The sequence below is a fragment of the Aliidongia dinghuensis genome (genome assembly GCF_014643535.1).
Taxonomy (GTDB): Bacteria; Pseudomonadota; Alphaproteobacteria; order ATCC43930; family CGMCC-115725; genus Aliidongia; species Aliidongia dinghuensis.
This window is the reverse complement of the sequence record NZ_BMJQ01000019.1, coordinates 56,190-113,860: the sequence shown is the minus strand read 5'-3', so window position 1 is coordinate 113,860 and position 57,671 is coordinate 56,190. Positions and strand designations below refer to the sequence as shown.

43 protein-coding genes (2 of these 43 cut by a window edge) are annotated in these 57,671 nt (G+C 64.5%); 27 read left to right on the top strand and 16 right to left on the bottom strand.

Translation table 11 applies throughout. The annotated features are described in order from the left end of the window. The 4 genes in view from IEY58_RS28640 to IEY58_RS28625 are tightly spaced (at most 4 nt apart) and all read left to right on the top strand, a layout consistent with a single transcriptional unit that may run on beyond the window. On the top strand, positions 1–245 hold the 3' portion of the coding sequence (locus IEY58_RS28640) for a hypothetical protein (protein ID WP_189051582.1). It extends 10 nt beyond the left edge of the window; 245 of the gene's 255 nt are visible here — the last part of the coding sequence; its start codon lies beyond the left edge, outside the window; its stop codon occupies positions 243–245. Continuing rightward, on the top strand, positions 238–1,998 hold the full coding sequence (locus IEY58_RS28635; RefSeq protein ID WP_189051581.1) for a Na(+)/H(+) antiporter subunit D: 1,761 nt from the start codon (positions 238–240) through the stop codon (positions 1,996–1,998). Before IEY58_RS28640 ends, IEY58_RS28635 begins: the two co-directional genes overlap by 8 nt. Before the next feature lie 4 nt (positions 1,999–2,002). Beyond that, entirely contained in the window at positions 2,003–3,478 is a 1,476-nt protein-coding gene (locus IEY58_RS28630) for an NADH-quinone oxidoreductase subunit M (protein WP_189051580.1), read from the top strand. Then, complete coding sequence (locus IEY58_RS28625) at positions 3,475–4,920, top strand: NADH-quinone oxidoreductase subunit N (protein WP_189051579.1); 1,446 nt, start codon at positions 3,475–3,477, stop codon at positions 4,918–4,920. The genes IEY58_RS28630 and IEY58_RS28625 overlap by 4 nt, the downstream gene beginning before the upstream one ends. Positions 4,921–4,924: 4 nt before the next feature. Here the strand turns inward: IEY58_RS28625 and IEY58_RS28620 are convergent, their stop codons facing one another. Then, on the bottom strand, positions 4,925–5,137 hold the full coding sequence (locus IEY58_RS28620; protein ID WP_189051578.1) for a hypothetical protein: 213 nt from the start codon (positions 5,135–5,137) through the stop codon (positions 4,925–4,927). Continuing rightward, complete coding sequence (locus IEY58_RS28615; protein ID WP_189051610.1) at positions 5,134–6,015, bottom strand: helix-turn-helix domain-containing protein; 882 nt, start codon at positions 6,013–6,015, stop codon at positions 5,134–5,136. The genes IEY58_RS28620 and IEY58_RS28615 overlap by 4 nt, the downstream gene beginning before the upstream one ends. 137 nt (positions 6,016–6,152) lie before the next feature. Here IEY58_RS28615 and IEY58_RS28610 point away from each other — a divergent pair, with 137 nt between their 5' ends. Further along, positions 6,153–7,388 carry an nSTAND1 domain-containing NTPase gene (locus IEY58_RS28610; RefSeq protein ID WP_189051577.1) on the top strand — a complete coding sequence of 412 codons (1,236 nt, stop codon included), beginning with the start codon at positions 6,153–6,155 and terminating at the stop codon, positions 7,386–7,388. On the opposite strand, the gene IEY58_RS28605 is transcribed toward IEY58_RS28610, so the two are convergent. Then, positions 7,348–7,605: an RNA-binding protein gene (locus tag IEY58_RS28605; RefSeq protein WP_189051576.1), complete on the bottom strand. Its 258-nt coding sequence runs from the start codon at positions 7,603–7,605 to the stop codon at positions 7,348–7,350. The genes IEY58_RS28610 and IEY58_RS28605 overlap by 41 nt on opposite strands. A 3-nt stretch (positions 7,606–7,608) precedes the next feature. Next, a complete protein-coding gene (locus tag IEY58_RS28600) occupies positions 7,609–7,797 on the bottom strand; it encodes a hypothetical protein (protein ID WP_189051575.1) in 189 nt (62 codons plus the stop codon). Positions 7,798–8,064: 267 nt separating this feature from the next. Here IEY58_RS28600 and IEY58_RS28595 point away from each other — a divergent pair, with 267 nt between their 5' ends. Genes IEY58_RS28595 through nuoG form a run of 7 tightly spaced genes read left to right on the top strand, consistent with a single transcriptional unit; the run spans position 8,065 to position 15,109 of the window. Next, positions 8,065–8,421 (top strand): NADH-quinone oxidoreductase subunit A, encoded by a 357-nt coding sequence (locus tag IEY58_RS28595; protein WP_229744021.1) that lies wholly within the window; start codon positions 8,065–8,067, stop codon positions 8,419–8,421. After that, entirely contained in the window at positions 8,418–8,912 is a 495-nt protein-coding gene (locus IEY58_RS28590) for a NuoB/complex I 20 kDa subunit family protein (protein WP_229744020.1), read from the top strand. Before IEY58_RS28595 ends, IEY58_RS28590 begins: the two co-directional genes overlap by 4 nt. Continuing rightward, positions 8,909–9,472, top strand: a complete 564-nt coding sequence (locus IEY58_RS28585) for an NADH-quinone oxidoreductase subunit C (RefSeq protein WP_189051572.1) — start codon at positions 8,909–8,911, stop codon at positions 9,470–9,472. The genes IEY58_RS28590 and IEY58_RS28585 overlap by 4 nt, the downstream gene beginning before the upstream one ends. 1 nt (position 9,473) lies before the next feature. Further along, positions 9,474–10,688, top strand: coding sequence for an NADH dehydrogenase (quinone) subunit D (gene nuoD, locus IEY58_RS28580; RefSeq protein WP_189051571.1), 1,215 nt, complete (start codon positions 9,474–9,476; stop codon positions 10,686–10,688). Between the two features lie 23 nt (positions 10,689–10,711). Further along, entirely contained in the window at positions 10,712–11,218 is a 507-nt protein-coding gene (gene nuoE, locus IEY58_RS28575; RefSeq protein ID WP_229744019.1) for an NADH-quinone oxidoreductase subunit NuoE, read from the top strand. 4 nt (positions 11,219–11,222) lie between these two features. Next, positions 11,223–12,488, top strand: coding sequence for an NADH-quinone oxidoreductase subunit NuoF (gene nuoF, locus IEY58_RS28570; RefSeq protein WP_189051569.1), 1,266 nt, complete (start codon positions 11,223–11,225; stop codon positions 12,486–12,488). Positions 12,489–12,520: 32 nt separating this feature from the next. Then, the gene (nuoG, locus tag IEY58_RS28565) at positions 12,521–15,109 is read left to right on the top strand and encodes an NADH-quinone oxidoreductase subunit NuoG (protein WP_189051568.1); all 2,589 of its coding nucleotides are present in this window, start codon (positions 12,521–12,523) and stop codon (positions 15,107–15,109) included. Between the two features lie 41 nt (positions 15,110–15,150). On the opposite strand, the gene IEY58_RS28560 is transcribed toward nuoG, so the two are convergent. The 11 genes from IEY58_RS28560 to IEY58_RS28510 form a co-directional block, all read right to left on the bottom strand. Then, entirely contained in the window at positions 15,151–15,591 is a 441-nt protein-coding gene (locus IEY58_RS28560; RefSeq protein WP_189051567.1) for a CBS domain-containing protein, read from the bottom strand. Positions 15,592–15,634: 43 nt separating this feature from the next. Continuing rightward, positions 15,635–16,201: an NADH-quinone oxidoreductase subunit I gene (locus IEY58_RS28555; protein WP_189051566.1), complete on the bottom strand. Its 567-nt coding sequence runs from the start codon at positions 16,199–16,201 to the stop codon at positions 15,635–15,637. A 19-nt stretch (positions 16,202–16,220) separates the two neighbouring features. Then, complete coding sequence (nuoH, locus tag IEY58_RS28550; RefSeq protein ID WP_189051565.1) at positions 16,221–17,207, bottom strand: NADH-quinone oxidoreductase subunit NuoH; 987 nt, start codon at positions 17,205–17,207, stop codon at positions 16,221–16,223. A 352-nt stretch (positions 17,208–17,559) separates the two neighbouring features. Next, on the bottom strand, positions 17,560–18,852 hold the full coding sequence (locus IEY58_RS28545) for an NAD(P)/FAD-dependent oxidoreductase (protein ID WP_189051564.1): 1,293 nt from the start codon (positions 18,850–18,852) through the stop codon (positions 17,560–17,562). Then, positions 18,845–20,002, bottom strand: coding sequence for an alpha-hydroxy acid oxidase (locus tag IEY58_RS28540; RefSeq protein WP_189051563.1), 1,158 nt, complete (start codon positions 20,000–20,002; stop codon positions 18,845–18,847). Before IEY58_RS28540 ends, IEY58_RS28545 begins: the two co-directional genes overlap by 8 nt. A 13-nt stretch (positions 20,003–20,015) precedes the next feature. Next, on the bottom strand, positions 20,016–21,464 hold the full coding sequence (locus tag IEY58_RS28535) for an FAD-binding oxidoreductase (protein WP_189051562.1): 1,449 nt from the start codon (positions 21,462–21,464) through the stop codon (positions 20,016–20,018). Positions 21,465–21,508: 44 nt separating this feature from the next. Further along, positions 21,509–22,576, bottom strand: a complete 1,068-nt coding sequence (locus tag IEY58_RS28530; RefSeq protein ID WP_189051561.1) for a polyamine ABC transporter substrate-binding protein — start codon at positions 22,574–22,576, stop codon at positions 21,509–21,511. A 45-nt stretch (positions 22,577–22,621) separates the two neighbouring features. Then, positions 22,622–23,743, bottom strand: coding sequence for an ABC transporter ATP-binding protein (locus IEY58_RS28525; protein ID WP_189051560.1), 1,122 nt, complete (start codon positions 23,741–23,743; stop codon positions 22,622–22,624). 29 nt (positions 23,744–23,772) lie between these two features. Continuing rightward, positions 23,773–24,579, bottom strand: a complete 807-nt coding sequence (locus IEY58_RS28520; protein ID WP_189051559.1) for an ABC transporter permease — start codon at positions 24,577–24,579, stop codon at positions 23,773–23,775. After that, a complete protein-coding gene (locus IEY58_RS28515) occupies positions 24,576–25,433 on the bottom strand; it encodes an ABC transporter permease (RefSeq protein WP_229744018.1) in 858 nt (285 codons plus the stop codon). Before IEY58_RS28515 ends, IEY58_RS28520 begins: the two co-directional genes overlap by 4 nt. 125 nt (positions 25,434–25,558) lie before the next feature. After that, the gene (locus tag IEY58_RS28510; protein ID WP_189051558.1) at positions 25,559–26,194 is read right to left on the bottom strand and encodes a helix-turn-helix domain-containing protein; all 636 of its coding nucleotides are present in this window, start codon (positions 26,192–26,194) and stop codon (positions 25,559–25,561) included. A 194-nt stretch (positions 26,195–26,388) separates the two neighbouring features. Here IEY58_RS28510 and IEY58_RS28505 point away from each other — a divergent pair, with 194 nt between their 5' ends. Next, positions 26,389–27,876 (top strand): aldehyde dehydrogenase, encoded by a 1,488-nt coding sequence (locus tag IEY58_RS28505; protein WP_189051557.1) that lies wholly within the window; start codon positions 26,389–26,391, stop codon positions 27,874–27,876. A 39-nt stretch (positions 27,877–27,915) separates the two neighbouring features. Next, positions 27,916–28,830, top strand: a complete 915-nt coding sequence (locus IEY58_RS28500) for a dihydrodipicolinate synthase family protein (protein WP_189051556.1) — start codon at positions 27,916–27,918, stop codon at positions 28,828–28,830. 13 nt (positions 28,831–28,843) lie between these two features. Here IEY58_RS28500 and IEY58_RS28495 read toward each other — a convergent pair whose 3' ends face one another. Further along, the gene (locus tag IEY58_RS28495) at positions 28,844–29,821 is read right to left on the bottom strand and encodes a LysR family transcriptional regulator (protein WP_189051555.1); all 978 of its coding nucleotides are present in this window, start codon (positions 29,819–29,821) and stop codon (positions 28,844–28,846) included. Positions 29,822–29,995: 174 nt separating this feature from the next. On the opposite strand from IEY58_RS28495, the gene IEY58_RS28490 reads away from it, so the two are divergent. From IEY58_RS28490 to IEY58_RS28430, 13 genes are all read left to right on the top strand, one after another. Beyond that, on the top strand, positions 29,996–31,486 hold the full coding sequence (locus IEY58_RS28490) for an aldehyde dehydrogenase (protein ID WP_189051554.1): 1,491 nt from the start codon (positions 29,996–29,998) through the stop codon (positions 31,484–31,486). After that, positions 31,476–33,161, top strand: a complete 1,686-nt coding sequence (locus tag IEY58_RS28485) for a class I adenylate-forming enzyme family protein (protein ID WP_189051553.1) — start codon at positions 31,476–31,478, stop codon at positions 33,159–33,161. The genes IEY58_RS28490 and IEY58_RS28485 overlap by 11 nt, the downstream gene beginning before the upstream one ends. Continuing rightward, the gene (locus IEY58_RS28480) at positions 33,154–34,731 is read left to right on the top strand and encodes a phytoene desaturase family protein (RefSeq protein ID WP_189051552.1); all 1,578 of its coding nucleotides are present in this window, start codon (positions 33,154–33,156) and stop codon (positions 34,729–34,731) included. The genes IEY58_RS28485 and IEY58_RS28480 overlap by 8 nt, the downstream gene beginning before the upstream one ends. Then, on the top strand, positions 34,728–35,636 hold the full coding sequence (locus IEY58_RS28475; protein ID WP_229744017.1) for an amidohydrolase family protein: 909 nt from the start codon (positions 34,728–34,730) through the stop codon (positions 35,634–35,636). The genes IEY58_RS28480 and IEY58_RS28475 overlap by 4 nt, the downstream gene beginning before the upstream one ends. A gap of 102 nt (positions 35,637–35,738) precedes the next feature. After that, a complete protein-coding gene (locus IEY58_RS28470; RefSeq protein WP_229744016.1) occupies positions 35,739–37,241 on the top strand; it encodes an ABC transporter substrate-binding protein in 1,503 nt (500 codons plus the stop codon). Between the two features lie 58 nt (positions 37,242–37,299). Next, positions 37,300–38,286, top strand: coding sequence for an ABC transporter permease (locus IEY58_RS28465; protein WP_229744015.1), 987 nt, complete (start codon positions 37,300–37,302; stop codon positions 38,284–38,286). After that, the gene (locus IEY58_RS28460) at positions 38,283–39,173 is read left to right on the top strand and encodes an ABC transporter permease (RefSeq protein ID WP_189051550.1); all 891 of its coding nucleotides are present in this window, start codon (positions 38,283–38,285) and stop codon (positions 39,171–39,173) included. Before IEY58_RS28465 ends, IEY58_RS28460 begins: the two co-directional genes overlap by 4 nt. Beyond that, complete coding sequence (locus tag IEY58_RS28455; RefSeq protein ID WP_229744014.1) at positions 39,163–40,824, top strand: ABC transporter ATP-binding protein; 1,662 nt, start codon at positions 39,163–39,165, stop codon at positions 40,822–40,824. Before IEY58_RS28460 ends, IEY58_RS28455 begins: the two co-directional genes overlap by 11 nt. A gap of 130 nt (positions 40,825–40,954) precedes the next feature. Next, positions 40,955–41,992, top strand: coding sequence for a zinc-dependent alcohol dehydrogenase family protein (locus IEY58_RS28450; RefSeq protein ID WP_189051549.1), 1,038 nt, complete (start codon positions 40,955–40,957; stop codon positions 41,990–41,992). 290 nt (positions 41,993–42,282) lie between these two features. Beyond that, complete coding sequence (locus tag IEY58_RS28445; protein ID WP_189051548.1) at positions 42,283–43,017, top strand: STN domain-containing protein; 735 nt, start codon at positions 42,283–42,285, stop codon at positions 43,015–43,017. Beyond that, positions 43,010–43,603 (top strand): RNA polymerase sigma factor, encoded by a 594-nt coding sequence (locus tag IEY58_RS28440; RefSeq protein WP_189051547.1) that lies wholly within the window; start codon positions 43,010–43,012, stop codon positions 43,601–43,603. Before IEY58_RS28445 ends, IEY58_RS28440 begins: the two co-directional genes overlap by 8 nt. Next, positions 43,569–44,642 carry a FecR family protein gene (locus tag IEY58_RS28435; RefSeq protein ID WP_229744024.1) on the top strand — a complete coding sequence of 358 codons (1,074 nt, stop codon included), beginning with the start codon at positions 43,569–43,571 and terminating at the stop codon, positions 44,640–44,642. Before IEY58_RS28440 ends, IEY58_RS28435 begins: the two co-directional genes overlap by 35 nt. 159 nt (positions 44,643–44,801) lie before the next feature. Next, a protein-coding gene (locus IEY58_RS28430) for a filamentous haemagglutinin family protein (protein ID WP_189051545.1) crosses the window boundary here: on the top strand, positions 44,802–57,671 show its 5' portion. The gene runs 6 nt beyond the window's last position; only the first 12,870 of its 12,876 coding nucleotides appear in the window; the start codon lies at positions 44,802–44,804; the stop codon falls past the right edge of the window.

Sequence of the window (57,671 nt, the reverse complement as noted above, 5' to 3'; positions counted from 1 at the left end):
GCGTCGTCTATTTCTTTGGTGAAGGGAAACATGCTAGGCGACGGCGCCAGCTGTTCTATCTGGCGCTCGTTCTGATCGTCATTGCAGACTTTCTGGTGTTTCGCGAGCCCGCCGAATATTTGTGGGACCGCCTGCCGGGCTGGTCGGCCGTCTATGGTTTCGGCTCCTGCGTGCTGCTGATCTTCGTGTCCAAGTTCCTCGGCCATCAGGCTGGCCTGATGCGGCGCGAGGACTATTATGACTGACTTCATCCATCCCGCCCTGCTGTTCATTCTTGGCGCCCTGCCGATCCCCTTCCTGAAGGGATCGGCCCGCACGGCTTATCTGCTGCTGATCCCGGCACTGACGATCCTGGCCGTGCTCACCATGCAGCCGGGCAGCTACGGTGCTGCGCGGTTCATCGGGCAGGACATCCTGATTGCGAAGGTCGACAAGCTGGCCATCGTTTTCGCCATCGTCTTCACCATCATGGCGCTGATCGGCACGGTCTACGCGCTGCACCTGACGGACGCCGGCCAGCATGTGGCAGCGTTCGTCTATGTCGGCTGCGCGCTCGGCGTGGTGTTCGCCGGCGACTACCTGACCCTGTACCTGTTCTGGGAAGGCATGGCGTTCGCTTCTGCCTATCTGGTCTTCGCCCAGCGCGGCAGGCAGGCGATCCGCGCCGGGTTCCGCTATCTCATGGTCCATGTCACCGGCGGCGTCGTCCTGCTCGGCGGGGTCATCCTCCACGGGCTCGCGACCGGTTCGCTGCTCTTCGGCCCGATCGAGGGGAGCGCCGGCGTCGGCGGCTACCTGATCCTTGCCGGGTTCATGCTCAACGCCGCCGTGCCGCCACTCAACGCCTGGCTGACCGACGCCTATCCGGAGGCGACCGTCACCGGGGCGGTGTTCATGAGCGCCTTCACCACCAAGACCGCCGTCTATGTGCTGGCGCGGGCCTTTCCGGGGACCGAGCTGCTGGTCTGGTTCGGGACCGTGATGGCGCTTTACGGCGTCGTCTACGCCGTGCTGGAGAACGATTGCCGGCGGCTTTTGGCCTATCACATCGTGAGCCAGGTCGGCTACATGGTGGCGGGCGTCGGCATCGGCACCGAGATGGCGGTGAACGGCGCGGCCAGCCATGCCTTCGCACACATCCTTTACAAGGCGCTCCTCTTCATGGGGGCGGGGGCGGTGATCCATGTCACCGGGCGGCGCAAGCTCACCGAGCTCGGCGGGCTCTACCGGACCATGCCATGGACTGTGGCGCTCTACATGGTCGGCGCCTTCGCGATCTCGGCATTTCCGTTCTTCTCGGGCTTCGTCACGAAATCGATGGTGATAGCGGCCGCCGCACAGGATCACCGCGCGCTCGTGGTTCTGGCGCTGACGATGGCATCGTCGGGAACGTTCCTGCACACCGGGCTCAAGCTCCCGTACTACATGTTCTTCGGCACGGACAGGGGACTCGTGGCGCGGGAGCCGCCCCGCAACATGCTGGTCGCGATGGGCATGGCGGCGGCGCTCTGCATCGCGATCGGGCTGTTCCCCCAGCGGCTTTACGCGCTTCTGCCTTATCCGGTCGACTTCGAACCCTACACCGGCGTCCATGTCGTCGAGAGCCTCGGCGTGCTCATGTTCACCGCCTTGGGGTTCGTGCTGTTCCTTAGGTCGCTCGATCCGGAGAACACGATCAGCATCGACACCGACTGGTTTTACCGCAAGGGAGCGCGGCAGTTCATGTGGCTCGCCGAAAAGCCGCTTGCGAGCTACGAGAAGGCGGTGAGCGACGTGTCCGAGACGGCGGCGCTGCCCTTCCTGCACCGGACGGCGCGGGCCGGACTGTGGGTCGATCTCAACGGTGTGGATGCCGTCGTGAACGGCGTCGCCCGTGCGACCCTGCGCGGCGGCCGGGCGCTCCGGCAGCTCCAGACCGGCGTCGTGACCCACTACGCGCTGGCGATGATGGCGGGTGTGATCGCGGCTACCGCCGTGTTCGCCGTGGTGTGGCGTTAAGGGGGTGGCGTCGCTTCCTCTGCTCAGCCTCATCGTGTTCCTGCCCGCTGCCGGGGCAGCGGTCCTGATGCTTCTCCGCAGCGACGACGCGGTGCGGTGGACGGCCCTTGGCGTCACCGTCCTCGACTTTGCTCTCTGCCTCGCGATGCTGGCCGGCTTTGACACCACGACCCACGAGTTGCAGTTCACCGAGGCGCGTCCGTGGGTGCCCGCGCTCGGCATCACTTACGCGCTTGGCGTCGATGGAATTAGCGCGCTTTTCGTGTTCCTGACCGGGCTCTTGGGCTGGATCTGCGTGCTCGCCTCGTGGGTCGCGATCGATCGCAAGGTGAAGGAATTCATGATCAGTCTGCTGGCCATGCAGGCGCTGATGCTGGGCGTGTTCTGCGCGCTCAACCTGTTCCTGTTCTACGTCTGCTGGGAGGCGATGCTGATCCCGATGTACGTGATCATCGGCGTCTGGGGTGGCGACGGCCGGGTCTATGCGGCGTTCAAGTTCTTCCTCTACACGCTGGTGGGCAGCCTCCTGTTCCTCATCGGCATCATCGTGCTCTACTTGCACGGCGGGACCTTCGATATCCTCGTCCTGACCCAGCAGCATCTGCCGTTCCGGGTTCAGTCCTGGCTGTTCTTCGCCTTCCTGATCGCCTTCGCCGTCAAGGTGCCGATGGTCCCGGTCCACACCTGGCTGCCGGACGCTCATGTGCAGGCACCGACCGCGGGCAGCATCATCCTCGCCGCCGTGCTCCTGAAGATGGGCGCCTACGGGTTCCTGCGGTTCTCGCTGCCGATGCTCCCGGCGGCATCGGCGCACTATTCGACGCTGATGCTGACCCTTTCGGCGCTTGCGATCGTCTATGGCGGGCTGCTGGCCCTGGCGCAGGACGATCTGAAGAAGCTGGTGGCCTATTCCAGCATCAGCCACATGGGCTTGGTGACGCTGGGGATTTTCGCGCTGAACCGCCGCGGGCTCGAGGGCGGCATCCTGCAGATGTTCAATCATGGCGTCACCACGGGCGCCTTGTTCCTGTTCGTGGGCCTGATCTACGAGCGGACCCATACCCGGAGCATTGCGGATTATGGCGGGCTGATGAAGGCGGCGCCGGTCTATACGACGTTTCTGGCGCTGTTCACCCTGTCGTCGATGGCGCTGCCGGGAACGAATTCGTTCGTGGGCGAATTGCTGGTGCTCACGGGCGGGTTTGCGGCCAACCTGGCCGTCGGCGCGGCCGCCGTTCTGGGGGCATTGCTGGGTGCCGCCTATTTGCTTGGCATGTATAGGAAAGTGGCACTCGGTCCAGCGAGCGTCAGTGCGCGGTTCAAGATCCGCGACGTGAATGCCCGCGAACTGGCGGCGATCCTGCCGCTCGCCGTCTTGGTGCTCTGGGTCGGGCTCTATCCGAAACCCTTTCTCGGCATCATCGATGCCTCGGTGAAGCATCTGCTGGCGCAGGTCTATGCTGAGGGGCGCGGCCAATGACCCCCGCTGCGCTGTCCCAGTCGATCCTCGCCAGCCTGCCGGAGATCGTGGTGGTCGGCGGAGCCTGTATCCTGCTGATCCTGGGACAGTTTGTCCGCAAGGGGCAGGGAGCTCTCCTTGTCTGCGGTTCCGTCGCGATCGTGCTGATTGCCGCCTTGGCGACACTCATGCTGGCGGGCGAGGGGCGGCCAGCCTACGCGGGCATGTTCATCGCCGACCGCTTCGCCGTCTTCTTCAAGGTGCTGTTCTACTTGACCACCGTTCTGACATTCCTTCTTTCGCGGAAATATGCCGAGATCGAAGAGATCGAGAGCAGCGAATACTATGTCCTGCTGCTGTTCGCCCTTTCGGGAATGATGATCATGGCCTCGGCCACCGATCTCATCTCGATCTATGTCGGCCTCGAGCTGATGGTGCTCTGCACCTATGTGTTGACCGGCTTCCTGCGGCGGGAACGGCGGTCGAACGAGGCGGCGCTGAAATATGTGATCCTTGGCGCGGTCTCGACCGGGATCTTCCTTTACGGCGCCTCGTTGGTCTACGGGCTCACCGGCACGACGCAGCTGGACGGGATGGCGGCGGCGGCGACCGGCGATCGGCTCGATCCCGGATTGCTGCTGGCGGTGGTCTTCATCGTCGCAGGGCTGGTCTTCAAGGTCGGCGCGGTGCCGTTCCATATGTGGGTGCCGGACGTCTACGAAGGCGCGCCGACGACGATCACCGCGTTCATGTCGGTGGGCCCCAAGGCGGCGGGCTTCGCGGTGATCTTGCGGGTGTTTCTCAACCCGCTGGTGGCTGCTTCGCACGCCTGGGTGATCGTCGCGGTCATTGCTGTGGTGACCATGGCGCTCGGCAGTTTCGTGGCGCTGGTGCAGGACAATTTCAAGCGCCTCTTGGCTTATTCCAGCATCGCCCATGCCGGGTTCGCCTTGTTCGGCGTGGTGGCCGGCAGTGCGGACGGCATCTCCGGCGTGATGCTCTACCTGCTGATCTACACGTTCATGAACCTCGGCATCTTTGGCATCGTCATCATGATGCGGAACGGCGATTTCTCGGGCGAGGTCATCGAGGACTACGCAGGTTTCGCCAAGTCGCACCGCGCGCTGGCGCTCCTGATGCTGCTCTATCTGTTCTCGCTGGCCGGCATCCCGCCGACGGCCGGCTTCTTCGCCAAGTTCTATGTGCTGGTGGCACTCGTCGAACGGGGGTTCGTCACGCTGGCGGTGATCGCGGTGCTACTGAGCGCCGTCGCCGCCTACTTCTACATCCGCATCGTCATGGTGATCTACATGCGCGAACCCGACGGCGCGTTCGACCCGGTGCTGACGCCCGCGGTCCGCGCCACGCTCGCGCTCACTGCCGCCGCCACCATCGGCATCGGCCTGTTTCCGGCGTGGTTTCTGAAGCTTGCACACCTCTCCGCGATGGCGGCTGGCCGGTAGTGTCTCAGTTTGAAATTTTTCGAGAGCTGGCCAGGAGGTAGGTGCCAGATCCGAGGCAAGCGAGATCCGCAACGGCCATCAGGATCAATTCGGTTCGTGTGTCTGGAGAAATGCCAACAGTGTACATGTGCCGCGCCCAGAGGAAATACAGCAAGAGCAGGGCGCTAATCGGGACAATGCCGATGAAAAGCAACGAGGCTCCGATCAGGCGTCTCATTTCATTGCCTCCTTCCGGTAAGTCCTCGGCCTCTTCACGGGCTCGGCCCGCGCATCGATCAGCGCAACGATATCTTCCATCGACCATAGCCGATCGCTGACACCGGCCGCCATCGCGGGCGACACCCGCAGCGACTTGTGGATGCGGCAGAAGTTGTAGAAGGCGAAGTAGAGCGCTAGCGCGTGAATATGGTTGTCGAGCTTCTTCGAGAACGCATTGGTCAGCCGCGTGAACCGGCGCATCGACATCCGCATGGTGAGGTTCTGGCGCTCGACATAGCTGGTAGAGACGTGCGCCAGATCCGGCTCGCCTTCCACCCGATGCTTCTTCGCACCCAAGCATTCGGCGGGGCTATAGCGGCCCTTGAACGACTGCGGGACCTCGCCGTACAGCTTCACAAGCTGGGCGTAGTCCACGTCGCCACCGAACGCGCCCTCGACCGCTTCCAAATAGGCCCGGTGGCCGTCCGTGGTGAGTTGGACGCGATTGCGTAGACGGCCGCAAAGATCGTCCATGAGCGCGATGGCCGACTGCCCCGAGCGATCCCCGACGAAGTACGAGACGATCAACTTGGTATCGGCATCAAGCGCGGTCCAAGTCCACACGTCTCCCGCGCCATCGGTCGCGGCCTTGGCGGTCGGCAGGGTCCGCTCCTTGGCGTAGCAGAACGACCAGATCTCATCGCACTGCATGCGGCTCGCCTTCACGTCGCGCACCGTCTCGTCATGCAGCGGCAAGCATGCCTCGCCAGCTTCCACGAGGATCTTGCTCGCCGTGTTGATGGACACGTCCACCACGCGGGAGATCGACCGCATGGACGAGCCTTCGCACAGCATGGCAAGGATTTGGGTGCGCTTGGCGAGAGAGAGCTTGTTCATGCCCATTATAATATGAACTTTTATGCTTAGCATCAATCATCTACTCAACGCATGAGCCGCTCCAGTCAACGCCTTGGTTGATTTGGTCAACGCCTGTGGTACAAATCAGCAGCCCACTTCCCTCGCAGGAAAGCACGATGAAGCGTCCAACCACGGCCGATGAATGGTTTTCCTTGAGATTCGAAATCTTGAGCCTTTTCGATGGTGCGCCGATTGATGAAGAGGATTTGTTCGCAGGACGATCGAAAGAGGTTGATAAAATACTTACGACCGTCCTTGAGAAATCAAAGCATGTTGTATTATTTGGCGAGCGCGGTGTTGGAAAGACATCTCTTTCAAATATCTTCTGGAAGAGATTTAGCAAGACTCTCAAAAGTTTTATTGTGGCGCGTGTGCAGGCCGGGCCTCATGACACATTTTCATCTTTATGGATTCGGGCGCTTGAGGAATTGAAAGCAACGGGGGAGGCTTCTGGAAAGGCTCAATATGTGGCTTTTGAAACAAATTTCGAATCTGTAACGCCATCACAGATTCGAAGGGAGTTGCAGAAGATAGGTGCGAATGCTTTGCCGATTATTATTATCGATGAATACAACGAAATTCGAGACGAAGACGCAAAAACGCTCACGGCAAATTTGATTAAGGAGTTTTATGACTTCGCCGTAACAACTACGGTGATACTGGTAGGCGTTGCCGAGAATATAGGAGAACTTATAGAAGATCACAAATCTGTTTATAGAGCGATAAATCAAATACCTTTGAGTAGAATGTCGGATTCCGAATTAAAAGAGATAATACAAAAAAGGACAAATAGAACGATAATGCAATTTTCTGCGGACGCCATTTGGACAATCATAACTCTGTCTCGCGGCCTGCCGTTCTTCACTCAGACATTATCAAAGCATGCTGCGCTAAATGCTATAGATAACAGGCGGACGACGGTCACAAACAATGATGTTGAATCATCGATGGATAAATTTATCGAAGATACGGAAATTTCTTTTCGAGATGCTTACAGAACAGCAACCAGAAGCAACCAGGACAATTTCTTCCAGCAGTCTCTATTGGCGTGCGCACTGGCAAGAACTGATGACGAAGGATTTTTCACGGCCAATGACGTAGTCGAGCCATATAGTGCAATAATGAAAGAGAGAAAAAGAATAGCTCATTTCGAAAAGCATCTTCGCAGATTTTCATCTGATGAGGGCGGAAATGTACTTATAAAAAGAGGCGGAGACCGCCAGCAGACTTTTAGATTTGCCGACCCTATGATGCAGCCATATGTTATTATTCGAGGCATACAAAGCAAAATGATAGATGACGCGGCTCGCGCTACTCTTCTTCAGAAAGAACAGGGGACGCTTTCCATCTAGTTTTTGCTGCCTTTTGGGCGATCTCCGTGCGTTTTTCTGGCGTAAGCTTCGCGACCCTGGCGGCGCCACCTTTCTTGCCGAGCGCCTTCGCTGCCGGGTCTTTCCCGTCATCGATCTCGGTCGGTTCTTCGATCTCGCCCGTGGCAATCTTGGCGACCATGATGGCGGCGCCAATCACGTCGCCGGGGCGCTTCTGGCCGTTCGGTCCTTTAGGCATTCGTCAGGCTCTCGATTTCGCGGGCACATAGCGACCCTGTTCATCAATCGAGGATGCCTCGACCTCCTCCTCGCTTTCAGGGATGATCGTGGCGCGCAGAAGACGAGCCCCTTCGGCCGTTCGCTTATGCGCCGCCTTCACCTCATGCTGCGTTTTGGAATCCTTGACCAGAACGTCGTAGACCTCCGCCATCGGCCGACCTCCATGCTTTCCGCTAAGCATATAGGGATTGCGAGCGCCTGGCGACAGGTCGGTCAAGGCCGGCAAATTTCAAACTGAGACACTACCGGCTGGCCGATTGGCTTTGCAATGATCCGGCCGACCGAATATCCTTTACGGTGCAAGAAAGGAATGCCCAAGGCGCTTCCCGCGGGCGTGCATCACCGATCTCTGAGGGATCGGGTCACGGCCTGAGCAAAGCCCGCGGTAGGTGACCGGGGCAATTGCGACATGACTGGAATGGAGTTCCTGCCGGTTCTTCTTATGGTCGCCGGAATTGTTCTGGTGGCGGCCGTGACGCTGCTTGTCTCCTCAGTACTGCGCCCGTCGAATCCCTATCCCGCGAAGAACATGCCCTATGAATGCGGCATGGACCCGGCGGGCGAGGCCGCCGGGGGGCGCTTCAGGGTGAAGTTCTTCATCCTCGCGATCCTGTTGGTGGTCTTCGACGTCGAGACGATGTTTCTCTTTCCCTGGGCCGTCGTCATGAAGGAGATCGGGCTCATCGGCTATATCGAGATGTTCGTCTTCATGCTGCTGCTGCTGGTGGGCTTCGCCTACGCCTGGCTGAAGGGGGCGCTGGAATGGGAAGCATGAACAACCCATTCCGCGAGAGCGTGCTGTTCACCACGGCCGACAGCGTGATCAGCTGGAGCCGCAGATCGGCGCTGTGGCCCGAGACCTTCGGCATTGCCTGCTGCGCGATCGAGATGATCTCGGCCGGGTGCGCGCGCTATGATCTCGACCGGTTCGGCGTGGTGTTCCGGCCTTCACCCCGCCAGTCCGACGTGATGATCATCGCCGGCACCGTGACGCGGAAATTCGCGCCCGTGGTGCGGCGGCTCTATGACCAGATGCCGGAGCCGCGCTGGGTCATCGCGATGGGTACCTGCGCGATCTCGGGCGGCGTCTACAATACCTATGCCGTCGTGCAGGGGGCGGAGACCTTCGTGCCGGTAGACGTGCATGTGCCCGGCTGCCCGCCGCGGCCCGAGGCGCTGATGCACGGTTTCCTTCTGCTTCAGGAGAAAATCAGGAAATCCCGGGCGCTGGCCGGGACGCCCCTCGGCCGGGTCGTGGCGTCATGAGCGTCAAGACACCCCTCAACCGTGCCCTGATCGCGGAGCGTTTCGGGGATGCAATCGAGGATCTTGGCTTCGCGCATGGGGTGCATGCCTTCGCGGCACCGCCCGAACTGATCGTCGAGCTTTGCCGGTTCCTGAAGGAGCACCCGGCGCTGCGGCTCAACTTCCTGTCCGACATCTGCGGCGTCGATCATTACCCCGAGGCGCCGCGCTACGAGGCGGTGTACCACCTCTATTCGCTGCCGAACAAATGGCGCGTTCGGATCAAGTGCCGCCTCGGCGATCCGCCGCGGCTCCCGTCGGTGACGGGGGTTTGGCGCACCGCCAACTGGCACGAGCGCGAGGCCTGGGACATGTACGGCATCAGGTTCGAGGGCCACCCCGACCTGCGCCGGATCTACATGTGGGAAGGGTTCGAGGGCTTCCCGCAGCGCAAGGATTTTCCGCTCCGGGGCTACAAGGACGCGCTGAACCCGTTTGGCGCGGAAGGCCCGCCGCCGACGCAGCCCGACCTCGCCACCAGGAACATTCCACAAGGAGGCCGTTTCCCGCCGGGGACTTGAGATGACTGAAGTCACGGAGCTGACCAGGCCGGACGGCGAAGTACCCGATAGAAGGGAGGTGCTTCTCAACCTCGGCCCGCAACATCCCAGCACGCACGGGGTGCTGCGGCTCGTCCTGGAGCTGGACGGCGAAGTTGTCGCGCGCGTGGACCCGCATATCGGCTACCTCCACCGCGGCACCGAAAAACTGGCCGAGAGCTTCACTTACACCCAGATCTTTCCGCTCACCGACCGGCTCGACTACCTCTGCCCGCCGTCGAACAACCTGGCTTTCGCACTGGCGGTGGAGAAGCTCCTCGGCATCGAAGCGCCGATCCGCGCGCAATATATCCGCGTGCTCATGGCCGAACTGGCGCGGATCTCCGGTCATCTCCTGATCACCGGCGCGCTGCCGATGGACCTCGGCGCCATGACCGCGCTGCTTTACGCCATGCGCGAGCGTGAAATGATCATGGACCTGCTGGAGATGATCAGCGGGGCGCGGATGCACACCTCCTTCTGCCGGGTCGGCGGTGTGCGCGAGGACCTGCCCGACGGGTTCGTCCCCAAGGTCAGAGAGTTCTGCGACATCTTCCCGCACCGGATCCGCGACTATGAACGGCTGATCGAGAACAACCGGGTGTTCCTGAAGCGCACGCAGGGGATCGGCGTGATTTCCGCCGAGGACGGCATCGATCTTGGCCTCAGTGGCCCGAACCTGCGGGCTTCGGGCGTGGATTGGGACATCCGCCGCGACGAGCCCTATGAAATCTACGACCGGCTCGCGTTCAATGTCATTACCCGCGAAGAGGGCGATTGCTACGCGCGGTGGCGCTGCCGGGTCGAGGAGATGCGCGAGAGCGTCCGGATCATCGAACAATGCCTCGACCAGATGCCCGATGGCCCGTTCCAGATCGACATGCCGACAATCGCTTTCCCGGTGGACAAGGAGAGGGTGCACTGCTCGATGGAGGCGCTGATCCAGCATTTCGACTTGTCGGCCTATGGCTTCAAGGTGCCGAAGGGCGAGGTCTATTCGGCGATCGAGGCGCCAAAGGGCGAGCTCGGGTTCTACATCGTCAGCGACGGGTCCGAAAAACCGTTCCGCATGAAGGTGCGGGCACCCTCGTTCGTCAACCTTCAGGGACTGTTCGGCGTCAGCAACGCGCGCTACCTGGCGGACATGATCGCCGTGCTGGGCAGCCTCGACCCTGTGATGGCGGAGGTGGACAAGTAGCCGGGGATTTGGATGCGATGAACATGCGCGAAAAGATCGAGGCGGCCGCAGCGCGGTATCCCGACCAGCGCTCGGCGATCATGCCGGCACTTCTGATCGCGCAGAAGGAATATGGCTATCTGCCCGGCCCGGTGTTGGAAGAGGTCGCCGACATCCTCGGTGTCGAGCGGATCTGGGTCTACGAGTTGGCCACCTTCTACACCCTCTTCCATACCGCGCCCGTGGGTCGGTTCCACCTGCAACTCTGCGACAACGTCTCCTGCATGCTGCGCCGATCCGAAGACCTGCTCGGGCATCTGGAGGCGGTGCTGGGGATCGAGAGGGGCGGCACGACCCCGGACGGGCTGTTCACGCTTTCGACCGTCGAATGCCTCGGGGCTTGCGAGATGGCCCCGGTGATGCAGGTCGGCGACGACTATCTCGGCAACCTCGACATCGCGCGCATCGACGCGCTGTTGGACAGGCTGCGCGCAGCGGCGGAGCAAGCGACGGACGCGGATCTTGCCGCCGCCGGATCGGCGGGAAAGTAGCGCCATGTTCGAACCGGTCCTGCTCAGGAACATGGAGGTGCCGGATGGCCATCTGCTCGCGACCTATGAGGCCGGCGGCGGCTATCAGGCGCTGGCGAAGGCGCTGCGCGAGCACACGCCCGACGAGATCATCGACCTCGTCAAGCAATCCAACCTGCGCGGTCGCGGCGGGGCCGGATTCCCGACCGGGATGAAATGGAGCTTCGTGCCGAAGCGAGCCGGCAAGCCGAAATACCTGTGCTGCAACGCCGACGAGGGCGAGCCGGGCACCTTCAAGGACCGGCTCATCATGGAACGTGACCCGCACCAGCTGATCGAGGGCATGGCGATCAGCGCTTACGCGATCGGGGCGGAAACCGCCTACGTCTACATCCGCGGGGAATACGTGCTGGCGATCCGGCGGCTGGAGCAGGCGATCGCCGAGGCCCATGCAAAGGGTTATCTGGGAACGCGCATTCTGGGCTCGGATTTCAGCTTCGTCGTGCACATCCATTGCGGCGCCGGCGCCTATATCTGCGGCGAGGAGACGGCGATGCTCGACTCGCTGGAAGGCAAGCGGGCGCAGCCGCGCCTGAAGCCGCCGTTTCCGGCGGTTGAAGGGCTCTACGCCAGCCCGACCGTCATCAACAACGTCGAGACGCTGGCCTGCGTGCCGCATATCGTGGCGCGCGGGCCTGGCTGGTTCCGTGGCATCGGCCCGGAGGGGAGCCCCGGCCCGAAGCTCTATTGCCTCAGCGGACAGGTGCTGAAGCCGGGCCTTTACGAGCTGCCGATGGGCATTCCGCTGCGCGAACTGGTCGAGGACCACGCCGGCGGGCCGCCACCGGGGCGCAAGATCAAGGCGGTGATCCCCGGCGGGGTTTCGGCGCCGTTGATACCGGAGCGCGGGCTGGACGTCCGGATGGACTTCGACTCGCTCGCCGCCGCCGGTTCGATGCTCGGCTCGGCCGGGGTGATCGTGATCGACGACTCGACCTGCATGGTCAAGGTCGCCACCCGCATCATCGAGTTCTTCCACCACGAGTCCTGCGGCAAGTGCACCCCGTGCCGCGAAGGGCTGAATTGGGTCGTGAAGGTGCTGCGCCGGGTCGAGGCGGGGCAGGGCACGCCGGGCGACCTCGAACAGCTGGAGGCGCTCTGCAAGGGCATTTTCGGCAACACGTTCTGCGCATTGGGCGACGGCGCAGCGATGGGGCTGCGGGCGGCGCTGGCGCATTTCGAGCATGAATTCGTCGCCCATATCAAGGAGCGGAGGTGCCCGTTTCATTGAGGCGCACGCTGCGAGACGGCCGCGAGGAAGCCATGGTCCGCATCACGATTGACGAGCAAACGCTGGAAGTGGAGCCGGGCTCTACGGTGCTGATGGCCGCCGAGCGTCTGGGCATCGAGATCCCGACCTTCTGCTATCTGAAGCGGCTGCCGGCGCTGGCCTCCTGCCGCATGTGCCTGGTGGAGATCCAAGGACAGCGTCGCCTGCAGCCTTCCTGCGCCACCGCGGTCGCCGACGGCATGGTGGTGCGGACGAACACGCCGCTGATCGACGAAACGCGCTCTTCCATGCTGGACATGCTGCTCGCCAACCATCCGCTCGACTGCCCGGTCTGCGACAAGGGCGGCGAGTGCGAGCTGCAGGACATGGTGATGGCATACGGGCCCCGCGAAAGCCGGTTCCGCGATGCCAAGCGCGTGTTCCACTCCGAGGACATCCGCCTCAGCCCGGTCATCATCATGAACGTCAACCGCTGCATCCAATGCCAGCGCTGCGTCCGGATGTGCGAGGAGGTCGTCGGCGCGGTCGCCCTGGGCACCGTTGAAAAGGGCATGGATACCGCCGTCACCGGCTTCGAGGGCAGTCTCGCGAGCTGCGACCAGTGCGGCAATTGCGTCGAGGTCTGCCCGGTCGGCGCCCTGATGAGCTTCCCCTATCGCTACAAGGCGCGCCCCTGGGATCTGGTCGAGACCGACACGGTCTGCCCGCACTGCGGTACCGGCTGCCAGCTGACCGTCGGCACGCGCAAGGGCGAATTCATGCGGGTCCGCTCGAAGTGGGAGCATGGGCTCAACCGCGAAACACTCTGCGTGCGGGGGCGCTTCGGCCTCGACTTCATCGCCAGCCGGGACCGGATCAAGCGGCCGATGATCCGTCGCGATGGCGCACTGGTTCCGGTTTCCTGGGACGAAGCGGGCGACACCCTGCGCCGACGCTTGGCCGCCGTCGAGAGCAAGGCTGCGGGTGGGCTTGCCTCGCCTCGCCTGCCCAACGAGATGCTGTATCAGTTCCAGAAGCTGATGCGGACGGTATTCCGGACCAACAACATTGACTGCGCGTCGCGCTGGTCCACGCCGTTCGACGCGCTCCGCCCGTTGGTGACGGGCTTCTACACCCGCGCACCGCTGGAGGAGGTGATCGGCAACGGCTGCGTGTTTGTCGTCGGCGGCAACGTGACCGACGAAAACCCCGTGACCGAATACCTGCTGCGAGACGCTGCGCGGCGGCGACACACCGGGTTGCTCATGCTCTCCGCGCGGCCGTCCCGCCTGGACGCCGATGCCCGGGCGGTCGTTCGCGTTACGCCGGACGGTGAGGCGGCGGGCCTCGCAGCGGTGGTGGCCAGGCTGGCGGCAACCGGTCGGACCGGGCTCGGCGGTCTATTGGCGGATATCGGTGCGACAGCCAGCGCGCCGGCACCGACCACCGACGGTGACGGGCCGGACCGTCTGGCCGCAGCCCTGCTCGAGGGCTGGAGCGCCACCGTGCTTGTGAGCGTCGACCTCCTGAGGTCACCCCAGGCGCGTGCGACACTGCAGCAGCTCAGCAATCTGTTGCAGGTGCTCCGCACGCTCGGCAAGGCGCCGGCCATGCAGTTCCTCTTCGACCGTGCCAATCAGATGGGCGCCTGGGACATGGGGGTCCTGCCGGGGGCGTTGCCCGGGCTGCGCGGGGTTGCCGATGATGCGGCGCGCACAGCGCTCGGACGGGCCTGGGGCGCCGAAATCCCGTCCGAACCGGGTGCTGATTTCGACGCCATGCTGGCGCTCTGTGACAAGGGGCGGATGGGCGTGCTCTATATCGCCGGGGGCGACCCGCTGATGGCCTACCCCGACCGGGCATTCGTGAAGCGGGCGCTTGGGGCCGCCGATCTCTTGATCGTGCAGGACACGTTCCTCACGGATACGACGAGCCTGGCCGATGTCGTCCTGCCTGCGGCGGGTTATGGCGAGGAATCCGGCACGTTCACCAACAACGAGGGCCGGATCCAGAAGGTCTGCAAGTTTCGCGAACCCGCCTTCGAGGCGCGGGGCAATCTGGCAATCTTCGACTTCGTCGCGGCAGCCCGCAACCAGGCGCTGCGGCCCTCATCACAGGGCGAGATCTTCAGCGAGATTGCCCGGCTGGTGCCGACCTACGAGGGGATGACGGAGGACGGGCTCGGCGCCGACGGAGCATTCACCAAGGCAGTCCCGGCGACGCCGGCTGGCGAGTTCTTCGCCCCTCCGCCTGCGCCGAATCCCGCCGATCGGCTCATGCTGGTCACCGGCAACTGCCTGTTCCACAACGGATATCTTTCCGAACGCTCGGAAATTCTGAATACGGTCGCGGATGACCCCTATGTCGAAATGAGCATGCAGGATGCAGCACGGCTTGGCCTGTCGGAGCGCGATCAGGTGGTCGTGCGGTCCGCACAAAGCAAACTGACGGCGCAGCTCAGGGTCAACAGGCACTTTCCCCCGGGCCTCGTATTCGTTCCGGAAAACTACCGAACCCTGCGTCTCAACAGCCTGATGCGGCGGGGCGAATACCCATGTCCGGTGGAGGTTGAAAAGGCGCATGCGGCCTTCGAGATCGCGACAGCCGCCGGACCGCGGGCGACCTCTGAGAATTCCGGCTGAAGCATTGCCGGGTTCCCTGCGCCTGCGCCCCGCCAGCGTCGTCAGTGATAGCCGGTCCCGCAAATGTAGTCGTGCAGCACCTGCTCGTTGCGCAGCGATTGCTCGAGCCGATGCTTGACCACGTCGCCGATGCTGACCACGCCGACAATGGTGTCGTTATCCATGACCAGCACATGGCGCGTCCGCCGGTTGGTCATGATCTCCATCACCTTGGAGAGCCTATCCTTGATCGAACAGGTCGCCACATTGCGGTTCATGAAGTCGGCGACCCGCATCAGGGGTGCCTCGGATTTGTAGTCGGCCACCGCATTGCAGCAGTCCCGCTCGGACAACGTCCCCAGGGTTTCTCCGGGCGAACGGGCCACGACCACGAAGCCGATGTTTTTGTCCCGAAACAGCCGCAGGACTTCCACCATGGTCCGACCCGGGGTGACCGAGATGACCTCGGGCGCCTTGGTTCTCAAGATTTCGCCGACCAACATCTGAGCCTCCAATTTGCATGCTCAGGCTCTTGAGCGGGCGCGTTCACAGCCGTCGAATATTCTGCCACCAGTTGTACCCCTGCGGCTCGCTCGTCTCGACCCGCACGTCCTGTTCCGTGTTCAAGCGCGCGGCGACCACGCCGCCGCCAGTCGCCGCCTTGCCCGGTTTGCCGAGGAGGTCGTCACGCCCGATCACCAGGTCACGCGAGGAAAAGCTCGAGAATTCGTATTGTTGACCGAGCGCGATCGCGTCCGCCGGGCAGGCGTCCTCGCACAACCCGCAGAAGAGGCAGCGGGCCATGTCGATCTCGAATTTCGCCGGGCGCCGATTGCCCTTCTCGTCCTCGTAGGGGACGACCTCGATGCAGTTGCAGGGGCAAATCCGTGCGCAGAGTTCACAGGCCACGCACTTGATCTCGCCCTCTTCGTCACGCTTCAGGAAGTGATGCCCGCGGTAACGTGAATAAGGCAGCCATTTTTCCTTGTCCGGATACTGCATGGTCACGGATCTGGAGAACATGTAGCCGCAGGTCAGCGCTAAAGCGTCCGCCAGATCAGCGAAGAACGCCCAACCGATCCATTTCCCGCTTCTGTCCAGTGCGCGTGACATCGCCGCCTCGCTGCGGCCCCTACAGGAATAGCACGCCGGTTATCATTATGTTCCCCAGTGACAGGGGCAGCAAGACTTTCCACCCGATCGCCATCAGTTGGTCGTAGCGGTAACGTGGGAAAGTAAAACGGAACCACACGAATAAATAGACGAAGAACGCGACTTTGAGCAGGAACCAGAGGAGCGGCGGCAACGGGATCAGCACGCCGTTCCAGCCGCCGAAAAAGAGGATCACTGACAGGACCGACACCAGCAGCATGATGGCGTATTCGCTGACCATGAAGAACGCGAAGCGAATGCCGCTGTACTCGGTATGGAACCCCGCCCCAAGATCGCCTTCCGCTTCCGCCAGGTCGAAGGGAATGCGCTGCGCTTCGGCCAGCCCGGCGACGAAGAACACAAAGAACCCGACCGGTTGGTAAACGATGTTCCAGGTATCGGCCTGCGCCCGCACGATATCGAGCAGGCTCATGGATTGCGCCAGCATGACCACGCCGATGACCGCGAACCCCATCGGGATCTCGTAGCTGATCATCTGCGCGCAAGTCCTAAGGCTGCCCAGGACCGCGTATTTGCTGTTCGCGGCCCAGCCGCCAAAGATGACGCCATAGACCTCGATCCCGATCACCGCGAAGACGAAAAGCAGCGCCACGTTCATGTCGGAGACGTAGAGCGTGGTCTCGGTACCGAAGACCGAGACGGTCTCGCCGAAGGGGATCGCGACGAACACCACGAAGGGCGGGGCGAGCGCCAGGATTGGCGCTAGCTTGAACAAGAAACGGTCGGCCTCGGCCGGAATGTGGTCTTCTTTGGTCAAGAGCTTGATGCCGTCTGCCATCGGCTGCAGCAGCCCGTGCCAGCCCACGCGCATCGGTCCCAGCCGCTGCTGCATGTGCCCGGCGATCTTGCGTTCCATCCAGGTCAGCGGTAACGGCAGCAGCAGCAGGATCGCGATCAGCAACGCGACCTTGAGGACGATCGGGCCAAGGGCGATAACAAGTTCCATAATCCGCGGCCACATGTTCAATGGGTTGAGACCCGTGATCGAACTTCGGCTCTGGCTAGCGCTGACTTCCTGCGCCGCCGTCAGACTGCGCAGGTGTGGCAATCTGCCGACGACCAAGCGCTTTATATTAAGAATATCACAGCCTTACCGTTGCTGGCTATGATGGGCTCCGGCGGAGCGCGAATTGCCGAAAAGCACCCATCAAATGCTCTCCTTGGAGTTTTTCAGCACAATCCGCCCATCGCCGCTGCTCGATGGTCTGCCTCGTTTTCCCGAGAGCTGCCGTAAACGATATGTAGTCTTTTGCGTGACGGCCCATTCTGCCGATGTGTCGTGTGGCCAGATCGAGACGCTACAAGCCGAGCCGGTCGCAGATGCGGCCATGCATGACGACGGCGCGCACGCCCAGCGGCCAGAACTCGTGAAAGCGGATCGGCTTCATCGAGACGACCGGCATGTCGAGATCGAACGCCCGGCCCTGGATGAGCCGGTTCGCCAATTGGCGGCCCATGGCCGTCGCGAGCGCCACGCCCCGGCCGTTGCAGCCGAGATAAGCCAGCGCATCCTCGGCCGGCTCATGGATGTGCGGCCAATGATCCTTGGTCATCGCGAGCCGGCTGTTCCAGCCGTAGCGCCAGGAAACGCCCGTGAGCTCCGGCCAAAGCCGCACGGCGTAACGCGTGAGATACGCGATCTGGTCCGGGCGCGCGATCGGTCGCATCGGTCCGCGGCCGCCCATCAGCAGCCGGTTGGCCTGGTCGACCCGGAAATAGACGGTGATGCGCCCGCTCTCATAGGTCGAGCAGCGGGCCGGCAGGATCTTCTTGGCGATCGGTTCGGGCAGGGGTTCGGTCGCGGCGATGGCGCTGAACACGGGCACGATCGTCCGGCGCAGGCCGGGCCACAGACCGTCGGTGAAGCCGTTCGTGGCGATGAGGATCTTGTCGGCGAGGATCGTGGCTCTGGGCGTCGTGATGCGCCAATGGCTGCCCGCGCGCTGCAGCCGCGTCGCCGGGGTTCCGCCATGGATCGAAGCGCCGGCGGCAGCGGCTGCCTTGGCGAGACCGCGGGTGTAGTTCAGCGGGTGCAGGTCGCCGCCGCGCTTGTCGAAGAGGGCCACCTTGTAGCGGTCGGTGCCGGTCACGCGCGCGACCGCCGCAGCGTCCAGCAGATCGACGGGCATGCCCCGTTCCTGGCATTGCCGGGCCGTCGTCTCGACGCTGCCGACGCTCGCGTCGCCATAGGCGGCACGCAGGGTGCCGTTCTGCCGGGCACCGCAGTCGATGCCGAGGCGGCGGATCAGGTCGAACGCGTAATCAGTCGTGCCATAGGCGAAGCGCACCATGCGGTGACCCAGATCGGGCCCGTAGGTCGCCTCGATGACGGCGGGATCGTACTTGAGGCCGGGATTGAGCTGCCCACCATTGTTGCCCGAGGCGCCCCAGCCGGGTTCGCGCGCATCGATGACAACCACATCCGTGCCGGCTTCCGCCAGATGCAGCGCCGTCGATAGGCCGGCGATGCCGGCACCGATGATGGCGACGGAGACGCGTCGGTCCTGGTCGAGCGGCCGCGTCGCCAAGGGCGGGACCGCGTCGGCCCGGTAGACGCTTGGGGGCGGTGCGGCAGGCACGATGTCAGGCATGATGCTTCCGATTGACGAGTCCGGCATTTAGCCCGGCCAGCGACGGGCAGCCGAGCAGCGCCAGATGGGTGTCGAGTTCGTTGCGCAGCAGGTCGAGGACCTGGCGCGCGCCGGCCTCGCCGCCGGCGGCGGTGCCGTAGAGCACCGAGCGTCCGACCATGGCCGCCCGGGCGCCAAGGGCCAGCAGCTTCAGCACGTCGCTGCCGCGGCGCACGCCGCTATCGGCGATGATCTCAAGGGATCCACCGACCGTCTCCGCGATCGCCGGCAGCGCATCGATCGGCGCCACCGCGCTGTCGAGATTGCGCGCGCCATGGCTCGTGACCACGATCGCATCCGCGCCATGGTTGCGCGCGCGGGCGGCATCGTCGGGATGCAGCACGCCCTTCAGCACGAGCTTGCCCGGCCAATAGCGCCGGAGGGAGGCGAAATCCTCCCAGGTCAGGTTGTCTGCGAGCCGGACCGCATCTGAGGTCGCCTTGCGCGTGATCTTCGAGCGGAACGAGGCCGGGTAGTGCTGATAGGTCGGGATGCCCTCTTCGCGGATATAGCGCCAGAGCACGTTCCAGACCCAGCCGGGATGTCGCAGCATGTCGAGGCCGCCGCGGAGCGAGGCTCGGATCGGCACCTCGAAGCCGTTGCGGGCATTGTACTCACGATTGGGCAGCGCCATCGTGTCGACGGTCAGGACCAGCGTGTCGATGCCGGTGGCCTTGGCCCGGTCGATCAGCTGATAGCTGAGCGCCCGGTCATGCCACATGTAGAGCTGGAACCAGAGTGGGCCGCGGCTTTCGGCCGCGATCCGCTCCATGGCCGTGATCGAGCCGGTCGGAATGCAGAACGGGATGCCGGCCTCTCCAGCAGCCCGGGCGAGCGCCACCTCGCCCTGATGCCAGACGAGCCCGGCCGCCGCGGTCGGGGCCACGACGAGCGGCAAGGGCTGCCGGCGGCCCAGGAGGGTCACCGACAAATCCCTTCGCGACACGTCGACCAGGACGCGCGGGTTGAAGGTCGTGCGATCGAAGCCTTCCCGGAGTGCCTTGAGACCGACCTCGTCTTCGGCTCCGCGATCGATGTAGTCGAAGATGCCCTTCGGCAGCCGCGCCCGCGCGATCCGCCGGAAATCCTCGATGTTGAGGGCCAAACTCATCACCGCCACGACGTCAGTGCGCTGTCGGCAGGAAGATCTTCTCCGGGTTCATCAATCCGTCGGGGTCGAGCGCTGCCTTGACCCGGCGCATCAGCGCCAGCTCGAACGGATCCTTGGTCCGCGCCATGCGCTTGCGATAACTGGTCCCGACGCCGTGCTCGGCGGTGATGCTGCCGCCGAGGCCGATCGCGATATCGTCGATGATCGCGTCGATCTCGTCGGCCGCGGCGTCGAAGGCGGCCGCGTCGGCGAAGCGCTCGTGCGGGAACAGTACGACCACATGGATGTTCCCGTCGCCGATATGGCCAACCATCATGACGTTGGCGTCCGGATATGCCTCGAGCACGCCCTTTTCGACCGCTTGGGTGAACTCTGGCTGGCACGAGACCGGCACGGACGTGTCGTGCGACATGGTCTTGCCGGCGACCTTGAACTCTCCGGTGACGCCATGGCGCAGGCGCCAGAGGGCTTCTTCCTGGGCGAGGCTGCCGGCGATGATGGCATCGCTGACCAGGCCGCCCTCGAGTGCCGGGCCCAGCAGCTCTTCCATGGCGCCGGCCAGGTCGGCGCCGGTGTTCGCCTCGCCCGCCTCGATCAGCACGTACCAATCCGCCTTCTGCTCGAACGGCATCGAGGTGTTGGCGACGTATTTCAGCACGAAGTCCATGTAGGACGAGCCGATGATCTCGAAGCTCGAGATCCGCTCGCCGAAGGTCTTGCGCGTACGCTCGAACAGGGTGAGGGCATCCTCGACGCTCGCCATCTGCACCATGGCGACCGTGCGCGACTTGATGGCCGGTGAGAGCTTCAGCGCCGCAGCGGTCACGATGCCGAGCGTGCCCTCGGCGCCGATGAACAGCTGCTTCAGGTCGTAGCCGGCATTGTCCTTGCGCAGCCGCCGCAAGCCGTTGAAGACGGAGCCGTCCGCCAGCACGACCTCGAGCCCCAGCACCAGACTGCGCATGGCGCCGTAGCGCAGGACGGCGATGCCGCCGGCGTTGGTCGAGATGTTGCCGCCGATCTGGCAGCTGCCCTCGGCGCCGAGGCTGAGCGGAAACAGCCGGTCGACGCCGGCCGCGGCAGCCTGGATGTCGGCCAGCACGCACCCGGCCTCGACCGTGATCGTGTCGTCGATCGGGGAGACCTCCCGCACGCGATTGAGCCGGTCGAGCCGCATCAGGATCGACGGGCGGTTGGTGAGCGGTGTCGCGCCGCCGCAGAGGCCGGTATTGCCGCCCTGCGGCGTGACGGCGACGCCGTGCTCCGCGCAGAGCTTCACCACCCCCGACACCTCCGCGGTCGAGCCCGGCCGCACGATCGCGAGCGCCGTGCCGTGGTAGCGCCCGCGATGGTCAGTGGCGAAATGGTCGATCTCGGACGCGTCCGTCACGACATAGCGCTCGCCGACCACGGCCTGGATGCGGCCCAGGAAGTCTTCGGCCCGGAAGTCTACGGCAGGCATGAAACGTCTCTCTCGGCAGAAGTATCGGGGATAGGCGCGGCGCGTTACGAGATCATCCATTCCGCATAGCGCTTCTGGACCGCGGTCGAGTTGTCGCCCCACCACTCGGCATTGACGATGACGTTCTTGCCGTTGTTCAGGTCCGGCAGATAGTCCTTGGAGGGCGAGGCCTTGACCTGGTCCATGGCGGCGATGGTGTTCGGCAGGTAATAGCCGCGCACCGCCCATTCGAACTGCCGGTCGGGCTTCAGGCAGAAGGCGATGAAGCGCATCGCCGCCTCCTTGTTCTTGGCGCCCTTCGGCACGGCGAAATAATCGAGCGAGTTGATGGTCTGTTCGAACGAAAAGCCCAGCGTGGCGCCGGCCTTCTGGGAGTTCTTCACCCGGTTGAAGTAGCTGTAGGAGAAGTCGGCCTCGTTCTGTACGACCGATGTCACCTGTTCCGGCGTGGAGCTCGCCCATTTCGTGACATGGGGTTTGATCCGGTCGAGCGCCCTGAAGGCGCGGTCGACATCGAGCGGATAGAGATTCTTCGGATCGACGCCGTCGGCGACGAGTGCCACCTCCAGCGTCTCGGCGGCCAACGCCCGCATCACCCGACGGCCCGGGTATTTCTTCACGTCATAGAAGCCGGCGAAATCGACCGGATGCTTGCCATCGGGAGAGCGGTTGCTGTCCCACAGGAGGCCGCCGCTGTAGAGATACATCGGCATATAGTCTTTTTCGGCGGCCTTGATCACCCCGTCGGACTTGACGATCGAGGTGTCGAGATCCTCCCAGAGCTTCTCCTTGGCGCCGGCAGTCGCAAAGGAAATAGGGGCATCGATCACGTCCCACTGCACGTCCTTGCTCAGGACCTGCGCCTTGACCTTGGCCATGTCGCCGTTGTCGACGAGCGTCACCGGAATGCCGGTTTCCTTGGTGAACGGGTCAGCGAATACCTCGCGCACCGACTTGTTGTAGTCGCCGCCCCAGGAAGTCACCGTCAGCGTCGTATCGGCGGCGCGCGCGCGGCTCGAGAGGATGGCGGGTGCGGCTACCAGGCCGGCGACGCCGGCGGCACTGGTGCCGATGAAACGCCGGCGTGTGATCGTCGAATATGTGTCGGTCATATTGGAGACTCCCTGTCCTCGGATCATCGGCGGATGGCCGACCGGTTATTTCGTTGGTGTCGGCGGCAGCAGACGGCCGTGGCCGGCGTTCCAGCCGGCGCGCACCACGGCACCCCGAGCGGGGCGGGGCTGGCCCGGCTGATTGAGTTCCTGAACGATGACGACGGAGCTGTCGCTGCAACGGACAAAATGGCGGATGACGCCGCCCATCACGATCGAGTCCTCGAGCCGGCCCGTGATGTTCGGCAACTCCGTGTCGTCGCCGACCAGCAGCAGGTTTTCCGGCCGGACGAGCAGCATGGCAGGCTCGCCGGCGCTGAAGCTGCCCGGCGCTACCGGGAAGGTGCCGATGGTGGTGCGGATCGCCGCGCCGCTACCCAGTTCCGCGACGGTGCCGGCGATGAGGTTCGAGCTGCCGATGAACTGGGCCGAAAAGACGGTCGACGGTTCGAAATAGAGCTGTTCCGGACGCCCCTGTTGCTCGATGCGGCCGCCGTTCATCAGCACGATGCGGTCGGACATGGTCAATGCCTCGTCCTGATCGTGCGTGACATAGAGCATGGTGATGCCGAGCTCGGCATGGAGACGCTTGATCTCGAGCTGCATCTGCTCGCGCAGGTTCTTGTCGAGCGCGCCCAGCGGCTCGTCCATCAGGATGAGCGCCGGGTTGTAGACGATGCAGCGCGCCAGCGAGATGCGCTGCTGCTGGCCACCCGAAAGTGCCTTCGGCCGGCGATCGGCCACGTGGCGCAGCTGGATCAGGTCCAGCACCTTCTCGACCCGTTCGCGGATTTCGCTGCGGCTCATGCGCCGGACCTGCAGCGGGAATGCGATGTTCTCGAACACCGTCATGTGCGGCATCAGCGCATAGTTCTGGAACACCATGCCAAGGCCGCGCGCATTCGTCGGCATGGCGGTGGCGTCCTTGCCGTCGATCGTGATCTTGCCGGTCGTCGGCGAGATCATGCCTGCAATCAGGTTGAGCAGCGTCGACTTGCCGGAGCCGCTCGGACCCAGGAGTGTTACGAACTCACCCTTGCCGATCGCAAGATCGACCGGGAAGAGCGCGTCGACCGGGCCGTACCGCTTGGAGACGCCGGCCAGCTCCACCATGGTGGCTGCGGCGGTGGTCTTCGGTGAACCGGCGGCCGCCGAATCGGCAGCCATGGGGCTGGCTGTCTTCAAGCCGGCAGTCATCAGGAATGTGCCTCCGTCGGGCGCTGGAGCGCGATGATTCCGAGTGCGATCGCGAGCGATACGACGGTCAGCAGCGTCGAGACCGCGGCGATCACCGGGGAGAGCTCCCAGCGAATGGCGCTGTACATCTTGACCGGCAGCGTCATGGTCGTCGTGCCGGTGACGAAATAGGCGACGACGACCTCGTCGAGCGACGTCAGGAAGGCGAAAAGCGCACCGACGGCGATGGCCGCGGAGAGCTGCGGCAGGACGACCCGAAAGAAGATCCGCGTCCGCGAGGCGCCCATGATGAGGGCCACCGTCTCGAGCGCTACGTCCGCATGGCCGAGGCCAGACATGACCGAGACCATGATGAACGGTACGGCCAGCGTCACATGCGCCACCACCAGGCCGGCTGTCGTGTCGAGTAGGCCCCAACTCGAATATTGCAGATAGAGCCCGAGCCCCAGGACGACGACCGGCACCAGCATCGGCATCATGAACAGGCCGCGCAACAGCTTGCGCCCTGCCAGCTTCGAGCGGGCGAGCGCATAGGCAGCCGGCACGGCAAGGCAGAGGCTGAGGCAGGTTGTGGCAATGGCGACGCCGAGGCTCTGGATCAACGCGCCCCACCAGGCGGGGTCGCTGAAGAACTGGTGGTAGAGCACGAAGGAGAATTGCCGGGGCGGGAATTCGATCTGTCCCGGGTTGCCGAACGAAATCGGGATGACGACCAGGGTCGGCAGCAGCAGGAAGATATAGCAGGCCCAGGCGGCGATCGAGATGGCCCGGCGGTTGAGGCCGAATGAGACCGATGCCCCGTTCATGCCGCGGCTCCCGACAGGCCCTGCGCGCCACGGATGCGGCCGAGCAATGCCACAAGACAGCCGGAGATGGCGAGCAGCACCATGGCCGTCGCCGAGGCCGCCGTCCAATCGAGCGTCTGGCGCGTATAGAAATCGACGAGGTTGGCGACCATCATGTCCTGCCGGCCGCCCAGGAGCGCCGGCGTGATGTACATGCCGATCGACAACGTCATGTTGATGAGGATGCCGGCGACCACGCCCGGCATGCTGAGCGGCAGGATGATGCGCCGGAAGATCCGGAGCGGGCCGGCCCCCATGGTCTCCGCCGCCCGCACCAGCACGGGATCCTGCGACAGCAGGCTGCCCAGGATCGACAGCACCATGAACGGCAGCAGGAAGTTGATCATGCCGATGATGACGCCAACCCGGTTGTACATCATCGGCAAGTTGATCGCGCCGCCGCTGACGAAGCCCAGGAGCTGATTGACGAGCCCCTGATTGCCGAACACGACGGTGAGGGCGAAGCTTTTGACCAGGATGCTGGTCCAGAACGGCAGCATGACCAGGATCAGATAACCGGTGCGCCGCCGCGGCGGTTGGACCGCCAGATGCATCGCGACCGGAAATCCCAGCAGCAGGCTCACCAGCGTGCCCGAGATGCTGATTTCGAACGTCGTCGTCAGCGTTTTCAGGAAAAGTGTGCTGTGCGTGAGCTCGGCATAGGCCTCGAGCGAATAGCCGGCCGGATGGATGCTGGTCCAGGCGGTGGTGATCAGCGGATAGACGAAGACCAGCAGCATCACGATCGTCAGCGGCGCCAGCAGCATCGCTGCCGCTTTCGGGTTGAGATCGGATGAGGAGCTTGTCTCAGCCACAGCCTGTTCTCGCCTGTCGGTTCTGGCGGGATCGGGCCCGCCGAGATCGTTTCAGATTAACGGCAGGGCTGCGGCGACGGTCAATAGGAAATTTTAAAAAAATGAAAACAGAAAAGCGAAGCCATTCAGATCTTCGCGTTGACCCAGAACACGCTCGCCGGACGCGGGCCGAAATTTGAGAAGCGGTGGGGGCGAGAGCTTTCGAAGGCGAAACAATCGCCCTCGTTCAGCGTGTAGGATTCGTCGTCGATGCTGAGCTCGAGCGTGCCGGAGAGGATGAGACCGATCTCCTCGCCGGTATGCTTGTAGGGCTCGGCGCCGGAGCCGCAGCCGGGCTCGATGACCATGAAAAAGCCCTTGAGCCGCTCGCTCGCGGCCGGGGAGGCGATGTCTTTCCGGATGCCTCCGCTGTCGAGGAATTTCTGCCGGCGGTTGGCGCGGACGATGAACGTGCTTTCGCTGTTGCTGGGCCCGGCTGCCTGGCTTGGATCGATCAGCCATGCAGGCGCCACGCCCAGCGCGTTGCCGACGGTGTAGAGGGTGCGCACCGTGGGTGAAACCAGGCCGCGCTCAAGCTGCGAGAGCGTGCCGATCGAGACTTTCGCCGCCTTCGAGAGATCGGTGAGCGTCATGCCGGCGCCGACCCTGAGATCCCGGATGCGCTTGCCGATCTGGGCGCTTTCATTGTCCAGATCGGCGAGATCCCGGCCGATCTCCACGAGTTCGTCGCGGGCGCTCTGAGACGTCTTGGTCCGCGGCATCGGCTTGCCTTGTCCTCACGGTTTCGATGGGCCGGCGGCGAGATGCCGGTTGCACTCTCGCGCAAGCTTATATCGCCTCGGCGGCGAGCGTTCTGTCAAAGCCAATTTTCAAAAAAACGAAAAAACCGCATTGGCGTTTTTAGCGGAGCCCCTATGATGCCGCGATCTTGAGCTTGTCGTTCGGAGAGACGGAGATGTCTGAAGTCATCGATTGGCATGCGCGTGCCAAGGGGCTTTCGATCGAAGGCCGGGCCTTCATCGGTGGGCGCTATTTGCCCGCACTCTCTGGCGCCACGTTCGACTGCCTCAATCCGGCGACCGGTCGTTCGCTGGGCGCGATCGCCGCGTGCGAGCAGGCCGATGTCGATGTTGCGGTTGCCCGGGCGCGCGCCACCTTCGAGGCTGGCCATTGGTCCCGAATGGCGCCGCGCGAGCGCAAGAAGCGCCTGCTGGCTTTCGGCGACCTGATGGAGCGGCACATCGAGGAACTGGCGCTGCTCGAGACGCTGGACATGGGCAAGCCCATCCGCGACAGCCTGGCCGTCGACCTCCCGCTGTCGATCCAATGCATCCGTTGGTACGCCGAGGCCATCGACAAGGTCTATGACGAGATCGCACCGACGGCGGCTTCGGCGATCTCGCTCATTCGCCGCGAGCCCTTGGGTGTCGTGGCCGCAGTCGTGCCGTGGAATTTCCCGCTGCTGATGGCGGCCTGGAAGCTGGGCCCGATCCTTGCCGCCGGCAATTCGGTCGTCCTGAAGCCGGCAGAGCAATCGTCGCTGACCGCAATCCGCATCGCGGCGCTGAGTGCCGAGGCCGGCATTCCGGACGGCGTGTTCAACGTCGTGCCGGGGTTGGGCGAGGCGGCAGGCCGCGCCCTCGGCTTGCACATGGATGTCGATGCGGTGGCCTTCACCGGGTCGACCGAGGTCGGCAAGCTGTTCCTGCAATATTCGGGGCAGTCGAACATGAAGCGGGTCGGCCTCGAATGCGGCGGCAAGACGCCGAACATCATCCTAGCCGATGCGCCCGACCTCGATGCCGCGGCGACCGCGGCAGCCTGGGGCATCTACTACAATCAAGGCGAAGTGTGTAACGCCGGTTCGCGCATGATCGTCGAGGCCTCGGTCAAAGACCAGGTGGTCGAGAAGGTGATGGCCGTGGGCAAGGCAATGAAGCAAGGCGATCCGCTCGATCCGGCGACTGAGCTCGGCGCCATGGTCGACGCAACTCAGACCGAGCGCGTCATGCGCTATATCGAGCAAGGCCAGACCGAGGGCGCCACGCTCCGGCTCGGCGGCAAAAGGGTGCAGAGCGAGGGTTGCTTCATCGAGCCGACGCTGTTCGACGACGTCACCAGCCGGATGATCATCGCCCAGGAGGAGATCTTCGGCCCGGTGCTGGCGACGATCACGGCGAAGGATCTCGATGAGGCAATCCGCATCGGTAACGACACCAAATACGGTCTCGCAGCCGCCGTCTGGACGCGGGACATCAACAAGGCGTTCAAGGCGTCCTCTGCCCTCCGGGCCGGCGTCGTCTGGGTCAATTGCTTCGACCATGGCGATATCTCCTCGCCCTTCGGCGGCTTCAAGCAATCTGGCTTCGGACGCGACAAGTCCCTGCACGCGCTCGAGAAATACACCGAGCTCAAGGCAACCTGGATCAATCTAGCCAGCTAAGCAACGACGTCCGACCAACCCAGACCTTGGGAGATAGCGATGAGCCAGCTGCAGCTTCGTGGCCTCATTCCGGCCTTTCCGACCCCGCTGACCGCAGACGGGGAAATCGACGATCGAGGGCTGGAACGGATCGTCGAATACCAGATTGCCGGCGGGGTCTCGGGCCTGGTACCGCTCGGCGGGACGGGTGAGGCGACGGCCTTGACCCATGCCCAGCGCGTGAAGGCGCTCGAGGTGACGGTTGCGGTTGCTGCCGGACGCGTTCCGGTCATCGCCGGCGTGCTCGACGCGGGCTTCGGTGGCGCCTGTGACAGCGCCCGGGCCTACGAAAAGGCAGGCGCCGACGGGCTCATGGTGATCCCGCCCTTTTACACACGCACCGACCAGTCCGGTCTGCTGCGCTACTTCCGAGCCTTGCGCAAGGAAGTCTCCGTCCCGTTCGTCCTATACGATAATCCCTATCGCACCCACACCGTGATCGCGCCCGAGACGATCGCTTGCATGGCCGAGGAAGGGCTCGCCGTCGGCATGAAGGCGTCCAACACGGATCTCTATCATCTCGATCATGTATCGAAGCTGGTGCCTGATGGGTTCGCGATCCTGAGCGGCCAGGACACGCTCTTCGTTCAGCAAGTCATCCTCGGCGCGAGTGGGGGCGTGCTGACGTCGGCGGCGCTCATCCCCGGCTATTGGGCTAACGTCCAGTCCCTGGCAGAGCAGGGACGGGTCGCGGAGGCGCTTGGTGCGCAAGGGCTGCTCAATCCGCTGATGGATGCGCTCTTCGCCGAGGAGTTTCCGACTGCCGTGCGTGCCGCGTTCGAGAGGATCGGCCTCTCAACCGGCACGGCTCTTCCGCCAGTGGGCGCATTGTCCGAGGCCGCGCTCGGCAGAGTTCATGCTGCTGTCGACGCCTTGTTGGATAGCGGCGTCCTCAAAGAAGTGCCCAAGCACTAGGGATCGAGGGGGCTTACCGCGACACTGAGTTGCGCGCGCCTGGCCCACCCTTTTGCTTGGGTTTCGGCAATTCAAATATCAACTGCCCGCTCTTGGCTTTCTCGTCGAAGGTCGTGCGAATGATCTGAATGAATTCCGTCGTCGCGATCGATAATGGGCGATTGGGCGGAAAGACGAACCTCGGTCGTATCTCCATCTCCGGCACGAGCGGCCTTATGACGACATTGGGGAAGAGCCCGGAGAGGGGGGTGAATGGATCAATCAAGCCAATTCCCAACCCCTTGCTCGCTAGTACACACGCGATCAGCGACTGGTTGGTAGAAATCGGAATCTCGGAAGGCATGTCTACGGCGCCCAAGCGCTGCCTGATCTGAAGGCCGATCAGCGTGTCTTCGAAAAACGCGATGAGATTTTCACCCTTGAGGTCGGAAAGCTGAACGGTCGCGGCCTCTGCGAGAGGATGATCCTTCGGCATCACGCAACCGATGAATGCTTTGCAAAGCTCTTCGGTTCGGAGCGTTCCTTCGATCGTTGCAGCGTCGGTCAGCCCGATGTCGACTTGGTTATTGGCCACCTCCTCAACGACTTGCCTCGTCGCGAGCGCGCGAACCTTGACGATCGCCTGGGGTCTGCGTGTGCGATATTCCGCGATCGCCGTCGCGACAATCGATGCGCCAAGCGTTGTTGCCGTTGCGATCGAGACTTGTCCTACCTTGCCGCCGCCGATCTCGGCAGCCAATCGCTCCACTTCCTCAACCGCACCAAAGACCTGATCTACCTTGGGGATCAGAAGCATGCTCTCGGGTGTGGGCTGCAAGCGCCCCTTGATGCGCCGGAACAGCGGCACGCCGATTTCCCACTCAATCTGCTGCAACGTCTTGGTGACGGCGGGTTGCGATACGGCCAGAAGCCGGGCGGCGGCCGAGACGCTCCCAGTCTTCATCACCGCCCGGAAAACTGCCAGGTGGCGGACATTGCGGACGTTGCTCATGGCTCTTTCTCGGCTCCGAATTGCGGCAGGTTCGCTCCGCGCGATTCCATAACTTTTCGGAAGTTTGTAACTGATCAGATTGTATTGGCGGTAATGGGCGTTCGTCCATAGCCTGAACGGAATCTCAGGGCGAACACAGCCCGGGAAATCACCAACAGGGATCGCGAGCTGAGCATGAGCGCAAGCCCCGACTATTCGTCCGCCGCCACAGTTCGAGCGGCGCTGCTGCCGAGCCAAGCCTTCATCGGGGGACGGTCTGTCTCAGCCCTATCGGGCGAGACCCTGCCTTGCATCTTCCCGGGCGACGGCAAGTTGCTCGGTCACGTTGCCGCGTGCGACACGGCCGATGTCGACCTCGCCGTTAACGCCGCCCGTAAGGCGTTTGAAGCCGGTCACTGGTCCCGCATGGCTCCGCAAGATCGGCGAAAGATACTGCTCCGCTTTTCCGAGCTGATCCTGGAGCATCGGGACGAGCTTGCCACGCTCGAAACCCTGAATGTCGGCAAGCCGTTCCTGAATGCTCTCAACGGCGATATTCCGTCGGCGGCCTCGTGCATTGCTTGGTTTGGCGAGGCGATTGACAAGATGTACGGCGAGGTCGGGCCGACGCCGGCAGACCTCACGGCCGTCCTTACCCGCGAGCCCCTGGGCGTGGTCGCCGCCGTGGTGCCGTGGAACTACCCGCTCTCGATGGCGGCTTGGAAGCTTGGGCCGTCCTTGGCCGCCGGCAACTCGGTGATCCTCAAGCCAGCGGAGCAGTCGCCCTACACGGCGCTCCGTATCGCGAGCCTCGCAATGGAGGCCGGACTTCCCGAAGGCGTCCTCAATGTGGTTTCCGGCTATGGGGCCACGGCCGGCCAAGCGCTCGGCCGCCATATGGACGTGGATTGCGTGACCTTCACCGGCTCCACCGAGGTCGGAAAGCTCTTCATGCGCTATGCGGGCGAAAGCAATGCCAAGCGGGTCAGCTTGGAACTGGGTGGCAAGTCGCCGCAGCTGGTGCTGGCGGACAGCGACCTGGATGCAGCTGCTGCCGGGGTCGCTGCCGGCATCTTCGCCAATGCCGGCCAGGTCTGTAATGCCGGTTCCCGTCTCATCGTCGAGCGACGGGTCAAGGACGAGTTGCTGGAGCGCATTGCGAAGCTCGCCGGTGCGCTCAAGATCGGCGATCCGTTCGATCCGTCGACCAGGCTTGGCCCCCTGGTCAGCAAGGAACAGCACGACCGCGTGCTCGGCTATATCGACGCCGGCCTCTCGGAAGGCGCCTCGTTGCTGGTGGGAGGTGCCCGCCCAGCCGAGCAATCCAGTGGCTATTTCATCGAGCCAACCATCTTCGACGGCGTGCGCAACGACATGAAGATTGCGCAGGAGGAAATCTTCGGCCCCGTCCTCTCCACGATTACGGTCGACGGTTTCGAGGAGGGCATCGCGGTCGCCAACGACACGATCTATGGGCTCGCTGCAGGCGTCTGGACCAATGACATCCGGAAGGCTCAGCGCGCGGCGAAGGCGATCCGGGCGGGCGTTGTCTGGGTCAACTGCTTCGACCGCGGCAACATGGCGGTGCCGTTCGGCGGCTTCAAGCAGTCGGGCCACGGCCGCGACAAGTCGCTGCACGCGATCGAGAAGTACACGGACTGGAAGGCGACCTGGTATGCCTGCTGAGAGCCGGGCTGCGACGAAGCGTGCACGCATTGCCGGTGCCGCGATTCCGTCGGTCGCGGAACGGCGCCGCACGATCGAGGCCGAGGCGCTGCCGCGCAACATGGCAGCCCTGATCAGCGAGGCGTCGCGGGCTTACGGCGACCGGCTTGTCTGGGACTTCTTCGAAGGTGGCGAGATGCTCACCTACCGTGACCTGGAGCCGCGTGTCCATGCGCTCGCGGACGGCCTGCGTTCTGTCGGTGTGCGCCGCGGCAGTCACGTTGCGGTCATGATGCCGAACAAAGCCGCCATGCCGCTCAGCTGGCTGGCGATTGCGACGATCGGCGCCGTGATGGTGCCGGTCAACAACACCTACAGCGAGCGGGAAATTGTCTATGTCCTGACGGACAGCGAGACCGAATTCCTGATCGTCGACGAGAGCTGCTTGGCGCCGGTCGAGAGCGTGCTTGCTCGCGGCGAGCTGCGCCTCGACCGCGGCAAGATCATCGTTTCCGGGGAGAGCGGGCACAGCTATCTCGACCTTGAGCAGCTCATGCGCATCGAGCCGCACACGCCGTTCATAGACGAGGCGGTCGGCCACGACGATCTGCTCAATATTCAGTACACCTCGGGAACGACCGGCTTTCCCAAAGGCTGCATGCTGTCGCAGCGCTATTGGATCAGTGCCGGCAAGGTCAACGCCTTCCGGGACGGCCGACATTACCGGCATATCCTGGCTTCCACGCCGTTCTATTACATGGACCCGCAGTGGCTGCTGCTGATGTCGCTGTATCAGCATGCCACCCTGCATGTCGCGAAGCGGCAGAGCGCCTCGCGCTTCATGGAATGGGTCCGCGAGCGCGAGATCGAGTTCTGCCTCCTGCCAGTGCTCACCTTGAAGCAGCCGCCGCATCCGGACGACCGTCAAAACGCCCTGATCCGGTCGAACGTATATGGCGTCTCCAAACTGACGCATGGCGCCTTGGAAGAACGTTTCGACGTCTGTGCGCGGGAAGCCTTCGGCATGACCGAGATCGGGCCGACCCTTTTCATGCCCATCGAGGCGACCGACATGGTTGGATCGGGCTCGTGCGGCGTCCCATGCCCCTTCCGGGAAGTTCGGGTCGCCGACGACCAGGGGAATTCCCTGCCGCCGGGCGAGATCGGGGAGCTGCTGGTGCGCGGGCCGGGCATCCTCAAGGGCTATTACAATCGGCCCGATGCGACGCGCGACGCGTTCCATGGCGACTGGTTCCGGACCGGCGACCTGTTCCGCATGGATGATCGCGGCTTTCTCTACATCGTCGGCCGGATCAAGGATTCGATCCGGCGGAGCGGGGAAAACATCGCCGCGCGCGAGGTCGAATCGGTGCTCAATTCATTCGACGGCGTCGTGGAGGCTGTGGCCGTGCCGGTTCCGGACGAGGCCCGAGGCCAGGAAATCAAGGCGATGATCGTTTGGGTCGACGCGGTCTTCGGCGAGCCGGACCTGACGGCTCTGATTGCTCATTGCCAGCGCAATCTCGCGCCTTTCAAGGTGCCGCGGTACTTCCAGTTCGTGCCGGAGCTGCCGAAGACGTCGTCCGGCAAGATCGCCAAGCATCAGCTGGTCTCGGGCAGCACGGCCGCCTCGGCCCGGGTTTACGACCGCGCCAGTGGCGCCGTCATCGCGACGACGGGAGCCCCCCATGCATGACGTCATCATCATCGGCGCCGGCCACAACGGCTTGGTCTGCGGAGCGTACTTGGCGAAAGCCGGCTTCAAGACGCTCATCCTGGAACGGCGAGGGATCATCGGCGGCGCCTGCGTCACGGAAAGCCCGTGGCCGGGCTACAAGGTCTCCTCGGCGTCGTACCTGATGTCGCTGATGCAGCCGAAGATCATCCTCGACCTCGACCTGAAGCGGCATGGACTGGAGGTGATCCCGTCCACCCCGACGACTGTCCTGCTCGACGGCGGCCGCTGCTTCACCTTCTGGCCGGACGAAGAGCGCCTGGCCCGCGAGATCGCGGCGATATCGCCGCGCGATGCCAGGGCTCTTCCGGACTACCGCGTCAATCTCAATCGGCTGGCGCCGTTCATTCGAGACATCATCTGGGAAACGCCGCCGAATATTTCGTCGCGGCGTGTCGGCGAGCTCATCCGGTCGGCCCGGTTCGCCGCCAGGTACTTCAAGTATCGGCACCTGTTCGACGAGCTCTACGACATCATGACGATGAGCGCCGACGCTTATCTGCGGCGCTGGTTCGAGAACGATACGGTCATCGCGCTCTTCGGCTACTACGTGACGGGGGGCGGGACGAATGCGTCGATGACCATGCCGGCAACGGCCTTTTCCTGCATCCGCCCCATGGTGCGCGACAACACGACGCCGGCGGGGGGCGGCGGCTTCGTCCGCGGCGGCATGGGCGCTCTGTCCGCGTCCATCGCCAGCAGCGGCAGGGAGAGCGGGCTCGAGATCCGCGCGGATGCCCCGGTCAAGCGGGTCGTCGTAGAACGGGGACGCGCTACCGGTGTCGAGCTCGCCGATGGCGAGATCATCCGCGCGAAATGCGTCGCCTCGAATGCGAACGCCAAGACCACCTTCCTCAAGCTGATGGCTCCGTCGGAGCTGCCGGTAGCGTTTCGGGCGAAGGTCGGTGCCATCCGCACGCGCTCAGCGGTGTTCAAGGTCCATCTGGGCGTCTCGGCCCTGCCGCAGTACACGGCGTTCGCGCCGACGAGCGACCTTGCCTATCCGAGTTCGATCCGGATCGGCTCGTCGGTGGCCTATCTCGAAAAGGCCTTCGACGACGCCAAGCACGGGGTGATGTCGGACGAGCCGTTCCTCACGATCATGGCGCCGAGCCTCCATGACCCGTCATTGGCGCCCCCGGGGGAGCACCTGCTTTCGATCTTTGGTGGCCACGTCGCCTATCAGGACGATCCCGACGGGCTCGAGCAGATCCGAGTGAAGCTGCTGGATCGCGTGCTCACGGTGATCGAGCGCCATGCCCCCGGCTTCCGCAGCCACGTGTTGCACAGTGAGGTGCTGACCCCGAACGACATCGAGGCGCGTTTCGATCTCCCGAACGGCCATGTCCACCACGGCGACCTGACGCTCGACCAGGCCTTTACCAACCGGCCGGTCGGCGGCTACGCCGACTACCGCACGCCGGTTCCGGGGCTCTATCTGTCGAGTTCCTCGGTCCACCCCGGCGGCGGCGTGACAGGGGTCCCCGGCCATAATGCCGCGCGGGAGATCATGCGGGATCTCGGTCGATGAGCGGCGACGCGATGTCGCCGCGACCGGCCGCGGCCCCGAAGAGCGCGAACTGCCGGCTGATCGACTGGACGAGCAAGCCGCCGCTGCCTGAAACCTCGATCAAAGCGCCTCATCTCAAGAACTACGATCGCATCTACGCGTCGACGAAGCCGGCGCCGCGTGAAGAGACGCCGGAAGAAGCCCTGGCAGCCTATCTCGCGGCCTATGATGCGGCCGGCGCCAGCCATGTCGTCATCAAGGCGCGTGATCTCGAGAGCACGTTCGGCGTCAAGATCACGAACGAGGACGTCGCCGCGTTCTGCGCGCGGCACGGCGAGCGTTTCATCGGCTTTGCCGGCGTCGATCCGCACAAGGGGCCGCAGGCCCTGCGCGAGCTCGAGCATGCGGTCAAGGAGCTTGGCCTCAGGGGCCTCAATCTGCAGTGCTTCGAGCATAAGCTCGCCATCAACGATCCGCGGCTTTACCCGCTCTACGCCAAATGCGTCGAGCTCGACATCCCGGTGAACATTCACTGCGGCGTGAATTTCTCGACCGAAAGCTCGATGGCCTTCGGCCGGCCCTATCTCCTCGACGAGGTGATGATCGCCTTCCCCGGCCTGCGCGCCTGCGCGGCACCCCCGGGCTGGCCCTGGGTCCACGAGTTGATCGCGGTAGCCTGGAAGCACGTCAATCTCACGATCGGGCTGGTCTTCGTCAGGCCCAAGTATCTGACCGTGCCGGAATCCGGCTACGGCCCTCTGCTGCAATACGGCAAGAAGCTTCTCCGCGACCGGATCATCTTCGGATCGGGATTTCCGACGCTGCCGCTCGCTTCGGCGCTGGCTGAGATCGACGAACTGCCAATCGACGACGAGACCAAGGATTTGTGGCGCTACGGCAACGCCGCGCGGCTGCTCCGCCTCTAGCGCGGGCAGCAGACAAAAAGGCGACCGGTCAACAGGAGAGGTACGAGAATGTCTAAGCCCAGGATAGGTATCGGCCTCTCGCGCCGAGAAATGATCGCGACGATGACCGCGGCCGCGGCGACGCCGTTGCTCGGCCGTCCCGCGTTTGCCGCGCCGAAGCGCGGCGGCTTCATGCGGATCGGCACCAATGACGGCTCGCAGACCGATACGCTCGATCCGACCACCTGGCCTGGCACCTTCACTGGCGGTGCCTTCGGCGGCTCCATGTGCAACAACCTGACGGAAATTCTGCCCGACCGGAGCGTCGCCGGCGATGTCGCGGAAAGCTTCGAGAGCTCGGACCAGTCGAAGCGCTGGGTCTTCAAGCTGCGCAAGGGCCTGACGTTCCACGACGGCCGCAGCGTCGCATCCAAGGACGTTATCGCATCGATGATGCACCACGCGAGCCCGAACGCGAAATCGCCAGCGAAGGCGATATTTGCCCTGCTCGACAACATCAAGGCCGACGACAACAGCACCGTCGTGTTCAATTTGACCGGCAGCAGCCCCGACTTCCCCTACATGCTGTCGGACTATCACCTTCCGATCATGCCGGCGAAGGAAGACGGAACGCTCGACGTCTCGAACCCGGTAGGCACGGGCCCCTTCGTCCTGGAGCATTGGGAGCCCGGGAGCCCTGCAAAGTTCAAACGCAATCCGAACTATCACAAGGACAACAAGCCGTACTTCGACGAGGTCGAATTCGTTCCCATCCCGGACGTCGTGGCGCGGACCAACGCGCTTCTGACGGGTGAGGTCCAATTCATCAACAATTGCGACATCAAGACGCTGGCGATGCTGCGCCGGAATCGCGACATCCGCATTTCCAGCACGCCCAGCACCCGTCACTTCTCGTTCGACATGAACACGCAGGCGGCGCCGTTCGACAACCCGCATGTGCGGCTTGCCTTGAAGTATGCGATCGATCGGGACGAGATCCGCGAGAAGGTCTTCTTCGGCAATGCCGAGATCGGCAACGACAATAATGTGGCGCAGACCCTCAAGTTCTGGGCTGCCACGCCGCCCCAGTACGAATACGACGTGGACAAGGCTCGGGATCATCTGAAGCAGGCCGGCTTGGCGTCGGTCTCGGTTGATCTGTCCGTTTCGGATGCGGCCTTTCCCGGGGCTGTCGCCGCGGCTCAACTTTTCAAGGAGCAGGCGGCGCGCGCGGGCATCACGATCAACGTGGTGCGCGAGCCGGACGACGGCTACTGGAGCAAGGTCTGGCGGCAAAAGTCCTTCACCGGCGTGGATTGGTATGGGCGGCCAACGGTCGATTGGCTGTTCTCGACGACGCTCGCCAAGGATGCCGCGTGGAACGACACGAAGTTCAACAACGATCGGTTCAACCAGCTTCTGGTACAGGCCCGATCGGAGACCGAAGCGCACCGGGCTGACATCTATCGCGAGATGCAGCAGATCCTCCATGACGAGGGCGGCATGCTGGTCGTGGCTTTCGCGAATTATATCGACGGCGTCTCGGCCAAGGTCGCAAGCGGCACGGTCGGCGGCGTTTATCCCCTCGACAATTTCAAGCTGTCCGAACGCTGGTGGATGGCCTGATGATTCTCAAGCCGGAGGCACCGTCCCGCGGTGCCTCCGGCAGGGGAGGTGCAGCCCGATGAGAACACATGTCTTGAGAATGCTGGTCTTGAGAATGCTGGCCGTCCGGCTTTGCTTCGGGCTGGCTACCTTGTTCCTGGTTTCGTTGATCATCTTTTTCAGCGTCGGCTTGCTGCCAGGCGACTACGCGTCGGAGATCCTGGGGCAGGGTGCTACGCCGGAAGCCGTCATGCGCTTTCGACACGAGCTTGGGCTCGATCAGTCGGCGATACACAGGTATCTCGTATGGCTGAACGGTATCGTTCACGGCGACCTCGGGCGCTCCTATGCTTCGCATGACGGCAACGTTCGCATGGTCGCGGACGTAATCGGGACGCGGCTGCAGAACTCTTTCTTCCTGGCCGGCGTGACGGCTTTGATTGGCGTTCCGCTGTCGGTGGCGCTCGGGATCACTGCTGCGCGCTTTCAAGGGGGATGGCTCGATCGGGGCATGACCAGCGCGGCATTGGCGGCGGTCTCCTGCCCTGAATTCTTCATGGCCTATCTGCTGATGCTGGTTCTGTCGGTCAATTATCATCTCTTCTATTCGCTGGCGATGATCGAGCCGCAGATGGGGCTCGGCACCAAGCTCATGCGCATCGTGCTTCCCGTGTTGACGCTAATCCTTATCATATCCGCGCATATGATGCGGATGACGCGGGCCGCTGTCCTGGACGTGATGGCACACCCCTATGTCGAGATGGCGCGGTGCAAAGGGCTGTCGAACACGCGGATCTTGCTGCGCCACGCCCTTCCCAATGCGTGGGCGCCGATCGTCAACGTCATCGCCTTCAATCTGTCCTATCTCGTGGTCGGCGTTGTCGTCGTTGAGGTCGCCTTCGCCTATCCCGGCATTGGCCAAACAATGATCGATGCCGTACGGACTCGCGATGTGCCGGTGATCCAAGCCTGTGCGTTGATCTTCGCCGCGACCTACATCGTCGTGAATCTCGTTGCCGATGCCGTGTCGATCGCGACTAACCCGCGCTTGATGCATTCTCGATGAGCCGCTTCACAATACAGGCCACTGAAGCCCATGCGGCTCCCGAGGCCGAAAGACCGGCAACACGTCGGCGCCGACCGAGATTTACGGTTCCTGCCGTAGTCGCGCTGGCGGCGATCTCGCTCTACGTCGTCGCCACGCTTTTCGCCGGCTGGATCGCCCCATACGGACAGGGGCAGATCGTCTCTCAAGTGCCGTTCGATGCCTGGAGCGACAAGTTCATCTTCGGAACGGATCAGTTGGGACGGGATGTCTTCAGCCGACTGATCTATGGCGCACAGAATACGGTCGGCATTGCGTTTGCGACGACCTGCCTTTCCTTTGCCGCCGGCGTCACCCTTGGCTCCTTTGCCGCTCTGTCGCCCGGATGGACGGACCAGGCGCTGTCGCGCGCAGTTGATGTCCTCATGGCGATTCCGCAACTCGTGTTCGCATTGGTGCTGTTGGCAATCTGCGGAACCTCCATGGTCAATCTGGTCCTCATCATGGCGGTCATCGACTCGACGCGCGTCTATCGGCTTAGCCGATCAGTCGCGATGAACGTCGCGGCGGCTGAGTTCGTGCAGGTCGCAGAACTGCGCGGTGAGTCGAAGTTCTGGATTCTGTCCCGCGAGATCCTGCCGAACATGGTTCCGACGATCGTCGCCGAATTCGGCATGCGGTTCTGCTTCGTCTTCTTGACGATTGCGGCGCTCTCCTTCCTCGGTGTTGGCATCCAGCCACCGGCGGCCGACTGGGGATCGATGGTCCGCGAGAGCGCGACATTGATTACCTACGGCGATCCGACCCCGCTGCTGCCCGCAGCAGCCATCGCCATCCTCGCGATCAGCATCAACGTGGTGATCGACTGGTATCTGAACTTCATCGGTGGAAATAGAGATGAGCGCTGAGCTTATGCGCCGCGACGCGCTCCTCGAGGTTCGCGGCCTCAGGGTGGCGGCAGGTGCGGCCGCCGGCAGCGCACCCATCCTTCATGGGGTCGATCTCACCGTCGGCCGTGGCGAGGTCCTTGGGGTGATTGGCGAGTCCGGGGCCGGGAAGTCGACGATCGGTCTTGCGGCGCTGGGGCTGCTGAGGCCCGGCTGTCGGGTTCTTGGGGGAAGCGTCAGGTTCGACGGCATCTCTCTCTTCGAAGCGCCGTCACGCACCGTGCGGAAGCTCCGCGGCGGTCGGATAGCCTACGTTGCCCAAAGCGCATTCGCCTCATTCAATCCCGCGCAGCGGCTGCTGGCGCAGACCATCGAGAGCAGCGTCGTCCATGGCTTGATGACGCGCGAACAGGCAACGGCGAAGGCAAAGGAACTGTATGCTCAACTGCAGTTGCCGGATCCCGACAGTTTCGGCGAGCGCTTTCCGCACCAAGTCTCAGGCGGCCAACTTCAGCGGGCGATGATCGCCATGGCGATCATGTCGGACCCTGATCTCATTGTGTTCGACGAGCCGACGACCGCTCTCGACGTGACAACGCAAATCGAGGTCCTGCGCTCGATCAAGGCGCTGGTCGAGAGCCGCAATCTCTCGGCGATCTACGTCACCCATGACCTTGCCTTGGTGACCCAGATCGCACATCGGATTCTTGTTCTGCGCCGCGGGCGTGTCGTGGAGTCCGCCGAGACCCGCCAAATGCTTGCGTGCCCGCGGGATGACTATACCCGATCGCTCTGGGCCGTTCGCGAATTCGCGAAGATGCCGGCGGAGGCTTCGACCCCGATCATCGAGCTCTCTGGGGTCTCGGCTGCTTACCACAGCTTGCGCGTTCTCCACGATGTCGACCTCTCTGTGCCGCGACGGCACACCGTGGCGCTCATCGGCGAATCCGGCTCCGGCAAATCCACCATCGCCAAAGTCATTACCGGCATTTTGCCGCCGATCGGTGGCTCAGTACGGTTCGAAGGGCAGCGGCTTGCTCCTGACCTGCGCGGCCGGTCGCTTGAGCAACTCCGTCGAATTCAGCTCGTCCATCAAAATCCGGACAGCGCACTCAATCCCCGGCGGACGATCGAACAAACGCTCGCGCGCCCGCTAGCGGTATTTCAGAAGGTGTCGGGATCGGTACTGCGGCAGCGCGTCGTCGACTTGCTCCAAATGGTCGGGCTGCCACGCGACTATCTTCATCGGCGTCCGGGAGAGTTGTCGGGCGGCGAGAAGCAGCGCATCGCGATCGCCCGCGCCCTCGCAGCCAAGCCTGACGTCATCGTCTGCGATGAGGTGACGTCTGCCTTGGACCAACTCGTGCAGCGCGACATTCTCGACCTCTTGAGCGAGCTCCAGCGGCAGTTGGGCGTGACTTATATTTTTATCACCCACGATCTCGCGACGGTGCGTGCGGTTGCCGACGATGTCGTCGTGCTGCGCAACGGAAGGGTCGTCGTCGCCGGTGAGAAGGGAAAAGTGCTCTCTCCGCCGTACGAGCCCTACACGGGCCTCCTTATCTCATCCGTGCCGGAGATAGACCCGGATTGGCTCGATCGTACGTTTGGGAAAGGCAGAGGCGCTCCGCCGCACGCTCTGTCGATGCACCCGAACTCAGCCGTCGTCTGAACCGTCTCGACGAAACTGCTCCTTCAGGCGAATCCCGCAATTCCCGGTGGAGCAGGTGCTGATCCAGATCAAAGCGGCCTGCATCCTATCATGCTCCACTCGCATCCCGGTGGTTGTGAGGGAGGGCACAATGAAAGCGCTTGTCTATCTCGGTCCGGGACGCAAAGCCGTCGAGGACCGCCCGAAGCCGGAGATCCAGGCTCCGGGCGACGCGATCGTGAAGATTGCCAAGACCACGATCTGCGGCACCGATCTTCACATCCTGAAGGGCGACGTCCCGACCTGCGCACCCGGCCGCATTCTGGGGCACGAAGGGGTCGGCATCGTCGATGCGGTCGGCCCAGCGGTCACCGCGTTCCGGCCAGGTGACAAGGTGCTGATTTCCTGCATCTCGTCGTGCGGTAAGTGCGAATACTGTCGGCGGGGCATGTACTCGCATTGCGAGACCGGGGGCTGGATCCTCGGCAACCGGATCGACGGCACGCAGGCCGAATATGTCCGCACGCCGCATGCCGATACCAGCCTCTATCATCTTCCGACCGGCGTCGATGAAGAGGCGCTGGTCATGCTGAGCGACATTCTGCCGACCGGCTTCGAATGCGGCGTGCTGAACGGCAAGATCGAGCCGGGCTCGTCCGTTGCGATCGTCGGTGCGGGACCGATCGGGCTCGCGGCCCTGCTGACGGCGCAGTTCTATTCGCCGGCGTCGATCATCATGCTCGACCTCGACGAGAACCGTCTCCGCGTCGCGGTACAGTTCGGCGCGACTCACGGGATCAATTCCGCCGACGGCAAGGCGGTGGAGAAAGTCAAGGCGCTGACGGACGGCCGCGGCGTCGACGCCGCGATCGAGGCGGTCGGCGTGCCCGCGACCTTCGAGCTTTGCCAGGATCTGGTGGCACCCGGCGGCATCATTGCGAACGTCGGCGTCCACGGTCACAAGGCCGATCTGCACCTCGAGCGCCTGTGGTCGCACAATATCGCGATCACGACGCGGCTCGTCGATACCAGCTCGACGCCGATGCTGCTGAAGACGGTCGCCGCCGGCCGGATCGATCCTGGCCGCCTCGTCACCCACCGCTTTACCTTCGACCGGATTCTGGACGCTTACGACACCTTCGCGCACGCCGGCGAAACCAAGGCGCTCAAGGTCATCATCTCTGCGTGAGGCCGGGCGGCATGAAATTGATGCGCCTTGCCCTTGACGCCTTGATTCTCAGGGGGCTCGCGACAGGACGAGGGTCTGCCCAAGGGCGCGCGCGCATGGCCGATCCGGAGGCGGGACATCGCGTGGCGCTCATCGTCTGTGCGCCATGCCCTGGCCGTAGAGTTGTCACACTTCGCCTCTAATTTGCAGCTCCGGCATCGCCAGCGCCAAAAAACCAGCTATGGGCCGCGCTGAGAGCCCCGGCCGCCGAGCTATGGGAGCGAGCCGGCCCCTCCCGTGGTGTCATGCTCTTGGCGAGTGAATTAATCCGTCGAAGCCGGCTCATCCCACCCAAGGCGGCAGACCGTTTCCTGGCCGCCTGCTTGGGGGCTCTGCTTTCGACGGGGGCGGCTGCTGCGCAACCGAACGAGGTCGTCGCCTTCGACATCCCGGCCCAGCCGCTGGCGTCGGCGCTCAAGGCCTATGGTGCCGCTGTCCCGGTCCAGCTTTTCTACGACACGGATCTCGTCCGCGGACGCCAATCCTCGCCCGTCCACGGGGCCTTCCCGTCGGAGGCAGCACTGCACGCCCTGCTCCGCGGGACCGGCCTTTCGGCAGCCTCCTTCGACCAGGGGACCGTCACGATCCTGGCATTGCCGCCGCGAACTGGGCCGATGGTCGATCTGCAGCCTGCCAAGGCTAGGACAATGCCGTTCATGCCCTATCTCGCTCTGGTCCAGGCGGGCCTGCGCTCCGCGCTGTGCCTGAGCCCGGCGACGCGGCTTGATCCGTTGGAGCGCCGGTTCCAGCTGTGGCTCGCTCCCTCCGGCGCCGTTGCTCGTGCGGAGCTCCTGACCCCGACAGGGTCGTCGGATCGCGACCGTGCCTACGCCGATGCGCTGCAGACGATCTCGATCGGCGAACCGCCGCCGTCCTCCATGCCGGAACCCGTGACACTTCTGATACTGCCACGGACCACCCCCGATGCTGCGGAATGTTCCGGCTCGGATCAACCGGCGGCGTTCCAGGCCGGGTCTCATGGGTGAATCCTCCAACGCGGCCGCGCTACGCCAGCTGCTCGTTGGCCAGTATGACGAGCTCAAGAGGCGATTGGCCCGCCGTCTCGGCTCGGAAGATCTAGCGGGCGACGTTCTGCAGGAGACTTACCTGCATCTGGAACGCCCCGGGCCTTCCGGCACTGTCAAAAGCCCCAAGCAATATCTGCTGACCATCGCCACCAACATCGCCCGCATGGGCTTCCGGCGCGAGCGGCGATCGGCGGATCTGGCGGAGCTTGACGCTGCGCTGGGCTTCGCTGACGAAGCGCCCGACCCGCTCCGCAATGTCGAGGCGCGCGAGGAGCTCGCGGCACTGCAACGCGCTTTCGCAGAACTGACCCCGCGACGGCGGCGCATCCTCTTCGCCTCCCGTGTCGAAGGCATCCGGCTGCGCGACCTCGCCGCGGAATTCGGGCTCTCACAACGGGCGGTCGAGAAGGAATTGAGGGCTGCGCTGATGCTGTGCGGCCTCAGGCTGGATCGCGAGATCGTGCAGCGGTTCGGTCCGAAATCCCAACAAGCATCTATGGAGAGTGGCGATGCCGAGAACGCGGGAGTCCCCCGCGATGATTGAGTCCGATAATCTGAAGCCGATGCGTTTGTCGCCGACGAATCCGCCCGATGAGGCGCTCCAAGATTTCGACCCGATCGAGCGGGAAGCCTATGAATGGGTCGCCCGCTATATGGGCGGCGAGATGACGCCGGCCGACATCGAGGCGATCAAGCAATGGTACGGGCAAAGCCCGGCCCATGCCGCCGCCTATGCCAAGGCTCGTCGCGTGTGGATGGGGCTCGGTCCCGCAGCCAGCGCCGTTATGCGGCAAAATGGTGAAGCAGGCGAGACGGTGTCCGGGTTTCGGACATTTCGCGGCGGACCGCGTGTTGTCGGACGGCGCACCTTCCTGGGCGGGGCGGTTGCCGCCGCAGCGGCGGCCAGTGGATATGTGGCGGTCAGGCCGCCCTGGGGCCTATGGCCGTCCGTTGCCGAGGTGACTGCGGACTACCGGACGGCGACCGGCGAGCAACGGCAGGTGACGTTCGGCTCCGCGCTGGCGCTCGATCTCAATACACGGACAAGCATCGCTATCCGCGCGCGCACGGCAAGTGAAACCCGTATCGCGCTTGTTTCCGGGGAGACGGCAGTCTCGGCCGGCGCCGCGTCACCGCCGTTGACCGTGACGGCCGGCGCCGGTCGTGTCACCGCCACCCGGGCGAAATTCGATCTGCGGTATGAAGATGCCGTGGTCCAGGTGACCTGCATCGAGGGGGCTATCGACGTAGAATGTAACGGTGCGTCGCAGAGGCTCGCAGCGCGCCAGCAGGTCGGCTATGGGGCGGACGGGATGAGCGCCGTAACGTCGATCGACCCGGACGCCGTAACCGCCTGGCAGCGCGGTCTGCTGATCTTCGACGGCGCACCGGTCGCCCAGGTGATCTCCGAGGTCAACCGCTACCGGCCAGGCCGGATCGTCTTGATGAATCCGGATATCGGCCAGCATCTCTTGAGCGCGCGGCTCCGCATCGCTGAAGCCGACAAGATCGTCGACCAGATCGTCCACATCTTCGGCGCCAAGGCAACGAACTTGCCCGGTGGGATCGTCATCCTGACCTGATCGGTGCCCTGACCTGATCGGTGACGGCAAGCGCCAAAAAATTTCTGGCCGTGGCGAGAATCTTGTTCGGTCCCGCATCCGGCCATTCATCCCAAGGGCGAGGATCGATGGAGCCGCTGTTGCTCCGTCGTCACGATGTCCCTTGCCGAGAGCCCGCTCATGCCCGTTCGTCCCAATGCGTTCCGGTCCCGCCGTACCTTCCAGGCAGCACTCCTCACCAGCGTCAGCGCACTGACCTTGTTCGCCACCGCGACACCGGCTGAAGCGGGCAACATCCTGGCGCAGAGCGGGGCAGGGTCGGCGAGCTCGGCGGTGGCGTCGGCAGCCGCCTCGGCGATCACGTCCGCCCAGCAGGCGGCGGCCGCGACGCAGCAGGCGCGCAACTCGCTGGCGCGGGCGACGCAAGCGCTGCAGGCGATGCAGGTGGCTGAGAGTGCCGCCCGCAACCTGGCGCTCCGGGCGTCGGGCACGATCCCCGACGGTCTGGCCCCGGGCGGGCTGCAGGTCGCCCCCAACGCGGGTGACGCCGCCGTGTGGCAGGGCGCCAACCTGCCGACGCAAGCGACGAGCGGCGGGCAGACGACGGTCACGATCCAGCAGCAGGCGCAGAAGGCAATCCTGACCTGGCAGAGCTTCAACGTGTCGAAGAGCACGACCGTGCATTTCGACCAGACCGGCGGCACGCAGTCGAACGGCAGCAACAACTGGATCGCCTTGAACCGCATCCAGGATGCCTCCGGCGTGCCGAGCCAGATCCTGGGCTCGATCAAGGCCGAGGGCTCGGTCTATCTCATCAACCGCAACGGCATCATCTTTGGCGGGTCGAGCCAGGTGAACGTCCAAGCGCTGATCGCCTCGTCGCTGAACCTGTTCAGCAATGACCTCGCAACCAGCAACAACCGCTTCCTCACCGGCGGCATCGGCGATCTCAATCCAACGAACCTGGCCACCAACTCGATCCTGCTCACCACTGATCGGCCGGGTGCCGGGGACGTCACCATTGCATCCGGAGCCTCGATCAAGCTGGGCGCCCAAGGTCTGGCGCTGATCGCCGCACCCGACGTCACCAACAGCGGCAGCATCGCCGCGCCGTCCGGCCAGGTGGCGCTGGTTGCCGGCATCGGCGTTTCCTACGACTACAATGCCTCCAGCTTCAATCCGGTGTCCGGCAACATAACCCAGGGGAGCAACGACAACGCGACGACCAATCTCCGCTTCGCCAACTACGGCAAGCTGGTCGATGGAAGCGGCAATGACGTGACCCCGGTCGGCGCGCTCGTCAACAACGGGCTGATCTATACGCCGCGCGGCAACATCACCCTGCTCGGCGGCTCGATCCAGCAGAACGGTGTGGCGGCGGCGACCACCAGCGTGGCGCAACCAGGCTCCATCATCCTGACGAGCCAGTACGAGGTCGGGGTCAATCCCGGCAGCAAGAACCCCGCCGACCAGGCGGATGCGACCTTCTACACCGGTTCGGTGTCGTTCGGGCCGCAAGCGGTTACCACCATTCTGCCCGACGCCAACGGCGTGACGCTGCCGAGCGATGCAACCTCGCTGGCGCCCTGGAAGAGTGCCCCCGGTGCCGGAGTCGGCGTTACGACGCCGCTGCCGACCCAGGGTTACGGGATCATCGACGTCATCGGCCAGGCTGTCGATTTCCGAAGCGGAACCTTGCTCTACGCGCCCGGGCAACGGATCGGCGCCAGCACCGTCGTCCTCAAGGACCCGCGCGCGAGCGTCCCGGCAGTTCCGGGCTCGGGGCGCATCCTGCTGGAGAGCGGGGCGACCATCGACGTTTCCGGCATGGCCGACGTCCAGCTGTCGGTCTCGGCCAACCTCCTGACCGTCAAGCTCGCCGGCAACGAGCTGGCCGACGACCCGCTGCAGCAGAACGGTTTCCTCCACGGCGCCACGGTGACGGTCGACACGCGCCTCACCGGCACCAACGCTGAGACTGGGGAAAGCTGGGTCGGCACACCGCTCGCCAATCTCGCGAGCTATGCCAGCCTGGTGCAAAATTCAATCGGCCAGCTGCTCGTCAATGGCGGCGCTGTCAGCTTGAGCGCGAACGAAGTCGATACGGCGTCCGGTTCGACCATCAACCTGATGGGTGGCTACCTCCACTATGCCGGCGGCATGATCCAGACGACGCGGCTGCTGGGCGCGGACGGCCATATCTACGATATCGGCAGCGCCAACCCTGACATTTCCTATGTCGGGTTCGCGGGACGGTTCACCCAGAACCATTCGCGCTGGGGCGTGATGGAGACGTACGCCTCTCCCCTGATCAGCGGCAGCCGTTACGAGCCGGATTATGTCCAGGGCGGCAATGCCGGGAGCCTGAGCGTCATCCTCGATGCCAATGACGGGGTCTTCAACGGGCCGACGGTGGCTGGCAGCGGCGCGGCCGTGGTCGGGGCGACCTTGCTGGCCAAGACCGTTGCCGGCAGCCGGCAGGTCGCAACCAGCACCCTGCCGACCGGCGGCACGTTCGCCTTCTCGAGCGTCCTGCCGATCGAGATCGTCGATGTGGCCGCGGCGGGTACGGATACGCTATCCGCCCTGTTCCTGCCGTCCGGCTTCTCCATGACCTCGCCGCTGCTGGCGACGTCGGGCAGCACCTATGGCGAAGCCAACCGCCTCGACGGCGGCATGTTGAGCGAGGCGGGCTTCGCCAACATTGCGCTGAGCGCGGGCGGCGTCAACGCCCAGACTGGCGTGCTGCGGTATCAGCCGATCGTGGAGGATGTCGGCGCCGCCTTGAGCGTCCAGCCGCGCGGCTCCATCACCTTGACCGGCGCCACGGCGACCATCGGCGGCGCGCTGACTGCGCGAGGCGGGGCGATCACCGTCGCCGCCAGGCCTAGTCCCGGCACCGACGGCCCGCGCAGCGACCTGCTGATCGGCTCGGGCGCAGTGCTCGACGTCAGCGGCTACTTCATCAACGAATCCCTCCTGCCGCCGGACCAGCCGGCGCCGGCCCTGCCGGTCGATGCCGGCTCCATCTCGTTGACGGCGTCCAGCGGCACGAATCTCGACCCTGTCACGGGCCGGGTTCCCACCGCCGGTTTCATCGACACCAGCGGCAACATCACGCTCGCCAGCGGCAGCGTCCTCGACCTCGAAGGCGGCGGGCATGTGCTGCGCAATGGGACGCTGCTGGTGGGCACCAATGGCGCGCCGGTGGGCAGCGGCGGCAGCCTGACGCTGCAAGCCTCCAATGCCGCTTTGGCGGCCGTGCAGAACGGAGCCGCCCCCGCCGCTGGTCAGGGCCGGCTCGTCATCGAGGACGGCGTCATCATCGATGCGCTCGGCATGAACGGCGGCGGAACGCTGACGATCAATCAGAACGCCGTGCAGGTCGGCGGCAATTTGTCCGCCTCCCCGGCCGACAGCTTCTATTTCGATCCCGCCGCCTGGGGCGACCGCGGCTTCGCCAGCTTCAACCTCAACGCCAGCACCCAGGCCGTGATCCCGGACGGCGCGATCATCCATCTGACGCATCGCAATCTCTTGCCCGACCCGGTGGCGATCGCTGCGGCTTCGAACGGCGCCGATCCGGCCGCCTATTCCGTTGCCGGATATCTCGCCGGGACGATGCTGAGCCCGACGAACCTAACGGTCGTCGCGGGCCAGGAAGCCGCTCACGGGCCTCAGGTGCTGTCCGGCAACGACACGGTCTCGGTAGGAGCCGGCGCGCAGATCCTGGGCGACCCTGGCGCCGATATCGCGCTGTCTTCCTATGTCGGAACGATCGTCGAAGGCACGATCCGGGCGCCGGGCGGGACCATCTCGCTCGCGATGAGCGCGGCTGCGGGCGCCGCCTCGCCCGTGGCGCCGCTCTATCTTGGCCCCGGCAGCGCACTCGACGTATCCGGCGTCCCGGTGATCGATCCCTTCGCCACGATGGTTCGCACCGCGGGCGGGTTCGTCCAGCCGGTGACCGGCAAGGTGCTGGCCGGGGGCACCATCAACCTCAGCGACGACGATTCGCCGATCCTGATCGCACCGGGCGCGACGCTGAACGTCTCGGGAGCATCGGGTGCCTTCGACGTGACGCAGCTGGCACCGGCCGGCGCGCTCGGCGGCACTCGGGTTGTGCTCACGCGCGAAGCCCAGTGGAGTGACGCCGGCCAGATCGCCATCAAGGCGGCGTCGGGTCTGGTCGTCGAGGGAACGCTGACCGGCCGGGGCGGCGCAGCACGGGCCGTCGGCGGTACCCTCTCGATCACCAGCGACCTGCTGGAGAATGCCATAGGCTCCAATCTGATCCTGGTCGAGGATACAGCCCAGGCCTTGAAGGACGCCGGTGCGGCCTTCAGCTTCGCCACCTTCGAACCGTCCGTCCGGCCCACCTCCAACGGCGACCGCCAGGTCGATCCCGCAGTCCCTCTCGGCAATCTCTTGTTCGGGGCCGACGCCCTGGACGGCTCGGGGTTCGACAACCTGGTCCTGACCACCGTCTTCGGTGCCAGCGCCGTGGGCTACACCGGCCAGGTCGCCCTGACCTTGAACAAGTCGGTGGTCATCAATACGGGCCTCGTCGCCGCCGCAAACCAGGGGAACTACAGCTGGATGGCGGGCGGCCTCGTCCTGCCCGGAGGGTTGAACCGGACCACCAAGGATGCCAGCGGCGTGCCGGCCGCCTTGACCGTCACGGCGCCCTACATCGCCATCAACGGGACCAGCTTAAGCCCGGGCGGCGGCCTGCCGTCGCTGAATGCCCCGCTCGCCGCGGATGCCGCCCTGACGCTCAACGCCGGCAACATCGATCTGTCGGCCTTCGCCGCCTTCGGCAATATCGCCCAGGTGACCTTCAACAGCACGGGCGATATCCGCCTCCTGCCGAGCCAGGTCATTCCCCAAAGCACGACCCAGCTGGTCGGCTACTTCCTGACCGCGGGCAACCTTGCCCTGAGGGCGGCGAATATCTATCCGGCGACCGACACCGCCTTCGTCATCCAATCCACGGCCAGCGACGGCGCAATCGCGATCGGCTACCCGGCGAATGGCGGCCCCTCCACCGCCGCGCCGCTCTCGGCCGGTGGCGAGCTGGTGCTTTCGGCGGCCAGCATCGTGCAGCAAGGGCAGATCCAGGCACCGTTCGGTTTCATCCAACTGGGCACGGCCGGAGGGACGAACGTGATCGCCGACCTGCTGGGCATCGGCCACATCCCCCTCGTGTTCGTTCCGGCGGTGGCGACTCAGTCCGTTACCCTCGCCAGCGGCAGCATCACGTCGGTTTCCGCCAGAGGGGCGATCATCCCGTTCGGCACGACTGTCGATCAAACCACCTGGACCTACGATCCCACGGCGAACAATCCCGGTTGGCGGGCGCCCGATCCGTCGATCCCAATCGCCTATTCCAACCCGCTGACCGCCGCACCCCAGGGCGTCGTCACGGTGAACGGCGCGTCCATCGCCTACCAGTCCGGATCCCTGGTTGATGTCAGCGGCGGCGGGGACCTGCAGGCCCAGGAATGGATCCCCGGCACCGGCGGGTCGCGCGACGTCCTCTCGCAGTACAACACCTCCTATCAGAATTCGAAGACCGGAACCCAGGTGCCGCTGTTCCCCAACGCGCGGCAGATTTATGCGATCCTGCCCGGCTATTCGGGCGGGGGCGCGCCCTATGACGCGACCTTGTCGCAGGCCGGTCTCGCTGCCGGCCAAGCCGTCTATCTGGCCGGGGGAAACGGTTTGCCCGCGGGCGTCTATACGCTGCTTCCGGCGAAATACGCGACCCTGCCGGGCGCCTATCGCGTGGTGGAGAACTCCGGCGTGACCAACCCCCTGGTCAGCGCGACCCAGACCCTGCTCGACGGCACGATGGTCATGTCAGGCTACCTGACCGACACCATCACCGGCACCCGGCCCTCGGTCACCCAGCAATTCCAGGTGCAGCCGGCATCCACCTGGCAACGCTACTCGCAATACGCGCTCACCAGCGCCAACACCTTCTTTCCGCAGTATGCGGCACAGAACAATTTCGCGACGCCTTACGTGCCCGTTGACGCCGGCAGGCTGGTCCTGGCGGCGACCAGCAGCCTGACGGTCGATGGCAGGTTCATCGGCACGGCGGCCAAGGGTGGCTTCGGCGGCCAGGTCGATATCAGCTCCCAATTCCTCGAGATCGTCGGCGCCGAGGATACGCACGAGGCCGGCTATCTGGCGGTCAGCGCACAGGCGCTCGACGATCTCGGTGCGGACAGCCTGCTGATCGGTGGCACGCGGCAGGCGACGACGGCGGGCACGGTGATCACGCCGACCGCCAATGGGGTCATTGTCGCCAATGACGCGGACCACCCGCTGGCGGGCCCTGAGATCCTGCTGGTCGCGGCGCCGCAATTCCAGGCGAGCACCATCCCGCTCGACAATGAGGGCGACGTCGCGAGCATTCTGACGCCGGTGGCCGGCACCGGCCAGGTGGTGATCCGGTCTGGCAGCGTCGTCCGGGCCAGCGGTTCGGGCAAAGTGGGCGGCGAAACCCTGATCCTCGGCAAACCGCTCGATGCATTGCCGGTGCTGCCGACCAGCGCTGTCGCCTCGAGCAGCTCGACCACCAGGACGATCATCGAGAGCTACTACCAGACGCTGGATGCGGCACTCGGCTCGCTGGTCCAGGTCTCCAACGGCAGCCCGGACAGGATTCAGTTGCCGACCGCGGCCCAGATCAGCCCGGGCGGGATCGCCCTGCAGGACAATCTCGGTGCCGACACCCTTCCTTTCACCATCGTTCTGCCTTCGCTATCGGGTCCAGCCAGCGGCACGGGCGCCGTGATCCAGTCCGCGGCGCGGCTGGACGGCGGCAATGTGCTCGCGCTCGCCACCACCGGCGACGCCACGGTACAGGCGGGCGCCCTGCTGTCCGGCAACAATATCTCTTCGACCAGCTCCAGCATCACCTTCGTGGGTTCGGGCGCGGGTTCGGGCGCGGGTTCGGGCGCGGCGCCCGCGGGCGGCATGGTGATTGACGCGAGCATGCTGGCCCAGCTGGAGAGAGCGACCAGCCTCACGCTGCAGAGCTACGGCGCCACTGCCTTCCAGGGCGACGTCGACATCCAGATGTCCGGTGGCAGCCTGACGCTCGGCGGCGGCGGCTTGTCGAGCGACGGCGGCCGCGTGACGCTCTCGGTCGCGACGCTGGTGCTCGACAACGAGACGAATGCCCGGCAAACCGCCGGCTCGGGCGCGGGCTCGGGCGCGCTCACGATCGATGCGGGCGAGGTCGTCTTCGGCAATGGCGCCAAGTCGCTCTCGGGGTTCGGCAGCCTCGCCTTGACGGCCAGGCAGGGCATTATCGGCCGGGGCTCGGGCAGCATGGATTTCGGCGCCCTGGACGTGGCGTTGGGGACGCCCGTGCTGGTCGCCGACAACGCTTCCAGCCAGGTGCTGACCACCACCGGCGCTCTGTCCGTGATTCCGGTGTCAGGCAGCGCCATGACCTCAGATGCGCTCGGCGGGGCGATCACGCTCAAAGGCGGATCCGTCACCGTCGCAGCACCCGTCGAAGCCGTGGCCGGCAATATCGGTCTGGTCGCCGCCACCGGTGACGTAACACTGACCGGCACCGGCAGCCTGATCACCCACGGCATCGCCAAGCGGTTCGGGGACAGTATCGAATACGCCAGCGGCGGCATGATCGCGCTGGTGGCCAAGCAGGGGGCGGTCGCTCTCCAATCCGGCAGCACCGTCGATTTCGCCGGTGCCGTCGGGGGCGGCAATGGCGGCAGCCTGACCATCGACGCGGCGGCAAGCACGCCGGTTGCATTCGGTGGGACGCTGCTTGGCGCTACGGCCCCGTCCTACACCGGCAGCTTCTTCGATTTGAAGACCGGCGGTGCGGTCGTGCTCGACGATCTGGCGCGGGCCCTAACCAAGGCCGGGGTGACCGGCGAAATCGCCATCCGGAGCGGGCAGGGGGACCTGGCCCTGAGCCGGACGCTGAACGCCGCGCATGTCAACCTGACGGCCGACGGCGGGGCCGTGACCGTGACCGGCGGGATCACGGCCAACGGCAGCGACGTCTCGTCCGGCGAGATCGACCTCTATGGCGTCAAGGGCGTCGACATCGAGGGCGCATTGCGGGCCACCGGCTCGCCCAACAGCCAGAAACCGGGCGGCCTGATCAATATCGGCGTCGGCGGGACCGGCAGCACGACCTCGCTGAACCCGACCTTCGGCTACGAGAATGTCGATCCGTCCGCCTCCGGCACGATCGTCATCGGCGCCGCAGCGGTCATCGATGCCTCCGGTGGCACGGTGACCTTGCGCGCGCCGCTGCTGGACGCGCCCAACGCCCAGGGGATCAATGTCAACGTGGCCGTGGCCTCGGCCGCTCAGGTCAAGGCCGGCAATGTGTTCCTCGACGCTTATGCGGTGTGGAGCACGGCCGACCAGAGCACCGACCCGGCGAAGCACTTCGACGCCTATGTTGATCCGGCCGGCTGGTACGACAGCCGCGGCGCCCTCCTGGCCGGCGCGTTCAAGGATATTACCGGCGCCACCGTCGCCGCCTGGGACGGCGCAACGCTGACCAACACGGACGGCACGACGAATCCGCTGAGCTACTACCTGACCAACGATTACTTCACGCCGACCAGCTACAACGCCGCGCACGCCGTGTTCTACGGCGGCTACGATCCGAACAGCCAGAGCTTCGATCCCGCCCATCCACAAGCGGGCAGCCTGCCGGATTTCGTGCAGCATCCGGGCCTGCAGCTCGGCAACGCCTTCTCCGGCATCGCCAACTTCACCGCACGCCCGGAGATCGACTTGGTCAACCCGGATCCCACGGTGAACAACGGCAATATCACCATCCTGACCAACTGGAACCTCGGCGCCGGAGTGATGAACCCGGACGGCAGCCTGACGCTCGCCTATCGGTACCAAGGCAGCATCGCGCCCGTCGTCGCGCTGCGCGCCGCAGGGGATATCGACATCAAGGCCTCGATCACCGACGCCTTCTTCCAGACGACATCGGTCACTCTTCCCCCCGATCTGGCGACGCGCGCTTATCAAAAGAGCGTGGCGCTCTACCAGACCGACCTGACGCAATTCCCACCGGAGTTGGTCTCTTTCGACAACGGCGATTTCATTTCGGCCCAGCCGTTCGATGCGAACGACGCCTTGGGCGCGCCGCTGAACAATCAGTCACAGGCCTATTACACCAACTACACCACCTACGACAGGCGATGGGAGGCTTGGTACAACGCTATCAACTTCAATTTCAGCTTCGCCATGCTGATGGAGCCGCCAGCGAGCCAGGCGCCGACGCCGAGCGCCTTCCCCGACTACGTGTCCTTCCTGAGCGCGTTCACCCATTGGGAACAACGGACGTTCTCGGCCGCGCCGTTGCCGGGAAGCTTCAGCACCTATGCCGCTTACCTGAGTGCCTATTCGAGTTACTATCGGGACACTTCCGCGTTTCCCATCGACGGGAGCAACACCGCGACGCCGGCGCCGCCGGTACCGCCGAGCGATCCGGCCCAGTACGTGAGCTACCTCAGCGCCTGGCGATCCTATCTCAATTATACCTTCAGGGTCACGGACCCGAGCGGCAGCATGGTCTATCCCTACGCGCCGATCGCGCCGCTCCCGGATCCGGCAGTGGCGGCGGCGCCCTCGCCTGCGCCGGTCAGCGCCAATGCGCCGTCCAACATGGGGACGGTGGCCGATCCGCTGCCGGTCCAGTTCGCCGCGCTCGTGGGTGGGCAGAGCGCGTCCTATCGGCTGGTCGCCGGCGCGGCGACCGCCAGCGCCGACCCGCTCGCCGTCAACGACGCCGGGTCGGGCAATGTCTCCATCGACGGCCACCTCGCCGTGCACAACTTGAACCAGACCGACGCCCAACTCGTCGTGCCAACGGTCGTGCGGACCGGCTTGGGCTCGATCGACATCGCCGCGGCGGGCGATTTCAGCCTGCTCGATACGCTGGCGCCCGGCGTCGTCTACACCGCCGGCGCCCCGACGCCGTCTTCTGCCGCGCCCGGTACCGCGAGCGTCGCCCTGGGAGGCGGCGCCTGGAACAACTCCACGGGTCAGGCCACCGGGACTGGCATCAGTACGATCCTGACCCCCGAGGTCAACCCGGCCAACGCCGGCAACATCACCCTGGCCGTCGGCGGCGATATCATCGGCGTGGAGAACGTGCACGACACCCTGGCGCGCGGCGTCGCCGGGGGGACCTCCGGCATGACGGCGGCATCCGGCCTGACCAGCAACCCCGGGGCGTTCGTCGGCCAGTTCTGGGGCCCGTGGCTGCTGACCGCCCCGAACGCCCCCAATGTGCCCTGGTATGTGAATTTCGGCAGCTTCGATCAGGGCATCATGAGCGTCGGCGGTGACGTGGCGGTGAGGGCCGGTGGCGATATCCGCGACCTCGCGGTTTCCACCCCGACCACCTCGTGGCTCGACGGGGCACGTGGCCAGCATGTCACCGGGGGCGGCAATCTGTCGGTCATCGCCGGCGGCAGCATTTACAGCGGCGATTTCTATGTCGGGCAGGGCGCAGGCCGCATCCGCGCCGGCGGCACGATCGCCTCGGATTTCACCTATGAAAGCGTACTCGCCTACCCCGTGCCGACCCTGCTTGCCGTCCAGTACGGTGCCATCGATGTGGAGGCGCGCCAGTCCGCCGATATCGGCGGCGTCTACAATCCGACCTACCTGATGAACTTCGGCGGCCAGACGCCGGTGGGCGAGGTCGGCGCGCCCGGCGCTCCGGCGACCAGCCTGATGCCCTACGTCACCAGCCTCAGCCCGAATAGCGGGGTATCGATCCAATCCACGGGCGGCGACCTGGCCTTCAATTCGCTGCTCGTGCAGTCCGCCCTGTTCGACATCGGGCAGACCATCGGCGCGTCCAGCTCGCAGCAGTTGGACCCGGGGGCTGCCGCCACCAGCCTGCTGCTGCCGGCCTCGGTCAGCCTGGCGGCGTTGGACGGCAGCATTGACATTCAGCACGGCGGCGGGCTCTACCCGTCGAAAACCGGCTCCCTCAGTATCGTGGCGGACGGATCGATCAATCTGGCGATCCCGGTCCTGTCGCTCGAGGGGCCGGATAGCGCCAAGTCGGGCTTTCCGGACGTCGGCTTCGCGGGCAACGTCTCCGGCACATCGCTGGGCAAGCTCGACTATAAGGTGGGCACGGGCGTTTTGCCGACGGGGGCCAACCCGACGCTGATCGATGTGTCGCAACTGACCCCGTCCCAGTACCGGGATCCATCCCTGGTCCAGGCGGATGCGACGGCATCGGTGCTGATCTATTCGCTCAACGGCAGCCTCGTCGACGGCGAAGCACTGCCCGGGAACATACCGCGGCTGGCCGGCTCCAGCGTCAATGTCGGCGGTACCGTAGGGCAGATCAGCCTGATCCCGAACGCGCCAGCGCAAATCTATGCCGGGCAGAATATTCTCGACTTGCCGTTCTACGGCGAGAATTTCGGCGCCGCCGACGTCACCAGCCTGAGCGCCGGCGAGGACATCCGCTACAACATCCTGGGTAATACGCAGCCTGCTGCCATCGAGCTCGCGGGACCGGGGGTCCTGGACGTGGAGGCAGGCCGCAACCTCAACTTTCAGTCGCAACGCGTCCGGGGTGCGATCGAGACGGGGATCCGCACGATCGGCAATTCGGTGGACCCCTCGGCGGCACCCTACGGACCCCTTACCGGATTCGCCCTAAGCGCCGCCGAACTGCACCGGATGCAGTTCGGCAATCCCAACCTGCCTTTGGGCGGCGCCTCGGTGAACATTCTGTATGGCGTCAGGCCGGGCGCCGACTATGCGAGCTTCGCGGCCCGGTACGTGAATCCGGCGCAGGGGGTGTCGGTCATCGCCGACGAGCCCGCGCTGCTGGTCGACCTCGTCAAGCGCTACGAGATGTCGGTCGGGACGCCGGTGGCCAACCTCACCCCAGATCAGGCTTGGTCGATCTTCAACGAGATGCCGCAAGAGTGGCAGCATTTGATCGCCGAACAGCTGTTCCTCGATGTGGTGAACGAGACCGGGCTCGATTACAACAACCCGAAGAGCGGCGCCTATAAGCAATATGCGCGCGGCTACGAGGCCATCAACACGCTGTTCCCCGCTTCGCTCGGCTATACCGAGAACGCTCTGAGTGGCGGCAGCAATGGCGCCAATCAACTGATCCAGACCGGCGCGTTCGACATGCGCGGCTCGACCGCGCAGACCCAGCAGGGCGGGAGCATCTCGATCCTGGGGCCGGGCGGCCGCATCCTGGTGGGCAGCTCGGTCGCGGCGCCGGCTGTCGATCCGGCCAGCGAAGGCATCCTGACCCTTGAGAAGGGGAGCATCTTCGCCTTCACGGACACCGACGTGCTGGTGGCGCAGAGCCGCGTCATGACCGAGCAGGGCGGCAACATCCTCATGTGGAGCTCCAACGGCAATCTTGATGCCGGCAAGGGCGCCAAGACCTCGGTGTCGGCCCCGCCGCCGCACTACGCCTGCGACATCGATTGGATCTGCGCGGCCGATATCAAGGGCGTGGTGTCAGGCGCCGGCATCGCGACGCTGCAGAGCTTGCCGGGCGTGCCGGTGGGGGATGCCAACCTGATCGCGCCGCGCGGCACGGTCGATGCCGGGGCGGCGGGCATCCGCGCCTCGGGCAACCTCAACATCGCCGCCCTTTTCGTGGCGAACGCCTTCAACATCCAGGTCCAAGGCATCACCACCGGCATTCCGATGGCGGCGGCGCCCAACATCGGCGCCTTGACCGTGGCCTCGAACGTGGCCGGCGCCGCCACCGAGGCAGCGCAGGCCGCCAGCCAGTCGCGCAACCGCGCACCCGTCCAGGATCTGCCGTCTATCATCACCGTCGAGGTCATCGGCTATGGCGGTGGTGACGGTACGCCGGTGAAGGAACAGCAGAACGATGGATGGCGGAAGAAGCCGGAGAGGCAGGGCTACAACCAGAAGAGTCCTTATCAGGTCATTGGCGTTGGAGCGCTGACGGACGAAGAGATGGATGGGCTCGTCGCCGAGAAGCGGGCGCAGGCTGGCATG

Coding starts and splice junctions, on each gene's coding strand:
- IEY58_RS28635 (WP_189051581.1), top strand. CDS start 238: ATGACTGACTTCATCCATCCCGCCCTGCTGTTCATTCTTGGCGCCCTG.
- IEY58_RS28625 (WP_189051579.1), top strand. CDS start 3,475: ATGACCCCCGCTGCGCTGTCCCAGTCGATCCTCGCCAGCCTGCCGGAG.
- IEY58_RS28620 (WP_189051578.1), bottom strand. CDS start 5,137: ATGAGACGCCTGATCGGAGCCTCGTTGCTTTTCATCGGCATTGTCCCG.
- IEY58_RS28615 (WP_189051610.1), bottom strand. CDS start 6,015: ATGAACAAGCTCTCTCTCGCCAAGCGCACCCAAATCCTTGCCATGCTG.
- IEY58_RS28610 (WP_189051577.1), top strand. CDS start 6,153: ATGAAGCGTCCAACCACGGCCGATGAATGGTTTTCCTTGAGATTCGAA.
- IEY58_RS28605 (WP_189051576.1), bottom strand. CDS start 7,605: ATGCCTAAAGGACCGAACGGCCAGAAGCGCCCCGGCGACGTGATTGGC.
- IEY58_RS28600 (WP_189051575.1), bottom strand. CDS start 7,797: ATGGCGGAGGTCTACGACGTTCTGGTCAAGGATTCCAAAACGCAGCAT.
- IEY58_RS28595 (WP_229744021.1), top strand. CDS start 8,065: ATGGAGTTCCTGCCGGTTCTTCTTATGGTCGCCGGAATTGTTCTGGTG.
- IEY58_RS28590 (WP_229744020.1), top strand. CDS start 8,418: ATGAACAACCCATTCCGCGAGAGCGTGCTGTTCACCACGGCCGACAGC.
- IEY58_RS28585 (WP_189051572.1), top strand. CDS start 8,909: ATGAGCGTCAAGACACCCCTCAACCGTGCCCTGATCGCGGAGCGTTTC.
- nuoD (WP_189051571.1), top strand. CDS start 9,474: ATGACTGAAGTCACGGAGCTGACCAGGCCGGACGGCGAAGTACCCGAT.
- nuoE (WP_229744019.1), top strand. CDS start 10,712: ATGCGCGAAAAGATCGAGGCGGCCGCAGCGCGGTATCCCGACCAGCGC.
- nuoF (WP_189051569.1), top strand. CDS start 11,223: ATGTTCGAACCGGTCCTGCTCAGGAACATGGAGGTGCCGGATGGCCAT.
- nuoG (WP_189051568.1), top strand. CDS start 12,521: ATGGTCCGCATCACGATTGACGAGCAAACGCTGGAAGTGGAGCCGGGC.
- IEY58_RS28560 (WP_189051567.1), bottom strand. CDS start 15,591: ATGTTGGTCGGCGAAATCTTGAGAACCAAGGCGCCCGAGGTCATCTCG.
- IEY58_RS28555 (WP_189051566.1), bottom strand. CDS start 16,201: ATGTCACGCGCACTGGACAGAAGCGGGAAATGGATCGGTTGGGCGTTC.
- nuoH (WP_189051565.1), bottom strand. CDS start 17,207: ATGGAACTTGTTATCGCCCTTGGCCCGATCGTCCTCAAGGTCGCGTTG.
- IEY58_RS28545 (WP_189051564.1), bottom strand. CDS start 18,852: ATGCCTGACATCGTGCCTGCCGCACCGCCCCCAAGCGTCTACCGGGCC.
- IEY58_RS28540 (WP_189051563.1), bottom strand. CDS start 20,002: ATGAGTTTGGCCCTCAACATCGAGGATTTCCGGCGGATCGCGCGGGCG.
- IEY58_RS28535 (WP_189051562.1), bottom strand. CDS start 21,464: ATGCCTGCCGTAGACTTCCGGGCCGAAGACTTCCTGGGCCGCATCCAG.
- IEY58_RS28530 (WP_189051561.1), bottom strand. CDS start 22,576: ATGACCGACACATATTCGACGATCACACGCCGGCGTTTCATCGGCACC.
- IEY58_RS28525 (WP_189051560.1), bottom strand. CDS start 23,743: ATGGCTGCCGATTCGGCGGCCGCCGGTTCACCGAAGACCACCGCCGCA.
- IEY58_RS28520 (WP_189051559.1), bottom strand. CDS start 24,579: ATGAACGGGGCATCGGTCTCATTCGGCCTCAACCGCCGGGCCATCTCG.
- IEY58_RS28510 (WP_189051558.1), bottom strand. CDS start 26,194: ATGCCGCGGACCAAGACGTCTCAGAGCGCCCGCGACGAACTCGTGGAG.
- IEY58_RS28505 (WP_189051557.1), top strand. CDS start 26,389: ATGTCTGAAGTCATCGATTGGCATGCGCGTGCCAAGGGGCTTTCGATC.
- IEY58_RS28500 (WP_189051556.1), top strand. CDS start 27,916: ATGAGCCAGCTGCAGCTTCGTGGCCTCATTCCGGCCTTTCCGACCCCG.
- IEY58_RS28495 (WP_189051555.1), bottom strand. CDS start 29,821: ATGAGCAACGTCCGCAATGTCCGCCACCTGGCAGTTTTCCGGGCGGTG.
- IEY58_RS28490 (WP_189051554.1), top strand. CDS start 29,996: ATGAGCGCAAGCCCCGACTATTCGTCCGCCGCCACAGTTCGAGCGGCG.
- IEY58_RS28485 (WP_189051553.1), top strand. CDS start 31,476: ATGCCTGCTGAGAGCCGGGCTGCGACGAAGCGTGCACGCATTGCCGGT.
- IEY58_RS28480 (WP_189051552.1), top strand. CDS start 33,154: ATGCATGACGTCATCATCATCGGCGCCGGCCACAACGGCTTGGTCTGC.
- IEY58_RS28475 (WP_229744017.1), top strand. CDS start 34,728: ATGAGCGGCGACGCGATGTCGCCGCGACCGGCCGCGGCCCCGAAGAGC.
- IEY58_RS28470 (WP_229744016.1), top strand. CDS start 35,739: ATGACCGCGGCCGCGGCGACGCCGTTGCTCGGCCGTCCCGCGTTTGCC.
- IEY58_RS28465 (WP_229744015.1), top strand. CDS start 37,300: ATGAGAACACATGTCTTGAGAATGCTGGTCTTGAGAATGCTGGCCGTC.
- IEY58_RS28460 (WP_189051550.1), top strand. CDS start 38,283: ATGAGCCGCTTCACAATACAGGCCACTGAAGCCCATGCGGCTCCCGAG.
- IEY58_RS28455 (WP_229744014.1), top strand. CDS start 39,163: ATGAGCGCTGAGCTTATGCGCCGCGACGCGCTCCTCGAGGTTCGCGGC.
- IEY58_RS28450 (WP_189051549.1), top strand. CDS start 40,955: ATGAAAGCGCTTGTCTATCTCGGTCCGGGACGCAAAGCCGTCGAGGAC.
- IEY58_RS28440 (WP_189051547.1), top strand. CDS start 43,010: ATGGGTGAATCCTCCAACGCGGCCGCGCTACGCCAGCTGCTCGTTGGC.
- IEY58_RS28435 (WP_229744024.1), top strand. CDS start 43,569: ATGCCGAGAACGCGGGAGTCCCCCGCGATGATTGAGTCCGATAATCTG.